Below are 56,510 nucleotides of genomic sequence, written 5' to 3'. Positions count from 1 at the left end.
AGGAACAACGGCGCTTCAGGCACCTGCAGGCTGCCACTGCTGGTCACCACGAAACTGGTGTCGTCAGGCTCTTCGATGGTGACACCCATCTGCCGCAGGGCATTGGACATGTGCCGGGTGTCGTCGCTTTTCAGTGCGCCGCGCAGGTGGCTGGTGCCTTTGGCCAGCGCAGCCAGTAACAAGGCACGGTTAGTGATCGACTTGGAGCCAGGTGGCGCAACATGCCCCGTCAACGGAACACCCGGCGGGATCACAGTGATGGTTTGGTTCATGCCCATGGGTCCAGCTCTCCAAATTCGAAGTCAGCGCGGCGTTAACAAGCCGGCAATGATGTCATTTATCCTCGTGATCTGCAGCATCGCATGATCAACCGCAGACTGTAGGGCCAAATCGCAGGCACAAAAAAAGCGACCTAAGGTCGCTTTCTTTGTCGCTTCAAGGAGTTCAAGGGCCTTGAAGCTATGTATGGCGCAGCGGACGGGACTCGAACCCGCGACCCCCGGCGTGACAGGCCGGTATTCTAACCGACTGAACTACCGCTGCGTGTCGCACAGACTTGCGTCTGTTTAACTCTGTTGAAACCGGCTTCTATCAAGCCTGCTTCGTATAACACTGATTGATTGCCGTGGCGTTCAATCTCAAACCGGATGCTAGATCCGATCTGGAAAATATGGCGCAGCGGACGGGACTCGAACCCGCGACCCCCGGCGTGACAGGCCGGTATTCTAACCGACTGAACTACCGCTGCGCAGTGGTGGACTTGCGTCCTGCTGAATCTCAGTAACCTTCAGCGTGTCTTTCAAACCTCATAGCGTTAGCTACTCAGTGCTCAACGATGGTGGGTGATGACGGGATCGAACCGCCGACATTCTGCTTGTAAGGCAGACGCTCTCCCGGCTGAGCTAATCACCCTTTGCTTCGCTGAGGCCGCGAAATTTACGCAGGTACCGAACCTAAGTCAATAGCCTGCTTGAAGTTTTTTTCAAAGGCGCCGTTTTTAGCTAAAAGCTTCAGGGGTAAGCCGGGAACGAAAAAGCGAGCCCGAGGCTCGCTTTTGATTCCACTTGCAACTTCACGCTTGAAGCGTGCGGGTGCGCTTAATCCACATAAATCATTTTCTTGCTCATGCCGCCGTCGACCACAAACTCTTGCCCGGTGACGAACCCCGAGTTCTTCGACAGCAACCAGGCGACCGTCGCCGCAACGTCCTCGACCGTCCCCACCCTGCCCGCCGGATGTTGAGCGTGATCGGCGTCGGACAACGGTTCGGCACGGCGCTGGGAAGGATCACGGGCATCGATCCAACCCGGGCTGACCGCATTGACCCGCACCTGAGGCCCCAGACTCATGGCCAACGCGTGCGTCAGTGCCAGCAGGCCACCTTTGCTCGCCGCGTAGGCTTCGGTGTCGGGTTCAGACTGCCGAGCGCGCGTCGAACTCAGGTTGACGATGCTGCCACCGTGCGCCCGCAGATACGGCGCACAATGTTTCGCTAATAGCATGGGACCACTGAGATTGACCGCCAGCACGCGATTCCAGTGGGCCAGATCAAGGCTTTCCAGCACCCTGTTGCGGGGATCGGCCACCGCCGCGTTGCACACCAGCGCGTCCAGACGGCCAAACATGCCGAGCACCTCGGCAACACCCTTGGCCACCTGCTCCTCGCTGGAAACGTCCATAGCGACGAACGAGGCATTATCGCCAAGCACACCGGCCACGGTCTCGCCACGCAGACGGTCCACGTCGGCCAGCACGACTTGCCAGCCTTCGGTGATCAGCCAGGCCGCGATGCCCAGTCCGATCCCGCGCGCAGCGCCCGTCACCAACGCGACGCGGCCGTTGTGAACCCCGGCCGCTTCGACCACTAACTCACTCACAGCGCAGCCAGACCACGCGCCAGGTCGGCCTTGAGGTCGGCAACGTCTTCCAGGCCGACGGCAACCCGGATCAGGCTGTCGCGAATGCCGGCAGCTTCACGCTCCTGCGGCGACAAACGGCCGTGGGAGGTGGTGCTTGGGTGCGTGATGGTGGTTTTGGTGTCGCCCAGGTTTGCCGTGATCGAAATCAGACGCGTCGCATCGATGAAGCGCCAGGCCCCGTCCTTGCCACCCTTGACTTCAAAACTGACGACGGCACCGAATGCCTTCTGCTGACGCTTGGCGAGGTCGTGCTGCGGGTGGCTTTCGAGACCGGCGTAATGCACTTTCTCGATGCCGTCCTGCTGCTCCAGCCACTGCGCCAGCTCGAGCGCGCTCTGGCAGTGCGCACGCATACGGATGTTCAGGGTTTCGAGGCCCTTGAGGAACAACCAGGCGTTAAACGGGCTCAGGCTCGGCCCGGCGGTGCGCAGGAAGCCGACGACTTCTTTCATCTGCTCGCGGCGACCCACGACCACGCCACCCATGGCGCGACCCTGACCGTCAATGAACTTGGTCGCGGAGTGCACCACCACATCGGCACCCATGCGCAACGGTTGCTGCAGCGCCGGGGTACAGAAGCAGTTGTCGACGACCAGCATCGCGCCCTTGGCGTGAGCGATCTCGGCCAGCGCTGCGATGTCGACCAATTCGGCCAGCGGGTTGGACGGCGACTCGACGAACAGCAACTTGGTGTTCGGCTTGATTGCCGCGTCCCAACCGGACAATTCGGCCAGCGGCACGTAGTCGACCTGCACGCCGAAGCGCTTGAAGTACTTCTCGAACAGGCTGATAGTCGAACCGAAGACGCTCTTGGACACCAGCACGTGATCGCCGGCACTGCACAGGCTCATCACCGTGGCCAGAATCGCCGACATGCCTGTCGACGTCGCGACCGCTTGCTCACCGCCTTCCAGCGCGGCGATGCGCTCTTCGAAAGAGTGCACCGTCGGGTTGGTGTAGCGCGAATAGACGTTGCCCGGCATGTCACCGGCAAACGTGGCGGCCGCATCGGCTGCCGTGCGGAACACGTAGCTCGAGGTGAAGAACAATGGATCGCTGTGTTCGCTCTCCGGCGTACGGTGCTGACCAGCGCGAACAGCGAGGGTGTCGAACCCTACGCCTTCCAGATCGCTGTCCAGTCGACCGGCATCCCATTGCTGAGTCATGCCGCCTACTCCTTGTCTGAATTAGTTGTTGTACAGATCGATGATCGCGCTGACAGCCTGAGTCTTGACCTTGGAGGCGTCGTTACGCGCCTGCTCGATCTTGTTCAGGTAGTGCTCGTCGATGTCACCGGTCACGTACTTGCCGTCGAAGACCGAGCAATCGAAGTTATCGATCTTGATCTTCTTGCTGCCGCTCACCGCTTCGATCAGGTCACTGAGGTCCTGATAGATCAACCAGTCGGCACCGATGAGGTCGGCCACGTCCTGAGTCGAACGGTTGTGAGCGATCAGCTCGTGAGCACTCGGCATGTCGATGCCGTAGACGTTAGGGAAGCGCACAGCGGGAGCTGCGGAACAGAAGTACACGTTCTTGGCGCCGGCTTCGCGGGCCATCTGAATGATCTGCTTGCACGTGGTGCCGCGCACGATGGAGTCGTCCACCAGCATCACGTTCTTGCCACGGAACTCAAGTTCGATGGCGTTGAGCTTCTGGCGCACGGACTTCTTGCGAGCTGCCTGACCCGGCATGATGAAGGTCCGGCCGATGTAACGGTTCTTGACGAAGCCCTCACGGAACTTGACGCCCAGGTGGTTGGCCAGCTCAAGGGCGGCCGTGCGGCTGGTGTCCGGAATCGGGATGACCACGTCGATGTCGTGATCGGGACGCTCGCGCAGGATCTTGTCAGCCAGCTTTTCGCCCATGCGCAGACGCGCTTTGTAGACCGAAATACCGTCGATGATCGAGTCCGGGCGCGCCAGGTACACGTGTTCGAAGATGCACGGAGCGTATTTCGGGCTCTTTGCGCACTGACGGGTGTGCAGCTTGCCGTCTTCGGTGATGTAAACCGCTTCGCCCGGCGCCAGGTCACGGATCAGCGTGAAGCCCAGCACGTCGAGCGCAACGCTTTCTGAAGCGATCATGTACTCGACGCCTTCGTCGGTATGACGCTGGCCGAACACGATCGGGCGGATGGCGTCCGGGTCACGGAAACCGACGATGCCATAACCGGTGATCATCGCCACAACGGCGTAGCCACCACGGCAACGGTTGTGCACGTCGGTCACGGCCGCGAAGATGTCTTCTTCGGTCGGCTGCAGCTTGCCGCGCACGGCCAGCTCGTGAGCGAAGACGTTGAGCAACACTTCCGAATCGGAGTTGGTGTTTACATGGCGCAGGTCAGATTCAAAGATCTCCTTGGCCAGTTGCTCGACGTTGGTCAGGTTGCCGTTGTGCGCCAGCGTGATGCCGTACGGCGAGTTGACGTAGAACGGCTGGGCTTCGGCCGAAGTCGAGCTGCCCGCGGTTGGATAACGTACGTGACCAATGCCCATGTGGCCGACCAGACGCTGCATATGGCGTTGGTGGAACACATCACGAACCAGACCGTTGTCCTTGCGCAGGAACAACCGGCCGTCATGGCTGGTCACGATACCGGCAGCGTCCTGGCCGCGGTGCTGGAGGACGGTGAGCGCGTCATACAGCGCCTGATTGACGTTCGACTTGCCGACGATACCGACGATGCCACACATGCGACACAACCCCTACTTAGTGGAACTGGATTTACCGAGCACTTCCTGCGGCGTTGTAGGCGGCAGGAGGTGATCCTTGAACGGGATATCAACAGGTACGCTGACTCCGCTGGCTAGCCACTTGCTGGACATCCCGAGAATCAGGTTTTTCGACCAGTCAGCGACCGTGACAAATTGTGGGAGCAGCCTGGACTGCTGCCACCATTGATCCTGTTGTACCGGGCCCAGGCTCAACAGCCCGGCCGCGATGACGACCAGCAGGCCTCCGCGCGCCGCGCCGAAGACCATACCCAGAAAACGATCGGTCCCGGAAAGGCCGGTGACGCGAATCAGTTCCCCGATCAGAAAGTTGACCATGGCGCCGACCAGCAAGGTGGCGACGAAAAGAATAGTGCAGCCGGCAATCACACGGGCTGAAGGTGTTTCGATGTAGTTGACCAGATACTGCGAAAGCGACCCGCCAAACATCCAGGCAACCGCACCGGCAATGATCCAGGTCAGCAAAGACAGCGCTTCCTTGACGAAGCCACGCTTGAGGCTGATCAATGCGGAGATGGCGACAATCGCAAGGATCGCCCAGTCAACCGGAGTAAATGCCACGTTGAAGCCTGCAGACGGATAAGGCGGCGCATTTTAGCAGAGCGCTCGCCCGGCGGTAAGCAGGGATTACGGATGGTCGCCAATTAACGCGAACTATTGGACTTTGGCAGGCGCCACAGCCTCGAATCGCGCCCGCTCGCCGAGCAAGCCCACGATTCCCTATGCAGGAACGCGCTTGCTCGCGAACAGAGACGTGCTGCCGGCTCGGGATTACTTTCGTTCAGGCACGAAGCGAACGACGATACCCTTGAGCTTCTGCTGCTTGTCGAGTTGGTCACGCAAGCGATCCGCCTCGGCGCGCTCGATCAGCGGACCGACAAACACCCGGTTCACGCCGTCAGACGTGCGGATATAGGCGTTGTAGCCCTGAGTGCGCAGGGTTTTCTGCAGATTATCGGCATTGGCCCGGTTGGACAGGCTGGCGACCTGAACCGCCCAGGTGATCGACAGGCCGTTGGCATCGACCCGATTCGGCTCAGCGGCAGGCGCTGCCGGGGCAGGTGCTGGCGCAGCAGGGGCCGGTGCCGTTTTAGCCGGAGCCGGCGCCGGTGTGGCCTTCGCAGCAGGCGCAGACGCAACAGGCTTGGACGGCGCCGGCGCGATCGGCATGGACGGAGGTTGCTGGTTGACCGTCGGCTGGCTGGGATGCGCCAGCTCTTCATCGGTCGGTACGGGCTCTTGTGGCAGCGGTTGCTGCTCGGGAACCGACACCGGCTCGACTTTAAGCTGAGAAACGGCGGGCGCTTGCGGGGCCGCGGGCGCATCCACCTGCACATGGCGCGCTTCATCCTGACGCGAAAACAGCATCGGCAGGAAAATCACCGCGATGGCAATCAGTACCAGCGCACCCACCATGCGTTGTTTGTACGCCTTATCCAGCAAAGCCATGTGTCACTTCCTCCGTGACGCGCCAGCAAGCCATTCCAGGGCCTCGGCTACGCAATAAAAAGACCCGAACAGGACAATTTCGTCGTCCGCTGTCGCGTGTGCACACTGCGCCTCAAGCGCCTGCGCGACACTGGGGTAGGACGTCACGGTCGCGCCAAGGTTCTGTAATGCCTGAGCAATTTCCTGCTCCGAGCGACTGCGCGCAGTCGGCAGCGGCGCCACCGCCCAACGGATGAAGCAATGCGTCAGCGCGCTCAGCACGCCGTCCAGATCCTTGTCGCCGAGCAGGCCGAACACCGCAAGACGCTCGCCCGCGACAGGCCGCTGATCCAGGCGCTGAGCCAGGAAGACCGCCGCATGCGGGTTGTGCCCAACATCCAGTAACAGGTGCAACTGCTTACCCTGCCACTCAAACGTACGCCGATCCAGTCGGCCGGTGACACGCGTATCCAGCAAGGCAGCACGAATGGATGCCTCATTCCACGGCAGCCCCATCAACAGATAGGCCTGCAACGCCAGCGCGGCATTCTGCATCGGCAAGTCGAGCAGCGGCAGGTCGCGCAACTCGACGCGTTGCCCCTTGGCATCGGTGCCAAACCAGTTCCAGGACGCCGACTCGACGGACAGATCGAAATCAGTGCCGCGCAAGGACAGCGGGCAATTCAAGGCCTGCGCGCGATCCAGCAACGGCTGAGGCGGATCAAGATCGCCACACAGCGCGGGACGCCCTTCACGGAAAATACCGGCTTTTTCGAACGCCACCGACTCTCGGGTGTTGCCCAGCCACTCGGCATGATCGACACCGATACTGGTCACCAGCGCCATGTCGGCGTCTATCAGGTTGACCGCATCCAGCCGCCCGCCCAGACCGACTTCCAGCACCACAGCGTCCAGCGCCGCCTGCTCGAACAGCCAGAACGCCGCCAGCGTGCCCATTTCAAAGTAAGTCAGGGAAATGTCGCCACGCGCCTTCTCGATCACCTCGAAGGCCTCGCACAACTGCTCATCGGTGGCTTCAACGCCCTGCACCTGCACCCGCTCGTTGTAACGGACCAGGTGTGGCGAGCTGTAGACGCCGACCTTCAAGCCCTGCGCTTGCAACAACGAGGCGACAAAGGCACAGGTCGAGCCTTTGCCGTTGGTGCCGGTGACCGTAATGACGCGAGGCGCGGGGCGGCTCAGACCGATGTTCAGCGCTACCTGTTGCGAACGGTCCAGCCCCATGTCAATGGCAGACGGATGCAGCTGCTCCAGGTAGCTGAGCCAGTCGCTCAGAGAGCGTGCGGTCATATGTTCGCCGGAGCCGGCGGAACAACGATCGGCTCGAGTTTCGGGGCGACGAATTTAGGGGTCGGAAGGCCCATCATCTGAGCGAGCAGATTGCCCAGGCGCTGACGCAGCTCCTGGCGGTGAACGATCATGTCGATCGCGCCGTGATCCAGCAGGAACTCACTGCGCTGGAAGCCTTCCGGCAGTTTTTCACGCACGGTTTGCTCGATCACGCGAGGACCCGCAAAACCGATCAGGGCCTTAGGCTCGGCGACAATTACGTCACCCAGCATCGCCAGACTTGCCGACACACCACCGTAGACCGGGTCGGTCAGTACGGAAATGAACGGAATGCCTTCTTCACGCAGGCGCGCCAAGACCGCCGAGGTCTTGGCCATCTGCATCAGGGAAATCAGTGCTTCCTGCATGCGCGCGCCACCGGACGCGGCGAAGCAGATCATCGGGCAACGATTTTCCAGCGCGTAGTTGGCGGCCTGAACGAAACGCTCGCCCACGATCGCACCCATCGAACCGCCCATGAACGAGAATTCAAAGGCACTGCACACCACCGGCATGTTCAACAGCGTGCCGCTCATGGAAATCAGTGCGTCTTTTTCGCCGGTCTGCTTCTGGGCGGCGGTCAGACGGTCCTTGTACTTCTTGCTGTCACGGAATTTCAGACGATCGACCGGTTCAAGATCCGCACCGATCTCCTGACGACCTTCGGTGTCGAGGAAAATGTTCAGACGCGCGCGGGCGTCGATACGCATGTGGTGGTTGCACTTCGGGCAAACGTCCAGGGTCTTTTCCAGCTCTGGGCGATACAGCACCGCCTCACAGGACGGGCATTTGTGCCAAAGGCCTTCAGGTACCGAGCTTTTCTTGACCTCGGAACGCATGATCGAAGGGATCAGTTTGTCTACCAACCAGTTGCTCATGCTTTCTTTCTCCAGTACCGGTGGCCGAAACGCGATGGCGATCAATGCCACGCGCATGCCTAATCAAATTTCGTCTGCAGCCTGGCAAACCGTCGCACAACGATCGGCGCCTTGGCCTGACCTGCTGTAACGACACATATGCCGATGACTGCGCTCAACTTCTTACCGCGAAACGCCTGAGCGTCTTCGCCTGTTCAATATTGGTTGCCCACAAACCGTGGTCGCAGGCTAGTGGACGGCGACCGCTGGTCTGTCGTCACATCAACGGGCCACGCCATCGGAAAAAACGTCATGTGCCGTGGACCGCGCTCATGAAGGCGCGGATCTTGTCGTGATCCTTGATGCCTCTGGTCTTTTCCACGCCACCGCTGACGTCCACCGCGTACGGACGGACCTGCGCGATGGCTTGAGAGACATTAGCCGACGTCAGGCCACCGGCCAAAATGATCGGCTTGCTCAGATGTTTTGGAATCAATGCCCAATCGAACGTTTCGCCCGTACCGCCGGGTACGCCTGCGACGTAGGTATCCAGCAGGATACCGCTCGCCTTCTCATACAGGACGCAGCTGGCGGCGATGTCATCACCGGCCTGCACACGCAGCGCCTTGATGTAAGGGCGCTGGTAGCCTTCGCACTGCTCCGGGGTTTCGTCTCCGTGAAACTGGATAAGGTCCAGTGGCACTTCATTGAGCAAGGCGTTCAGGGCTTCCCGCTCAGCATTGACGAACAGCCCGACGGTGCTCACGAACGGCGGTAATTGGGCAATGATCGCGTGCGCCTGCTCAACGGTGACGGCGCGCGGGCTCTTGGGGTAGAACACGAAGCCGATGGCGTCGGCTCCCGCTTCGACAGCGGCCAACGCATCTTCTATGCGGGTAATCCCGCAGATCTTGCTGCGAACGGCAGACATGTAGTGAAGACCTCAAGCCTTGCGAAAGTCCCGGATGGTAGCAAATGCTGTACCGGGCGTCAGCCTTCCAGTTCGGTGAACCCGGTGAGAAAGTGCGGACCGACATAACGCTCGGGCAACGGAAACTCGTCCCGGTATTCGACCTGGACCAGATACAGACCAAATGGATGCGCGGTCACACCGCCGGTACGCCGCACGCGGCTCTCGAGCACTTCACTGGCCCACTCGATCGGCCGCTCCCCTGCCCCGATGGTCATCAGCACACCGGCGATGTTGCGCACCATGTGGTGAAGGAAGGCGTTGGCACGAATATCGATGACAATCATCTTGCCGTGGCGGGTGACGCGCAGGTGATGAATCTGCTTGATCGGTGACTTGGCCTGGCATTGCCCGGCACGAAACGCACTGAAGTCGTGAGTCCCCACCAGATACTCGGCCGCCAGCGCCATACGTTCGACGTCCAGCGGACGGTGATTCCAGGTGATTTCCTGGCCCAGGTGCGCCGGGCGGATCTGGTCGTTGTAAATGACGTATCGATAGCGGCGGGCAATCGCCTTGAAGCGGGCATGAAAATGCGCAGGCATTTCTTTCGCCCAGGTCACGCTGATGTCGTGAGGCAGGTTGATGTTGGCGCCCATGGTCCACGCTTTCATCGTGCGCACGGCCCTGGTATCGAAATGCACGACTTGCCCGCAGGCATGCACACCCGCATCGGTACGACCGGCGCACATCAGCGAAACGGGCGAATCGGCCACTCTGGACAGGGCGTTTTCCAACGTTTCCTGAACCGTCAGCACGCCGGTGGACTGCCGCTGCCAGCCGCTGTAACGCGAACCTTTGTATTCCACGCCCAGTGCGATTCTGGAAAAACCCTCGGCCGCCATTTCGGCTGCCGCTGTTTCTGCCTCTGTGTCTGTAGTTGCCAAGAGCTTGAAGCCTGTCGAGATGCGCAAGGGCGGCCATTATACGGATGCCGGGAAAAGACGCCATTGGCAGTGGTCACCGCCTCTAGCCCCCCTCCCCAACACCGCCCGACACCCCTCCACCTCAGACACAGCACGAAGCCACAGGATTACAGCTGCCTTGCGGGAGTGAGCAGGCTAACTCCCACAGATTTCCGCATTCCAAATAAAAACGACCGCCGAGGCGGTCGTTTTTCACACAAAGCACATCCGGATCAGGCGAGTCGCGACAACATATCCCGGGCTTCGGTTTTCTGCCCGTCATCCCCTTCCGCCACGACCTCATCGAGAATGTCGCGAGCGCCGTCGGCGTCGCCCATTTCGATGTAGGCACGGGCCAGGTCCAGCTTGGTTGCCGCTTCATCGGTGCCCGAAAGGAAATCGAACTCAGGCTCGTCATCGGCCAGCAACGCGTCGTCTTCCGTGAAGGCCGGCGGGCTGTCGAACGGCTTGGCGATGGCAGGCTGCTCCAGACTCTGCGAGAGGCGATCAAGCTCGGCGTTCACGTCATCGATCTCGGAGGCAAAGGCTTGCGAAGCCTGCTCGGTCTCCATCTCGTCGGCCAGCGACAGATCGAAATCGGCCGGCAACTCAAGGTCATCTTCCGAGGCAGGTTTGCTGGCACCCAGGTCCGCCGTCTCGTCGAAGGCTGGCAGATCGCGCAACTCATCGTCCATGCCCAACAGATAATCGTCCTCAGCCTTTAGCCCCGGTTGATCTTCGGCCAGGTTCAGGTCGAAGTCCGCCAGGTCGGTCGGCTCGGTATTCTTGGCTTCGGTCTGTTCGCGCAGGATCGAATCGAAATCCAGGTCGTCGGGGGTCGAACCGCCAAACGGCGCGTCCAGATCAAGATCGTCGAGGCCGTCATCCGCCACGTGCGCGGAGTGGTCCTTAACCTCTGCAGGCGACGTGGCCTCGAGGTCGTCCAGGCTCAAATCGAACGCGGTGTCGAAGTCATCGGGCGCTTGCACGACAGGCTCCGGCGCAGGCTCAGGCTCAGGCTCAGGTTCTACTGCCGGCGCGGGCTCATCTTTATCGCTCAGCAGATCCTCAACGTACTTTGCATCCATTTCCGACGCCAAAGCCGCCGCTGACGCAACACCCGCCGCTGCTGCAGCCGCAGCTGCCATGGCGGGATAACGGGTTTTGAGCTGCTCGACTTCAGCGTGGTTCTTTCCCGTGGCAACCAGCTGCCGCTCCTGAGCGACGAAACCTGCCTGGTTGTCCTGCTGGGCGTAGATTTCCATGAGCTTGAGGCGCAGATCGCTGCGCAGAGGCTCTTCCTTGATGGCTTCTTCCAGCAACGCGGCAGCCTGATTGGTGCGGCCATAAGCGATGTGGATTTCGGCCTGCACGAGGACATCAGCGGGACGTTCGCGGGTCGGCTCGACGATCACGGCCGCCAGCGGTGCCATCTTTACATTGGGCGCAGGCACCTCCAGACCCTCGAAACTGCTTTCAGGCATGTCCATGTCTGACGCAAAGTCAGACTCTTCCGACAGAGCGCGAGCCATTTGTCGATGTTTCTCAGCCTCAATCAACGCGTTGCGACGACGGGCCAACAGCAACAGAAGCAACAGCAGCACCAACAACGCACCACCACCGATCAGCCCCATGAGCATCGGACTGGCCAGAATCTTGTCGAGGGTGCTCTGGTTGTCAGCGTTACTCGACGCGTCAGGCGGCACAACGGCCAGCGGCTGATCCGGCGTCGCACCCGTCACCTTGGCGCCCTCGACCGGCAGCGCGTCCTCCGGCGCGATTTCATTCGGTGGTTTGCCGGCCGCGTCCGGCGCGGCTGACGGCGGAACGATTTCGGCTGGCATCGCCGGGTTGGCGGCGTTGTTCGGATTGGTCACGCTGTTCGGGCTGACGGTGCTGTTCGCGTCGGCAGCAGGCGGTGGAACCGCTGCGCCAGCGGCCTGCATCTTGGCCAACTGATCGTTCTTCAACTGGATCAGGCGATTCAGCTTGTCGACCTGACTTTGCAAATCGCTCATGCGGCTCTTCAGCTCGGCATTGTCGCGACGGGTGCTGTCCAGGCTTTCCTGGGTCACCGCGAGCTTGTTGTTCAGCTCGGCGGCATCACCGGCAGCGCCCTTCGCACCTGGCTTGGTGTTGGCCGCGACCAGACTGAGGTTGTCCTTGGCGTCGATCTGGGCAGGCGTCGCGTCGGTGCGATCACGGCGGGTCGCATCGACCTGACGCGCGCCGGTTGGCATGCGACGGCCCTCACGCCAGGCACGATTCTGCTCGGCGACCTCGGCCACGGCGCGCGGCTGCGGCGTCGCGGTGACTTCCTGCAACGAAGGCAGGCGCAACACCTGGCCTTTCTTCAGCCGGTTGATATTGCCTGCGATAAACGCATCCGGATTGAGCGCCTGAATCGCCAGCATGGTTTGCTGCACGGTACCGCCGTTACGCACACGTTCGGCGATCTCCCACAACGTGTCGTTGTTGGCCGTGGTGTATTCGGTGTATTTCGGCGAGGCCGGTGCAGCCGGTGGCTGGGCAGGCGTAGGCGCAGGGGTTTGTGCGGCCGGAGCCTGCGCGGGCGCGGCGCTCGGTGCAGTGGACGGCAATTGCGCGGCGGCAGCGGCCGCCTGTGGCGAAAACTTCGGCGGATCAAGCAACAGGCTGTATTCGCGCAGCACACGGCCATTGGGCCAGAGCACCTGCACGAGGAATTTCACATAGGGATCGCGGATGGGCTTGGTCGACGTGATCCGCAGCACGCTCTTGCCACCGGGATTGACCACCGGGGTAAACGTCAAGTCATCGAGGATCGCCATCCGGCCGACGCCCGCTTGCGCGAACTCGGCAGAAGTGGCCAGACTCGGCACGACCTGCGCCGCATTGAGGTCCTGAACTTGCGTGAGTTCGATTTCGGCCAGCAGCGGCTGATTCAGGGTCGACTTGACGGTCAAACCGCCGAGCCCGAGCGCCTGGGCCATCCCGGACGTCAGCGCCGAAGCCGCAGCGATTGCTAAAACCAGTTTACGAACCTGAACCATAGCCCATCCCTTGTTTAAAATTTCCCCGGCAACCGAGAAGATAAAGCCTGCTAGGGCGTAGGGCGTTTCGACACGCCGCAGCTAGAATGATTCTTTGAATTGTTGGCAAGTATCTTTTACACAACGTCTTTTATCAACAATTCAGCCACCTGCACAGCGTTCAGCGCCGCACCTTTGCGCACATTGTCCGACGTCACCCAGAAATTGAGCTCACAGGCATCGTCGATCCCGCCACGCAAGCGTCCTACGTAGACAGCATCCTGGCCAACCGCATCGCCGACCGGCGTCGGATAATCCCCTGCGTCGACCAGTTCGATCCCCTGTGCGGCATCGAGCGCCGCAGCGACCGCTGCAACATCCACGGACGCCGACGTCTGCACCGACACGCTCAGGCTATCGCCGAAAAACACAGGTACTTGAATGCAGGTCACACCGACCTTGATTAAAGGCAGCGAGAGCAACTCTCGCAACTCGGCGACCAAACGTTTTTCAAGGGGAACATGACCCTGCGCGTCTGGCGTGCCGACTTGCGCCAACACGTTGAACGCCATCTGCCGGTCAAACACCTTGGGTTCCAGCGGTCGAACATTCAGCAATTCAGCGGTTTGCCGCGCGAGTTCGGTGACGCCTTCGCGGCCCAGGCTCGACACCGCCATGCAGGCGGTCACGCTGATCCGCTGGACATCGATGAGCGCATGCAACGGCGCCAGCACGACGGACAACGCTGCCGCTGCAGGGCTCGGGCAGGCGACCTGATAGGGTTTTGTCAGGCGGGCGAGCAACGGAGCGTTGACCTCGGGGACCACGTTAGGCGCCTGCTCGACCGGCAGACCGCCAGACAGATCGATCACGGCACAACCCGCCGCGGTCGCGCGTGCGGCGTAACTGCGGGTCACGGCCGGGCCTGCGGCAAAAAAGGCGATCTTTACCTTGTTGAAGTCAAACGCGTCGACCTCACGCACGCGGACGTTCTTGCCGCGATACGCGACCGAGCTGCCCGCCGATTCCGCACTGGCCAGCAGGTGCAGATCACCCACCGGGAAATCGCGCTCTTCAAGAATCTGGACGATGGTTTCGCCGACAGTACCGGTGGCGCCGATCACGGCGATATCAATGGACTGGCTCATGCAAAAACCTCAGAAAAATCGGGGGGCGGCACTTTAACCGCGAGAGAGGTGCCAGGCAATTGACCTGGCAAAACACACAGCAACACGCTTCGATCCGTCAGGGTTCCAGACCGATACGGAAGAACTCGCCATGGCTCCAGACGCCCATCCAGCGCTCCCCGTCGATCTCGCGGGTGACCGAGAGATCAACCAGTTGATAGAAGACATTGCGGTGAATCAAGGCCTCCAGGTTGGCGCGCACATGAAGGTAGGGTGCAGGTTCCTGGGTGGCCGGGTCGATCGAGACGCGCAAAGGATGCTCGGCGCCCGCCTCCACCGCGTCTTCGACATTGGTGGTGAAACGCAGCACCTGTGATTCGCCCTCGCCCTGCACCTCCAGCAATACGGCCACGAAAGGCGCGTCATCGACCGTGATGCCGACCTTCTCGACCGGCGTGATCAGGAAATAGTCATCGCCGTCGCGTCGGATGATGGTGGAAAAGAGCCGGACCATGGGTTTGCGCCCGATCGGCGTCCCCAGATAGAACCAGGTGCCGTCACGGGCGATCCGCATGTCGATATCGCCACAGAAATCCGGATTCCACAGGTGCACAGGCGGCAAACCTTTGCCGCTCTTGGGGATCTGCGCCAGCAGGTCGTTGGCTTTGCCCGGATCACTCATTCGCTATTCCTCAGCGGGCTTCGACGCCCAACAAACTGCGAGCGTAATCCTCCATCGGTGGACCTAGCAAATCCTCAGGCTTGGTATCGTGCAGCGTCAACAAGCCACCACGGCTGTGAATGCGCGCCGAATCGATCAGATAGCGGGTGTTGGTTTCAATCAGCATCAGTTGAATCACGCCGCTGTCGATCCCCAGACGATCCACCGCTTCCTGGTCCGACCACTCGTCAAAATTGCCAATGCGGTCGTCCGCCTTGGCGAAGCGGGTATAGAGCAGATAATGCGCGCCGGCCGCACGGGCCTCGTTCATCGCATCATCCAGACCTTCCGGTGCGCGGGCGCGGCGAACCATCGGGAAGTACTCGATGAAACCGTTGAAGGCTTCTTCGGCCACCACGTTAGGACGCGGATACGCGCCACCCGGCGGAGCAAAGGCGCCTTGAGCGATATAAATGAACGAGTCCGGCTGCAGGCGGAAGTTATTGATCCGGCGCGTCGAGCTATGGTCCAGCAGACCCGCATCGCTGAGCTCGTCGTGGGCGCCTTGTGCCAGATCGCTGACGTGCATGCAGCCACTCAATGCCAACAACGTCAGCAGTAAAACCAGGCTACGCATTACTTCCTCCAAAGTCCGGCGACGGAAAACCGGCGAATGGCCGGGTAATGCAGCTTTTGCGCCAGCTCTGGGCAAACCAGAGGCATCAGGCTCTTTGGACGCGAATTCCTTCGCGAAAATGCTTGCAGTCAGAAGAGATGTCTCTCGACCCTGTCGGTCTCTCGCAAACCGTTCGATTCGCGAAGGGCAGGACTCAACCGCCAATGATCTTCATGACGGTCGCGCCACCGGAAAACGCAACCGCCTGCTTGTCGCCCAGTGCCTTGATCAGCAAGCGCTGCAACGCCGGCAACGCCTCGTGCCGTGGCTTATCGAACAGATCGCCGACGTAATGCCGATGGCTGGACGACAGGCACCCGTGCAGCCATCCCGTCGACGAAAGACGCAGACGTGAGCACGTGCGACAGAACGGCACGCTTTCGTTGGCGATGACGCCGAAATGGCCTTGATCAGGAATGCGATAACGTACCGCTGTCGCATCGACCGGCGCATCGGCCTGCGAATACGCGTAGCGCTCGCCGATCAGCGACAGCAGTTGCCCAAGGCTGACGAATTGCTGAAGAAAGGCGTTCTGATCGCCTGCCAGATGCCCCATGCGCATCAGCTCGATGAAGCGCAATTCGTAGCCACGCGCCAGGCAGTACTCGAGCAGCGGCATGACCTGATCCAGGTTCTGACCCCGCAACGGCACCATATTGACCTTGATCCGAATGCCCGCCGCCCTCGCCTGCTCCATGCCGTCCAGCACGGCGTTCAAGTCGCCGCCCCGAGCGATCGCGCGAAATGCGCCCGGATCCAGCGTGTCGAGCGAGACATTGATCCGACGAATGCCGGCGTCCAGCAAAATCGGCAGCTTGCGCGCGAGCAACTGGCCGTTGGTGGTCAGGCTGATGTCGGAGAGACCCATTCGACCTATTCGGCTCATGAAACCCTCAAGACGCGGACTCACCAGCGGCTCGCCGCCCGTGATACGCAAGCGTTCGATGCCGGCCGCTTCAATCAGGTACTCCACGCCGCGCGCCATGGCGTCCGCCGACAGTTCATTCTGCGCAGCAACCAGCCGCTTGCCGTCTGGCACGCAGTAGGTACAGGCGTAATTGCACGCAGACGTCAGACTGATCCGCAGGTTGCGGAAACGTCGGCCTTGGCGATCAACGATCATGAGAAACTCCGGGAATGGCACAGCGCGCAAAAAATTGACTCATAAATCAACTTTTAGCAAGCGGCATTCCGGGCAAACACGAGGCAGCTCCAGAGCAGAGCACACCCGCGTGCCTGCCCAAGAGGTGAACTATCGCGAAACGAAGTTCAAGTACCAGAGACTTCCGGCTTGAGGTCATGACCGGATTCCGGGTCACGCTTGCGCTTGTTGCCCATACGCACACCGATGTCCATCAGGAACTGGAAGAAACCTTCCTGATCTTCCAGCACATTGCTCCAGAACGGCGAGTGGTACAACGCAACCGCGCCATGCACCAACGCCCAGGCGGCGCAATAGTGGAAGTAAGGCGGCACGTCTTCCAGCTTGCCTTCGGAGATCCGGCCTTTGATGAGCAGGGTCAGGTGTTCGAAGTTCGAGGCGCGGATCTTGTGCAACTGCTCCACCATCTCCGGGACCTGATTGCCCTTGACCACCTTCTCTTCCAGACGGTCGAACAGACGATAACGCTGCGGGTCACGCATGCGGAATTCAAAGTAGGCGCGCGAGAGCGCTTCCTTGTCTTTGTCGACGTCGGCAGAGTGAAGCAACTCGTTCAAATCACGCTCGTAGTCGAGCATAAGACGCAGATAGATCTCCGCCTTCGACTTGAAGTGCTTATAAATGGTGCCTTTGCCAATACCCACGGCATCAGCAATCATCTCGACGGTGACACTGTCTTCACCCTGTTCGAGAAACAGCTTGAGCGCGGTATCGAGAATTTCTTGCTCACGGCGCCGAAACTCACGGACCTTACGAGGTTCTTTCTGCATAGGAAGAGGCTGTGGGTTCAAAATCGAAGCCGCACATTATGCCTAACTTGCAGCAAATTGCACGGATCATCCGACCATGTCTACGTTTCATGACGAATTCGCCCAAGCCCCCGACTTGCGATATTTAAACCACGCAGCCGTCGGTCCATGGCCGAAACGCACTGCTGCCGCCGTCGGCAAATTCGCTGAAGAGAACGTTTTGCTGGGCGCGCGCGACTATCCGGACTGGATGAAGATCGAGCAACGCCTTCGCGAACGACTGGCGCGACTGCTGAACGCACCGTCGACCGATGACATTGCGCTGGTCAAAAATACCTCGGAAGCCCTGTCTTTTGTCGCTTTTGGCCTCGACTGGAAAGCGGGCGACAACGTGGTGATCAGCGATGAGGAATTCCCGTCCAACCGTGTCGTCTGGGAGGCCCTCAAACCGCAGGGTGTCGACGTGGTTCAAGTCAGCTTGAAAGGCGACGACCCGGAAGGGGCATTGCTGGCGGCGTGCGGACCGCGCACACGCCTGCTGTCCATAAGCTCGGTTCAGTTCGCAACGGGCACGCGCCTCAATGTCGAACGCCTGGGCCACGGTTTGAAGCAGCTCGGCGTGCTGTTCTGCATCGACGCCATTCAACACATTGGCGCCCTGCCGTTCGATGTTCAGGCCAGCCAGTGCGATTTCGCGATGGCGGACGGGCACAAATGGATGTGCAGCCCGGAAGGACTGGGCGTTTTCTATTGTCGCGCCGCGTTAAGGCCCCACTTAAAGCTGCACGCGTTTGGCTGGCACATGCTCGAACACTCCGGTGACTATGGACGTCACGATTGGCAGCCCGCCGCCAGTGCTCAGCGGTTCGAATGCGGCAGCCCGAACACACTCGGCGCGATGGCGCTGGACGCGAGCCTTTCACTGCTCGAAGAAGTCGGGATGGAACGGGTGGGAAACGCCGTCCTTGAACGGGTGAAATGGCTCGAAGAAGGCCTGAGCGCGATCAGCGGTGTGCAACTGCATTCATCCCGCGAAGCCAAGCGCCGTTCCGGCATCCTCACTTTCAGCATCGATGGCTTACAGGCAAACACCGTGTGGCAGCAGCTCATGCAAAATCAGGTGGTGTGCCTGCCCAGAGGACCAGGGATACGCTTTTCACCGCATTTCTATACACAATCACGGGTGATCGAAGAGACATTGGCGATAGTGCGTCGCATCGCCATGCATTGAGGTATCAGCAGCGGTCTGATATTCCAAAACTGTTTAAAAAACGTACAGCGCGGCGCTGGACGCCTGTGGAATATGACCAATACTTAAATTCGCTGATGCGGCATCTCCCCCAAGTGCCGGCATCGGTAAAGGCACCAATGGATAGCGTGTCTTTGTTTTACTCCTAATGGTCTTAACCCGGATTCACCCCCCAGAACCCGGGTTTTTTTTGCCTGCGATTTAACGCTTCAACGCTTGGTCTCAGGGCGTGGTCTCTCAGAGCACTGCCTCAAGCGGCGCGTTTGACCCGAGCCATCGGGAACAGGCGCTTGAAATTATCGCTGGTCTGCTCGGCAAATCGCTCGTAGCTCTCGCCTCGCAGCATCGCCAGAAACTCCGCCACTTCGCGAACGTACTGCGGCAGATTGGGCTTGCCACGGTAGGGAATCGGCGCGAGATAAGGCGAGTCAGTCTCGACCAGCAAGCGGTCGGCAGGCACTTTGCTCGCCACATCGCGCAGGGCGTCGGCATTGCGGAACGTGACGATGCCGGAGAGCGAGATGTAAAACCCAAGGTCCAGCGCGGCCTTGGCCATGTCCCAGTCCTCCGTGAAGCAGTGCAGCACGCCTGCCTGGGGCAAGGCGGCTTCACGCAGCAGGGTCAGCGTGTCCTCGCGCGCGCCGCGGGTATGTACGATCACCGGTTTGCCCGTCACGTTGGCCGCCTGTAAATGCAACCGGAACGACGCCTGCTGCAACTCCGCCGCTTCCGGCTCGTAGTGATAATCCAGACCGGTCTCGCCGATGGCGACCACGCGAGGATGATTCAACTCGTTGAGCAGCCACTCCATCGCGGGCGCCTCGCCCGGCTTGAGGTCCAGCGGGTGAATACCGACCGAGCAATCGACGTCCTCGTAACGCTCCGCCAGCGCCTTGACCGCCCCGGCATTGTCGGCGCTGACGCCGATGCACAGGAAATGACCGACACCACGGCCGCGCGCTGCCTCCAGGGCGTTATCGAGTGAGCCGGCGTGTTCGGTGAGATCGAGACGATCCAGGTGGCAATGGGAATCTACAAGCATGGGAAATCGCAGCCACTTACATCGTGTGGGTAGGACGGTCGGACTTGAGTGCCCCGGCCAGATAATTTTCGATCATGTTGCGCGCGGTATTGTCGCCGTCGTTGAACTGCACGCCGACGCCAGCCGCGCGATTGCCCTGAGCGCCTTTGGGCGTGATCCAGGTCACTTTGCCCGCAACCGGGATTTTTTCCGGCTCGTCCATCAGGTTGAGCAGCATGAACACTTCATCGCCCAGCTTGTAGCTCTTGCTGGTCGGGATGAACAGTCCGCCGTTCTTGATAAAGGGCATATAAGCTGCGTACAGGACAGACTTGTCCTTGATGGTCAGGGACAGGATGCCGTTACGGGGACCTGGGCTCAGTGGCACGCTCATCTCAACTTCCTCGGGCAATACTGATGTCATGCAGATGGCCAGTCTAACCCTGTCCGGTCAAGGATGCCCACTGCACCAACAAGGCTTCAAGCAACAAAACACGATTCAGGTTCGCTTTCGACAGCACCTTCTGACGCTGCAACAGCACCCAGTCCTGCATGGCCAATACACTGGACTGACGCGATTTTTGAGCAAGGTATTGCAGCACCTTGCGCATATCCGCCAGCCCGAGGCCGCTTTCGTCCTCGGTAAGCTGGTAACGCAGCACCAGATTCGACCAGTCGCAGAACCAGTCAAACAGCAGCAACAGCGGGATGTCCTTCCAGCCTTCGGCGAGCTGAGTGGGTGATTGCTGGCCTTTCAGCAGCTTCTTCACCCCGTCCACCACCTGGGCGCGTTGCTCCCGCACACCTTGAGCCTGAAGACTGACGGCAGCCAGCGGAGAACCGACGGCCAGGGTCAGCAGTTCGACACGCTCCTCTTCAGTGCATTCGGGCAAGGCCTGCGCCAGCCACGCCACACTCATCGCCTCGCTCGGCAGCGGACAGGCCTGCTGCACGCAACGGCTCTTGATGGTTGGCAACAGACGACTGGGCTGATGACTGACCAACAGCAACACGGTGTCCCCGGACGGCTCTTCCAGACTTTTCAGCAAGGCGTTGGCGGCGTTGATGTTCATCGACTCCACCGGCTCGATGAGCACCACCTTGCGCCCGCCCATCTGCGCGGTCTGAACCACGAAACTGACAAGGTCACGCACCTGATCGACCTTGATCGCCTTGTCCGCCTCTTCCGGTTCCAGCACGTAATTGTCGGGGTGACTGCCCGCCGCCAGCAACGAACAGGACTTGCAGTGACCACAGGCTTCCAGCCCCTGAGGTTGCTGGCACAGCAACAGGTACATCAAACGCTCGGCGAGCGCCCGCTTGCCGATGCCCGCCGGACCGTGCAGCAAGTAGGCATGGGCATGCTGGCTACGGCCTGCCAGTTGCTGCCAGAGCGCGTGCTGCCACGGGTAGGCCTCAGCCATTTCGGCGTGCCGCCAACAGGTTCAGCAGATCAGGCATCAGCGTATCGAGCGACGCCTGAACCTGATCCAGCGGCAGCGCGGCATCCACTCGACGATAGCGTTCAGGCGCGGCGGCGGCACGATTCAGGTAGGTCGTGCGCACGGCCTCGAAGAAAGCGCGGCCTTCCTGCTCAAAGCGATCCAGACGCCCCCGCGCCGCCGCGCGCGACAAGCCGATTTCCACCGGCAGATCAAACACCAGCGTCAGGTCGGGGCGCAGATCGCCCTGAACGAAGTTCTCCAGCGCAGCGATGCGCTCGACCGACAGGCCACGGCCGCCGCCTTGATAGGCATACGTCGCGTCCGTAAAACGATCGCAAAGTACCACCGCACCCCGGGCCAGCGCCGGGCGAATCACGCCCGCCAGATGCTGCGCACGGGCCGCGAACACCAGCAGCAGCTCGGTGTCGGCATCCATCGCTTCGTCACTGGGCGCCAGCAGCAATTCACGAATGCGCTCAGCCAACGGCGTGCCGCCCGGCTCGCGAGTCAGCACCACATCGACACCCTGGCTGCGCAGGCGCTCGGCCAGGTACTCGCGGTTAGTGCTCTTGCCACCGCCTAATATCTCTCTATTATAAAATGTAAACCCAAGAGATACCCGAGCCTGAATCAGTAAAAACCTAAACAAACCTATCAAATTCAATGGTTTATCTCGAAAAAATGAAAAATAAAAAAGGTAAAGATTGAAAAAACGTCAACCAGCCTGGAATCCCGAGGATTTGGAACCCAAAATGTAAACCTATGCAGCGATGATTCTCCAAAATCGCGACCTTCTGGCCATGTTCACAGGCCGAAAATGTAAACCTACCTGCTGCTGGGCATCGAATTGTATAGGTTTGAGCCAACGCTGTCTGGGTGAGAAAAACGCAGGCGCACAACCCCTCGTACTCGTCGGCGACACTGACGCCCCACGCGGCGGGGTAGTACCATCCCGCTCTACCTCCCGCGAGATCGGATAGACCAATCGCTCCCACAAGCCCTCCTCCTCCATTACCCCTCAACCGAACCGCGAAATCATCAAGGAAGGCTCCCGACCTCTCGGGCTCATTGGCAGCCAGCCACCGCAAGCGTGTACCGCAGTGAAAGTCTTGAGCGGCCTGCTGTGGAACATCTCGGTAGTCAACGCATTACTCCTCCTCATATAGGCGAACCGCCCGAAGAGGCCATTGCTGCTTATAAAAGCCATTCGGCTATCAATCGAGCCCCCCTCTATAGCATCCTCATCACGCATCAAGATCATCATTTCCTGGCGCGAATCCAAGGTTATTCATTGCCTATATATTCCCCGCAGAGATGCTGATATTGACGAGCAGGCAAACCGCCCCCCCCAATGGCTTGAGAGCATCTGGCTGCCAACGAAAAAGCGCTCGGATCACAGGTTTTGATGTCGCCGAGAAATGTGAAAATTCAATACAAATCTATCGCTATATTGACATATAACCATCAAATCAAAGCATCTTATATATTTTTATATTTCACCATCCACAAACCAATAATTGAATTTGACGCCTAATTGACATATTGAGAAAAAGCCGAGGAAATATTAAAACTTTACATACAACTAAATTGCCGCTCATAAAAACCAAAAAAACATTCAAACCCTCAAAAAAATTTTCTTGACTGCTTCCAGCTTTTGGACTTCATTAGAGGCAGAGAGGAGAACACTCACAGACCCGCCACCCAATATCTGGCTGCTTGGCGGAGCGCTTCTACTCTACCTTGCCGCACGCTTTGAACTTGGAGTTCCCATGACCTACTCCCGTTTTTTCTACACCGAGTACGAGTCCCCCTTCAAACATGAAAATGATGAGGGTCGATTCGCGATTTTTTCTACACCGCAATTTCTTACCCCGTCTTTGGGCTTTCGAAAGGAAGTGGGACTGCAACGCTTTGCGGTTCTTTGGGATGGGGCTCCGGATAACCAAATGATCCAAATCATCGAAGAAGCTATCGCTGCGCGCGTGATGTCTCCAGTAAGGCTTTTACATGTTTCAGAGAGCCATCTTGAGATCATTGCTGACAACAACCTGAGCGGTGACAAAAAGAAAGCTTTCGAATATGCCTGGGGAGCTCTCGCGGGTAAGGCAATGATGGGAGCCTGGACAGCAGCGGTCTTCACTGAGGGCAAGATGCATCCTGCCGTCGACGGGGGGCGTCTGCTGAGGTCATATGCACCCGAGATTCTCAAATATGGTGCGTTGGGGATCCAAAACTACTCGTTAGCCCTGTGCTTGGTAAGTGGCGAATGGGTCGCAGCCAAAGTGACGTAAGGCTCGAGCATAGCGACGTCTGCTACTAACGCTAGTGGGCCTAAAAAGCAGCAGTTAAATATCACACCGAATCCATTCTAAGAGGATGAGAAAATGGGCGATAAACCTGAATCCACTGGCCGTAGCAAACGCCAAAAGTTGAAGCCTAAGAGTACGTTTGACCAGATCCGGGAACAGCTCGGGCACTTCGACAGCCAGACAACTTTCCACTTCTACATGCCCGATTCTCGGGACAAGTCTGTAGAAGACGAACCAGCCACACCGACACTTCATTAGAAGCGGCGACACGGGGTTTTCGAAGTTCACGTAGCAGCCACAATGGCCCTAATCAGGAACATTAATTAAGTTTCAGGGGGTTAATGTTCCAGTTTAGGGTCATTAAGCGAGGGAAATCTTAGTTGGCCTGCCCGCTGGGCCGGCTGTCGTAAACCAAGCTCGGCTTCGCCGATCTTGCCCCTGCGGGCTTCCATCCTCAGGCCCTTCGGCCATCCCGGCCTGCGCGCTCCGCTTGCGCATAAGGACGATGTTCATCACGAGGGAGAAGTCATCAGCTACGCACGGCGTTAAGGGCATAGGTAATGCGCCGTATCAATCCGATACGGAGAACCCCTGCGCCGATGCTCAAGCCCCAAGCAGGTCAGCCGGGGGCCAGCGTTAATACTTGTCTGCATCAATCTCACCGTCGCCCTGGAACATTCTCCAGAGGGTCACGAGAACGTCCAGCTGAATAGAATGGAAGGATCCCGTATGCCTCACTCACACCTGTTACGCCAAGAATGTTCCCCCGTAGAGACCAGCGGCGCGATCAAGCATGTAGTTTTCAGCTGCCTGCAATGGAGCGGCCCCAATCTGGAAACGAGGACGTATGCTGGCCACCAGCGTTTCGCCCTGGTGTATGACGGGGCGCTAGATGATCGCCGAATCAGGATGCTGGAACGGGCACTCATTCTGGGAGCGCTCCCGCCAGTCACGCTGATCGTAGACCTTGAATCTGGCTTTTATGTTTTTGTGGACTCAGCTGTGACCAATGGCACTATCCGCCCCACGATCAACCTGTGGGCCAAGGTCATGGGGATTGACCAAGGCCAGCCTTGGGCAGCAAATATCTTCAGTGAGTCCGATCTCTACTCCGGCAAGGCGATCATTCCACTCCCAGAACAGGCGAAGCAGGTTCACGAGATGTATTCCTTGGGGATCAACAACTACAAACTCCCGTCGCTCGATCCGGATCCGGACGAAGAGAATGTCGAAGAGGTTTCCGATCCGAGCCAACAACTCCCTGCGCATCCACAGCGCCCGCAGTCCAACGTTTCGCCGCTGATTACTAAACAGCTCAGCAATGCTGCTCAGGGATTTCAAGACGGTACCCACCCACCCGAAAAATTTCGAAACTCCAATCTGCATGCACTGATGAGTAAGACGAAGATTCATGAAATCACGGAGCTCACAGTCCGTGACGTCATCTACATGCACTCGGCTGTGGGAGCAAATTTGGAACCTGGCTTGTTCAGAGGCCAAGATGATGAGATTGACCTGCCACCGATGGCTGGTCGCGTAATCGCCATGTACATCAGGGCCAAAAAACTGTCTGAGACCGACCCTCTGTTCCCATCGGCGGATGGTTCGAGGGCAGCAATGAGCGTTTCCGAGTTGGAGAAGATCTATTACGACTGGCTTACTTCAGATCAGATCAACCCCTTGAAAACGTCCGTGGGGGTTATCCGGCGGTGTATGACTGACCTTATGCGCAAGGCGGAGCTTCAGTACTTGGCGGAGGAATGTGAGAGTCTGTCCTTTCACACCTTGACCGTGACGACGCTGTGTTTGATGACGTTGATGCAACACAGCGTTGACGCAACAGCAGTTGTTTAGATCGAATCCAGAAGGCCACGCTGACATCTCGGGAAAGCAGCCTGGCTTTGATCAATGCTTGGTCGCGCCCCAATTTAGCCAATCGGGTGGATTCACGACCAAATCGATCGATAGCTCCAGCTCGTACTGCATGCGCTGCAGAACCGTATCCAACCCTGGATGAGCTTTACTTTCGCGCAAGGCAGCCACGAGCCTCAGCAGTTGCTCACCTTCCGCTAGAGGCATCTGGATGTCGCAGTAAACGGTGTCGTCTGGATCAGTAGCCATGTCGTAGGGCCTCTTTCAGCTGCGGCTAAGTCTAGACCGCCGGTTCTTGATGCATTCTAGCCCTTCAACGACGCGCCGGAGCGACTTGAACTGGGCGTGCCCTACCCGGGTCGGCTGTCGTGAACCTGGCCGCCTAGACGGCGTCCTGGCCCTAGCGGGCTGACATCCTCACGCCTTCGGCCATCATGGCCTGCGCGCTCCGCTTACGAAGAACCGTACCTACCACAGTCATGACTTAATCGATCGCGGCTCGCAAGGCTAGGTCGTCCAGACGTCCTTTGGATTGGACTCAGCGAACAGGTCGCTCATACTATCGCTTGACATCGAATCCGCATTGAGGTGGTAAATGGCCTGGCTATTTTGGAGAAACAGACCGTCAAGGCCCGAGTCATGGCACGACAAGCAAGAACGCTCGTTCATCGAAGCCATCAAAAAACTCAAAAATTTCGAGGTTACGGAAGGTGGCGGCGTCTCGATTGCTCCCGAAGAACTGCAGCAAAAAGTCCTCGAGAGTCGCACGCAAAATAGGCAATTCGTAGATTCCGCACACAGAAGATCGGCGGAGTGATAGGCGACACGTCAGATCCTAGACCTAGACACCCTCTGGTTGGGTGCGTCCTCCAAAGGACGGCTGTCATGACCCGAGCCTCGTGGCTTAACGCCGAATCTCGACACTTCCGGCTACCATCCTCGCCTCTCTCCCTTCGGCGTGCGCGCTGCGCTTCCCTTAGCCGCTGACTCCTACCGGGGCTGCTCTGCCCAGCATCTTCCAAAAAACATCACTCGTTCAGATCGTTCAGTGCGATATTTCAGCGATATCAGAGGTACTCAATGATTGCTTAACCGATAGATTTGCAGCAGAGCAAAGCTGTTCAAGAAACCAAACCACCTCTTCATATTGAAAAATCACGAATAGGTATCCAAATACGAAAGCAGGTAGATCGTTAAAATCGTCTATGAAAAGATCTACAACATGGCCGCGCGCACGACCGAAGCCTAGCTCAATGCACTGAAGCCCACCCACGCAATGATGTTCTGTTTCCGACCAATCATACGCATAGAGTTCGATCTCATTTCCGGATTCTACCGGGGCATGCTCGAACACATACCGTGATTGTTCGAGAAAACGTTCGAAGATTTCATGTGCAAGTGGTATTTCATCCAAGCCGTCTTTCAATCGATGAGGATGACTTGCGAGCAGAAGAAAGAAACCTTTGGCTAGAGCACATGACTGAGCCGCTGTCAGACTGTACACTGAGCCACCGATAGCCATGAGAATCTCAGTGTAATCAATGAGTGTGACTGACACTAAATATTTGGAAACACGCTGATTTTTCTGTTCGTACTCTTCCTCGTACAGCGACATAAAACGCGCTGCTCGAAAGGTAGACGTCGAAATATTGCTGGCACAACCGTTCATAATCATCACCAAATACTATCTTGATATTGATGTAAACGGATCACACCCATCCAAACTTTAATCTTTCAACGCATTTATTTCAAAAAAATCCAAGACCCAAAATCTAGAGATAGACAATCTCGCTGTTCAATCACTCTGAAGATCGAGCACCCTTCTCGCAATACCGCTGTGAGGCGTACGTTAAGGGCGCTCTGAACACCAAAAGTTATATCTTTGTAGCCACCAGCACCTCACCAGTTTTGCCGTCCACGATCTGAATCTTTTGAACGTGCATCATCACGAAACGTTCTTTTTGATCATTACCATTCAGTCGGCGGCGTTGAATGCTCTCAACGTACCCATAGATCTCAACGTTCGCGGTGGGCCGGGCGGCTTCGATCTTACGCGCGAGCTGTTCATCTTCAACGCTAATCAGCGTCTTATCAGCCGCCCCCGCGAACCCGATTTTATAGTCGGACGGAATGTTAGACAGATAGGCTTTGACCGGCTTTACGGATTTGAAATTTCCGTACTGCTGATTTTTGCTGTCTGTTTCAGTCAATGACAGCTTATCCGTTAACAGCGCCGCAGCGACGGGAAACCCTTTCTGGTTGAAGTCATATGACTCAAGGCTTGCGACGTTAGCCGGCAGCGATGCCTTCACCCACTGGGTATCGTGGTATGGCTGAGAAATCTCTGTGACAATCGCGGCCTGCTCTTTCTGCAAGTCTGATTTCTCAAACGCGTCGCGTGCGTGCCAAAGTTTACCGCCGATGGCGGAGATCCTCGGATCGACGCCATTCGTGTCTTGCAAAATCATAGTACTTTTTGCGATGTCTTCGGGCGTTTCATCCCACGCCTTTTTCGCGTTGTACAGTTTGTACGCAACAAACGTCTCACTGATGTCTACGTACTTCGAATCATCAGCAGTACCGGGATCAGAAAAATCAATTCGACGTGGTAGATCAGCGTCAATACGCGCCTGGCGCTCTGCGGCTTGCTGTGCTTTTTGCTCAGGTGTTGGATTGTAAATCGCGTCTGCTTTCTTTTGCTTCTCGGTTCTCGTATCGACTTTCGGCGCGGGCGCAGACTCCTGTCCACATCCCGTTAGCACCGTGATACTCAAGGCTGTCAGGGTGGCGAACAAGATACCCTTGGTCGCTGGTTTGCTCATATTCATGTTCATGCCATTACTTGTGAAATTTAGAGAAGCGGCTCGAAAGTGTTGCCGAGGACATCACATCCCAACTATCTGGGTCATCTGTGATTTTTATAAGCGTCCAAGCGCGCCACAAATAGAATCCGGCGGCCAGGCATGCTTCTACGATTGCAAAGGCAGTCGCGTGATATACAAGCCCGTCGACGTCATCTTTGCCCCAAATCCAGATCACAGGCACACAGGACGCAACCCACCCGACAACAAAGACAAGACAGAAAGCTAGAAAGGCGTAAAGCAACAGCATCATAGGCCCCAGCAGCCGAAAATGAGTGGCGAACATCTTCTCGCCATTTTCTTTCTGAAGGCCATACAAGACACCGCTGTTTTTATCTTTCTGCTTCAGATTTTTAAAAACACCGTAGAGAGTAAAGTTTTCGCCAGCATTTAGCTCTTCGTAGAACTTGTTCGTTAACTGGACATTGGGAATAGCTTCACCATCTACGACAATTGTCCCTTTGTTGGAAGGTGTGGCCAAAGTGTTGGGTGTTAACCCCATTTCTTTGTTGGTGCTCTCTTCAGGCTTTGGGGCTGATGGGTCGCCGGCAGATGTCCTCAAAGAGATCCAGCATGACATCAAGGCTTTGGATGCTCTGAAGGTCGACGCTGAGTCTTTTAAACGTCAGTTTCAAGAGGGTCAGCTTGTGTCTCGGCCCGCAGGTGTTCAAGTCAATCAGGAAAAATTGGCTGCGGTGCTGGTGTGTAAAGATCAAGGAATGTCGATCAGTGAGACCGCGAAAAAGCTGGGCATGCCGGCGACCACTGTGAGGCGATATTGGCTGAAAAACGGGAGCTGATTCACCCGACTATCATTGCCCTCCTACATCTTCCGCTCTGACACCTCGGCGATTCGATGGGCCTGCAGGTGCTCCATTTCTTGTTTTCACATCACGATAAACTTTTGAAAGTCGTGCAGGTACGGGCCGTCCGCGTGCCTAGTAGATCCCATACTTGCTTGTAGGAATCGTTCACGCCATGGCTGAGGGATGCTGGCTTCACGGACGATCTGCAAACCGTGTGCTTTAAGCTCAGTCACCACGACGATGTTCAACTCATCCACACCTCCCGCTTTATCGCTCGCGGCCCGGCGATCAATGCCATCGAGGACATCAACCACCGGCTTCGCTTTAGGATCGCCAGGCTGAAGCATTGATAGCGGCCACAGCGCTTTCCTTCGGAGCTTCTCTTGTTCTCTGAGATCTGTATCAGCGTGGTCGTCGGTCATGGTGCATTCCTCCTAATCTGGATGGCCTTCCTCTGAGCGTCGAGGTCGTGCACATTCTCTGCCAATAGAGATAGCTGAAAAGCTGGATGGTTTACATGACTGGCGATGAGGTGAGCGCGCCCTTGCGGGCCGGCTGTCGTGTACCGAGCTCGCGATTCTCGCGATCTCGGCCCTGACGGGCTTCCATCCTCGCGCCTGCGCGCTCCGCTTGCGTCAGCCTGTCGTTGCTTTCACGAACTGCCAGGCTTGTCGCTCAACCCTATTGCACAACCGCATTTCGAGGTCGACTAATCCAACCATGCATGTCAGGCAGAGCAGTTCACGACTGCAATGGCGTTTAACATGATCGCCAGTTAGTATTTTCTCTTTTCTATTCTCAAGGACGAAGATGATCAAGCTCATCGCAGCTGTATGTTTGTCGGTCGCGCTGTCAGGTTGCGCCACATCAAACTTCACCGCTGGCCGGGATTTCCCTTCGGCCAATGTCTCCAGTATCACCAAAGGAAAAACGACAGTAACCGAGCTCAAGTCGCTCTTTGGCGAGCCGTACGCTAAAAGCCCGGTAAGCGAGACTGACGAAAAGTGGGTCTACACCTACACCAACGGTTCTGCTCATGCCCAGAGCTATGTGGTGACCATGAAGGTGACCACGACGGGCACCCAGAAGACCCTAGACGTGTTGATCCGCAACGATGTCGTGATCAACTACACGTACAGCGAAGGCCCTGCGCCAGGCACGACCACTAGAACCAATTGAGTGTCGAACGCTGTGCTGTCGGGGGAGTCCAGTATCGTGATCAAAGACGAAGTCTTAGAGGTTCTCCGCGAAGCGAAGGTGCTTGCACGAAGGTTTTACCTCCTGACCGGAAAGCCACTTGGAATCACCGGTGAGGTCGCCGAATACGAAGCAGCCACCAAACTCGGCCTTCTTCTCCATCCCGCAAGGCAGGCTGGGTATGACGCAACCGAAACCCGAGAGCATGGGTCTGTAAGCATCCAGATCAAAGGTCGGTGTGTGCTAAATCCTGCGAGAATCACCGGTCGCATGGGAGCTATCAATCTACAACAGCAGTTCGACTTTGTGCTGTTGGTGCTGCTCGATACTGAGTTCAACGCATTCGCAATGTACGAGGCCAGCCGTGAGAAAGTGGAAACGGCGCTCTCGCATCCTGGCTCGAAGGCCAGGAACGAGAGAGGCTCGTTAGCCATAAGTCAGTTCATATCTATAGCGGCGCTACGCTGGAAGCGCGACTTAGCCGCCTCAGGGGCGACTGACTCGAGATTCAGATGAATGAACCCGCTCCACAGATAGCCGACGCTCAGATCCTGGTGCAACAAGCACTGGGCCGCTGCCTGCTGCGTATTCAACAGTACGAGATGCTGCTGAAAAGGTTAGCGGCCCACATTGATCTTCAAGGCCCAGTCGACGAGATCCTGGGCCTGCAGCAGAAGAAGGCCGAAGGTCTGCAGAACAAAACCCTTGGCCAGCTCGTACGAATTCTCACCGACGACTACATGGTCGCGTCTGATGGCGAGGGATCTGATGCTCCATCTTCAGGCCAAGCGGGATGGTTTCGGTTCAGATCGAAAATGCTCGTATCTGAGGAAAGTTTTCTGGAAACCAAATCCGCACTGACGGAATTGGTGAGTCTTCGTAATCTGCTCGCGCACCATTTCATTGAGCGTTTTGATATTCGAAGTCTGCATGGATGTAATCAAGCGCAAGCGTTCTTGGAAGAGAGCCTCGAATCGATCGCAAACCATTACTTCAGCCTATTGGACTGGGCAAAATCGTTTGACAATATCCGAGAATTGCTCAATTCAGCACTGCAGGATTTCCTTGATGGCATTGATCAGGATGGTTCAGTTTCCTGGCCGGTGAACGGTCTGACCGACAGCTTGATCTACGCCGAGGAAGCCCTATCACAAGGTGGTTGGACGCCTCTGTCAGAGGCCATCCGCTGGTGCTCGATGACGTATCCCGCTCAGACACTACGTCGGTATGGATGTGCCAGCTGGCGTGAGGTGATCCATAAATCAGGGCTGTTTGAAACTCGAAAAAGTATCGACCCCAAGTCTGGCAATTCACGGATTCATTACCGCAGCAAACCCGAACAAACAGGCGCCTGAAAAATGGGTCTGGAGATATTTTTTGCTCGTCCGTTTCTTCCGTCAATTCATCCAAAAATCGGCTGATTTTTGGACGTTCAAAGAGACTGAACAATCCTGATGGATGGCATCTGTCAATTTACGTAATATCATGATTAATAAGATTTTTTTCTAAAAAAAACCTTGACCGAGTGCGCTCCATGAGCTTGGCTTCCCTCACCACAGAGGAGAAATTGCCATGCCGCTTTCAGCCCTGCTACACCTCGAATACGACCCTGTCGAACCTACCGATGCCATGAAGCACATGGTCTTCTGTTGCCAACAAACCAAAGGCCCAAACCTCGAAGTTTTGCCGGCGACTGGCACCCAACGGTTTGCCGTGTTGTACGGCGAAGAGTTGGATGACGACCTAATTGGAGTCCTGGAGCGGGCTTATGCCTCAGGTACGTTGTCACCGGTGAAACTCATCGCCGCTGAAGAGAACAAGCTCTACATCTTTTTGGACTCAGCCGTGGCCAGTGCCACCGTTCCTATAATTGAGAGCTTGTGGGCAAACGTCGTTGCAACTGGCGACGGGTCTTGGGTGGTAAGTTTCGCAACCGAAACCGAGGCGCTTTCGGGCGGCTCTGATTTCAAGTGCTGGGATGATGCAAAGGAAGTCTTGGAATCTTATTCGCTAGGTATCGAGTCATTCGACTCCTCGGCTCGCGACGGAGCAGAGCTCTCGATCCATACTTACAAAAAAGAGACTCATCTCGACACCGCCTCGGAGCACCAAGATACGTTAGCAGCGGGCAACATACGCCCTCAGGCTAGCCCACATGAACTCCCAGATCAGAGTCCATGCGTGCCTTGTGAGCCCTGGATGGACAGATCGCTGTGTGCCGACCCAAGATTGCTGAGCAACACCGCGCTGATGGCTTTGGGAAATACGGTGCACAGCTGCAAAAGCCTTCGCGAGGCTTGCTTGCGAGCCATGCTTATGTCGACGAGTATCCGCATGGTTGAATTGACGTCAATCAAGGTCGAAGACGTCAGCATCTCACAGGCGGTAGTGAAGTTGCGGATCAACGCCTTCAAATCCCACAGATCAATGCACCGTTTTTTGGCTCCAGCCATTACTCCCAAACTGCTCCGCACGTACGTTCAGGAGTACCACTTGTCTCCAACGGACTACCTCTTCCCCTCTGCCAGAGATGCCTCAAAGCCTTTGAGTATTCGGGAGGTCAGCGTGGTGTTTAACCGCTGGCTTCGCGACGCTCAAATCGAGCGACAACAGCTCACGCCGAGCAGCATTCGCTCATCTTTCGCTCATCCTAGCCACTCGTTAACGCTGCAACGTGCTGCGGAGATGATGGGCCATGGCTCGCCAACAAGGACGCTGGACTAACTCTCTCAGTACCACCCGCTCCAAAACCAGTGAGCTTGCCACCAGCCAAATCCATTCCGACGTTTGGCTGGCCGCTCCCTCCCCCACTTCGTGAACGGAACTCATATGGCCACTCTGGAATTTCAACAGACCCTGCCGGCAGTGATCGAGGTTGTACAGCGCACAGGGGTTTTGATCTCGTCTGAGTCAGCTCGACCTGGCGGCCCGAGGGGGTCGGGGGACAAGGCCGACGTTGACATTGTGATTGAGGTCTTGCTCAGGAAGGAGCTGCTGGAGATTGTCAGCGCCGATTGGTGGGGCGAAGAAACGCCTCACTCGCTGACAGGCAAGGCCCTGTGCTGGGTTGTTGATCCTAACGACGGTACGAGTGATTTCCTGAGTGGACTGAAGGGTTCCGCGATTTCTGTTGGCTTGCTGCAAAACGGGCAACCGGTCTTGGGTGTGGTGTATGCACCAGTGACGCCTCATGGAATTCCGGATTGCATAGCTTGGGCTGTGGGCATGGATCATCTGGTGAGGAATGGTCAGCCGGTGGTCGTGGATCTGTCGAACCAGGAGCTTTCTGGAGAGAGCAAGGTGATGGTCAGCGCAGCGGCTGATCGCAAGCCGGAAATCAACAGGGAGCTTTGTGCGCCTGGCCATTTTGATGCAATGCCTTCGATCGCTTATCGCCTTGCGCGGGTCGCTGCCGGGGATGGTGTTTGTGGGGTCTCGCTGTACTCCGTGAGCGCACATGACGTTGTCGCCGGCCATGCCTTGCTCGTTGGCTCGAAGGGCGTCCTGATCGACGAGAACGGCCTTCCCATTCGGTACGAGACGGATACGCAAATGGCTCGAGTCTCGAACCGCTGTTTCGGCGGCGCAGCCAGTGCGTGCTTGCAGTTGTACAAGCGCGACTGGAACAAGGTCTTTGCTTAGATGGGGGCCTTTTCGAGCACCGCTGTCAGCGACAACTTAGGAGAAGTCGGCGCACTAGCTATAAGAGCCATACTTTCACGCAAGCGTGCTCCGCTGAGCTTGCTACAGAGCTGTTCTGCCGCTCATGGATTACCGGAGAACAGCGAACACTTCGCTGTTCAGACCATATGCGCCCCATGGGTCGCAATTCAAAAGAATGGAGGCAGCCATGCTGAAACCAAGCCAGATACTCGCATCTGAATGGGCAGTCCTGAGTTTGGATAAGGTCATGGCAGTGCTGCCGGGGATCTATGCGCAGCAGCCGGAAAGGCTACAGAAAGCAATTGAGGGATTGCATTTCTTCGACGCTTTTCTTGGCGTCACCGATGCCCCAGATGATCACCTCTTTACCTCAAGAGCGCTCCTGGAATTCAGAGGGTTTCTCGCTGCTGAAGTCGACTTGCCAGCGGCAGATGCTCTGAAAATCGTCTGGGCTGTCGGTGACTGGCTACTGACGGGTGGGCTGATCAGTGAGCAGGACGTTCAATTTGCGCTGAGCCAGGATGAGACTTGTGCCATGCGCTTGTACCAAGAAGCCTCGCCATTGCCAGAACGTATCAACTACTACAGCGAGCGGTTCGAGATTCGTGGCGGCTCATTCGTCATTGATCTCTCCTACCTCGACTCAACCCTAAGCGAGTCGTCTCAACAATTTCTTCGTGATCGGTTTGTTGACTACCTCAAGGACAAAGACGCGTACCAGGCGCGGACAGACGTTGAGCTTATCTACAGCTTGCTTATGGGCTATGTCGCGAAGTGGCCGGCCCGTGAGCTCAGTGCAACGCTCTCAAAAAAGGAAACGGTCATTTTCCTTGAAGAGATCAAAGCTGAGACGGACAGGCAAATGTTCTTTGCTGGCTTAACCCATGCCGAGGCGAAAGAAAACCGGAAATTCGTTATGAACGTGGTTCGTCATTTCTTCATGCGTAGCGGTATCTTTGCCACTGTCAGCAAGGTGTGACAGACCTTGACGAGGGCTCTGGCTAACCTAGGCCTTGTGGATGCTAGGATCTGGTCTGCCGCCCTGCACTGGATTCGACTTTTCGCGTAGGTCGGCCCTCCCCCAGCCTCTCTGAGAATAAGGCGAATGATGAAGTTGGTCAGGCTAATACGACACGGTGAAAGTGCAGCAAACGCCGGTGCGGCTACTCAGGATCACCAAAGCATACCCCTCACTGAGCACGGCGTTGATCAGGCTCGCCGAGTCGCCCATTCATTCGCCACAGCTCCAGACTTGATCGTCACTTCGCCCTTTTCTCGCGCTTTGGCCACCGCTCAGTTCACAGCGAGCGCATTCCCGTCTGTCCCCATGGAGACGTGGCCAATTCAGGAGTTCACATACCTGGAGCCGGCAAGGTGCGTAAACACTTCAGTGGCTCAGCGGCGGGACTGGGTGCGGGAGTATTGGAACCAGGCCAATCCCACGTTCGTAGACGGTGATGGTGCAGAGTCATTCCTTGAGTTTGTATCGCGGGCAGAAGCGTTTTTGAGGCGGCTTGCGGCTCATCCGGCGGAAGACATTGTGGTTTTCTCGCATGGGCAGTTCATCAACGCCGTCGCGTGGTTGATCGAGCGACAGCCTACAGAGATCGATAGTCGCGCGATGGTGGATTGGCGAGAGTATGAGATCGTTAATCACGTGGAGAATTGTGGCGGGTACCAACTCATGTACGGACAAAGTGATAGTGGTTGGAGGCTTACATCGAGGGATGCTGAGGGCGCGGCTCTGCGAGCACGGCTGTCGTAAACCAAGCCGCCTGACGGCGTCTTGGCCCTGCGGGCAGACATCCTCGCGTCTGCGCGCTCCGCTTGCCGGCCTTAAGCTCTAATCGTTCGAGGACTACCTGTTGGCGAACTTCGATCTCGACCTTACTCGGGTCACTAAAACTCACTACATCACCGGGAAAGCAGCGATAAATTTTCCTTGGCCGGGTTCGACTACCGGAGGATGGCATTTCCTTGGGTAGTGGAACAGAGACACTGGGCAGGTGAAAGCCTCGTTAGCGGGCATCCACTGCCCCGACACTTCGTTTCTTTTCGGTGCCACTGGTGTGCTTGATGCCCGCGAAGAACTCGCAAAACGTGGTTAGCATATCGATTCAGCGATCTACATGGCAGACCATTTCCGTGCCGCTGCTGACATGGTTACGGCCTGGGCAATTGGTCAAAATGAGCATTGCAATGTCGAGCTCGCAGACTGGTTTCCAGCGCATGAGGATCACACCACTGTCGTACGAATGCTCGAGTCGTCGCTAAGCAAGCTTGAGTACACCGAACAGCAGCGGCTTAGTCACTGGCTCAAGCGTCAAAGCGTGTACCAATAAGGTCGCAGCGATTCAGACTCTAAGCTGCTGGGCGTGGCCTCCGGCACGTCGTGAACCAAGCTGCCAGAGGGCGTCTTGGCCCTTCGGGCTTTCATCTTTTGACGACCGCCCTCCTTCGCAAAATTATCGCTCAGCAATAATTATGGCTGAGCCATAATTTCAAATAATTCGATCCGAGGAGCCAGACACTACTCTCATCTGCAACGAGAGCCTGGGATTGGCTGGACTTTCTCGAATCTGGCTTAGCGGACGACCGCCTTGGCATACGACTCTGACGTCTCCTCCCGCTCGCCATTGCGCCAGCAAGCTCTCCGAACTTTCCTACACGGAATCCCGAGTAAACCAGCTGTAAAACCACCTGTGCATTTCGCCTAGGCCGAGCAGATACCAGAATTCCAGGAAGTACATCAGATAGCTCATCCAGACTCCCCAACCGCGACCTGGAAGGCTCATGTGGACATAGCCAATCAGCACTGCGCCTACCACCCACAGACACAATGCGAATGCCCATGCTCTCCGTCTGTAAACCCAACATTCGTTCCTAGTCATCGATGCTCGATTTTAGGGGGTTACTGATTTGGCCATTTCCGGCGCGAATCGTTTCCCGCGACTGTGCATCACCTACTGGGAAGTCTGAACGAAACGGTGCTCGTCAGGCGCATCCCCCCATCCATCACGTCACGCCTGGTCATGGACAGCCACTCGAGACGCCGGCGAATTAGCAGTTTGTCCTGTTTCTGCTGCGACCTAGGCCTCCATGCAATATCCTTGCGCCACGCAATCAACCTAGAAGTAGTGAATAGAACGATGGGTTTTGAACAACTAGCTGAGCTACGTGACCGCTTGCGGGCTGAAAAGGAGCCCCAAAAGGCCGAACGCGCGAAACACCCCAAGCGTAAATCTCCTCCACAGGTGAAGCCTCGCAATCAAGATCCAGCCGTAGAAGCAATCTGGCCATTGCAGAAGCATTTTCCACTGGCGTTCCCCGTCAATCCGGCTCCGAAGGTTCCGCTCAAAGAAGGCATTCTCAAGGATGCCGAGCAACACTTGGAGCTGCTAGGGTTGACCAGCGAACAGCTCAAGCTAGGCATCTCCACTTGGTGCCAAGGATCCCGGTACTGGAAATGCATGATGGAAAATGCACCGCGCGTGGACTTGAACGGGCAGCCAGTTGGGATCGTGACGGCGTCACAAGCGCTTCATGCGAAGCGGCAAGCCTCTCGGCAACGTGGCCAAGACAGGCGAAATCGCGTTCAGCCAAAAGCCGTGGCGCCAGCGCCCGCCGCCGATGCGACCGTGTTGCAAGCAACGGACTGAGAAAAGTTAGCTAACTCAAAGGCCTTTCAGCCAGGAGCGCGCGGCTGCATTCCCCTTCGGCCTTTCAGGCCTACTCGCTCCGCACAAGTTTGAGTGGGGGAAAACGCGCGCATCACCTTAATGCTCACGTGCCTGATGGGAAGCTTGTCCTATCAGTCTTTTACCTGCGGGCAGGGATTAACCACTTCCCACACGTCCAGCGTTGCATGCCAAGGAACAGTCGTGCCTGATACGACGCCACCGACAGTCTGCTGTCGATCGGTTTTACGCACAAACGACCCCTCCGATCCTGTGAATACGTGCTGCCCACGACTCGCAAGATAATCAAAGAATTTGAGTTTCACGGGCACATTCAGTTGGCCACCGGGCGTGATGGCTGCGAGCATGATTGCTTTGTCCTCGGTGAAGACCATGAATGGTTCGACACCCGTGCGACCAGCAGCGGTCTTCACGCACTGCACCTGCTCGGGGAGGATGCGAGTGACCTCGGTATACGTGTGGTCGCTATACAGGCTGAGGATCAAGCCCTTGCTGGTCAGCACTCCCAAGCCTTGCGTGGCTTTGCAACTTGCTTCGCTACCGTATGGATGAAAACACCAGTTGGTCTCTGATACGGCCTGGATATCCGAGGGCTCAAGCTTCAGATCGTGTTGGATTTGGGTCTTAGCCTCAGGCGTCTCGTAGGGGATCATCACGCATCCACCGAAGGTCGCCGCTACGGTGAAGCCTACCGCCGCAGCCAGGTAACGAAGAGGTGATTTGAACGTCTGCATTAAGCGCACTCCATGCTGTATTGCCACTGCAAGAACGCGGTGGCGTTTTTTGCGGGAGGAACTTAAAGCATTGCCGACGGGCAGTCACTCGCCTTTACGCTGATGAACATGACTGCACCCTCATAGGTAGATAAGCCATTGATGATACTCCCCCGACAACACAGCGAAGAGCCGTTAATCTACAACCCATTTTGAGGCGGTTATCCAATCGACAGGGTCGGTCAGATCCCTGCGCCAGTAGCATCGGTTGGAACTGGAAAGTGCAATCGGGATAGAGGCGATTCGCCTTGCGTTAGAAGGCCTCAAGCCTCGCCTGAATGCCGGCGTCTTTGGCCATAGCGATCATGGTTTCGACGCGGTCGAGATCCACGATGAAGCCTGCGTACTCGTCACCACCGGTATTCAGGTGCAGATAGCGTTTGCCGAACTTGGTTAGCCACTCATCAAACTCAACCAGCACCTGCACAACGGTCATCCCTTCGCATTGCTCGTAGGGATACAGCTCTTGGATGCCGCAGACTTTGGTCAGATATGGGGCCAGATATTCGAAACCATCGAATCCTTTCCAATCTATGGCGAGCAGGATGAGGTGCTCGAGTGATTGCCCTTTATCCGTATCCAGCAAGCCTTCTGTCAGCGCGCTGGATGGCTCCTCTCCTTGCCCATAGCGACGCATAACTCGTCGGACGAGACGCGCCTGCTCCTTCTCAGGGAGACGTGCCAGTAGACTTTGGGTGAAAGCCTTGAGCTCAGCGCGGAAAGGATGAAGCTCTCGCATGATTGCGGCGTCACTCAACGGTGGCTCGTCAGGAGGAGGTTGAGTGAAGCGGCCACCGAATAATCTATCCAGAAATCCCATACATCTCCCTTCCTTGGACAGAAGGCTTGCGCCCTGCCCCATCGATAATCAGTTCTTACCCAGGTTAGAGCATTGAGTGCCACATCAGTTGGGCGTGGCCTGCGGCACGGCTATCGTGAACCAAGCCGCCAAACGGCGTCTTGGCCCTGCGGGCTTCTATCCTCACGCGCTTTTGCTCACAAACCCTACGGCACTACCCAGCGATACCCATCTGATGAACGCTGAACGACTTAGAGCAAGCGATGACCTCCGACCCGTTGACGGCCCATAGGTGGTTTGACTCTTGTTTTCGAACACCGACGCGACGTTGTGTCGAGCACCGCCTCTGTCAAGACAGTGTAAGAAACATGTAAATTGTTGTTTTATATGGCTATTCAACCGAACCACCTTCCGAACTTTTTCTTTACCTCAGGTCTATTTGATCAAGCTAGGCCGATATTCATGCCTTCCATTGTTCAGCTGAGGTGCATTCCTGAATGAAATCCTACATTCCCAAAGTGCTGCTGGCAGGTCTCTTCTCGCTCACGGTGGTGAGCAACGTATCAGCCATGCAGATGCGGCACGGTGCAGCTACGCCGGCGGATCCGACAGTTGCCCAGTCCACATCCCATCCCGTGGAAAACCCCTGGCCTAACTTGGCGAGCTTGGACACTTCAACATCCGGGTCAATGCTAGCCCAGGGCGACCGTTACTGGCACGACGGTCGATGGCACTCCCGCAGAGAAGAAATGCGTCGAGCCCATTGGCGCAGAGAGCAAGCCCGTAGAGAAGCTGAACGCCGTAGAGATTGGGAGCGTCATCATCCACAGGCAAGCCACCATTACCGTCGCTAGAGCCACGGCGTTTTGGCAGCCGGTTGGGTGGAGTCCATTAATTCACCGGGTCGGTAGATTGAGGAGAGTTTATGGCTGAGTTGCCGCGCCTATCGGCCAGGTTGTCGTGAACCGGGCCGCCCTCGGCCGGGCGTCTCGGCCCTCCGGGCTTCCACCCTTCGCGCCTGCGCGCTCCGCTTGCACTGGCGCCATCGTGATCTCACGCTAGTCTCGCTCTTTTGGATTTGAGCCTGACGATTGGATCGTATGGCACACGGAGTCCGGGATAAAGGGGTGACCTCAGCTTCACGTCCGTGCTCCGGCTCGAGACATGGAGGTGATGTCGAGTCGTCGAATCCGTTATCTGTGGAGTAAGACCAGATGCTACTACCAGACTTCGAGAGACTGTTCCTGATGGCAATCAAGGCCACTAGCCTGATCTATGTAATGACAGCGCTGGCACCGATCACACAAAGCACCTCTGATGAATATGTGGGTGAGCCACGCATCATGGTCAAGAAAGACAGTGTGATGATCAATATCGGCGATGGTCTTCATGTCATCTTTGGGGAACAGCGCGCGACCGAACTGCTGATTCAAGCGATGCTTGAAATGGACGATCTCCATGCCATTGATCTGCAACCCTTCCGCGAGGCAGCGGCCAAGGTGGGGCAGGCCAAAAACTACATCCTTACGTATGAGCTTCAAAAGGCAAATCTCGCGAAACTCGTTGCTGACGAAGGGTTGTGGGAACAGGTAGAGGCAAAATTCGAGACCAGTATTTCACTGGTAGGCAATTCGGCAGAAGTCGAAGAGTGGCGAGTGCTGCTTACTAATTACACAGTTCAAGAGATCTCAGAAACTGTGTTGAAGCATGATGATCATGCACATCAACTTCGACTTTTCTCGCCTGCCTCAGGCTTCCTCTCAGAAACCGAACAAAGTGAAATTTACGCTACGGTGATGGGCGAGCCGCTCCCTACGCCAACAAATTCAGGTTAGCTTCACCTGAGGTGGCATGGCTTTCGAGTTCAGCTCCTTGACCTTGCCGATCTCGGTCATCGGCGGGACTTACATCATCGTGCTGCTGGGAAAGAAATTTGCGGATTAGTTCGGCGGTTCGCTTCGCGCTCGTGACAACGAAAAAATGCCCCTCGCCCGCCAGAACGTGCACTTCGGCACGGCGAATGGTGCGGCGCAATATTTGAGCGTTGTAGATTCGTACTAAGGGGTCGCGGTCTCCGGTGAGGATCAGAGTGCGATGGCGCAGACGGAACAGCCGCAGCAAGCTCGTCCAGCCGACCAGTGCTGCGAGCTGGTAGTAATAAGTCCGAGGGTTAGTGGTGAGCATGCCTTTCACCACACCGAAGCGTAGCAGCGTCTGTATCGAATTACGCGAGCCCTCTTTCCTGCGCGATGTGTGGCCTTTCCCACTACCAAAAAAATCGAGAATATCTGCAGACTTCACCAGCACTATCGGGCCGGCTGACGTCGCCGCGAGGATCAAGCGGCGCACCATCGTCGGGTGACGGAGGGCGAATTCTTGGGCAAGTGCACCGCCCCAACTTACGCCGAACACGTCGACCTGGTCGAATCCCAGTTGCTTGAGCATCTCGGCGATGAAATCGGCATGGCGCGGTAAACGCATCGGCCACCGAGGCATTTGCGAGTCGCCAACCCCGGGTACGTCCAACGTAATCGTTGTGTAGTCCGCCAGTCCATCGCGCAGGGGATCGAAGGTACGGATCAAACCACCTAGGCCGTTGAGTAAGAGCAGCGGCGAGCCTTGACCGCAGATTGAAACGTTCACCTGAATATCTTTGATGGTAAGTCTGTGCGTCGTCATGATTCCTCCCTTTGCCTCGTAATGCCCGTTCAGCACCCGGTCAACCCACCTTTACTTGTCATGTACGCAAGGGCAGCCGACATGAGCTCTCTGGCGTCTGGCAAAGCCCTATGCTGGCGCCTCGGCGGGAGCGCTCGATAGATCTGATCGGCGATGACACGTCCGACAAAGCTCTCCAACGGCAGTAGCTCAAACGTGGGCTCCAGACCTGCAGCTTCATAAAGAGTATTGAGCCAAAAGACATCTTGAGGTGAGTCCGAGCAGAGCCTGGCACCCTTAAAAAGCTTGTTCAGTTCCGCTGCGACCCTGCCTGGATCGAGGCCATCCGCTAGCAGGTGATCCCTAGAAATTTGATGCATGTCCTGAGCGTCGAAAGACCAGTGCGTCCAGTATCGAACCGGGCGGATTAGCGACTGATACTCCGCGTTGGCTGAAACCACCGCAATCTCGATGGGATAGCTATCCGGTGCGATACCGGAAGCTTCGAAGTCAACAAACCATTGAAGCATTTCCACGCTTACCACCTCGCTTTTGATTGGAACTGGTCGCCGGAAGTCAGACAATACAGGTTCCGTTACCTGCTGGGTGACGCACTGCTTGAGGGTACTGCCGGCATGAATCAGAGAGTACTGAGACTTCCAAAGAATGATGCTGGACGTGACTTCATTGTTGGCGACATTCACTTCAAAACTATCGATCTCCACCGCGCTTTGCACAAGCTTGGCTTCGACAGATCCAAAGACCGGCTCATTGGCGTGGGCGACCTCATTGACCGTGGGTCGGGCGTCCTGGATGGTCTCAAGCTCTTGGGAGAACCCTGGTTTTTCACGGTGAAGGGTAATCATGAGCTGATGCTCATCGATGCCTACCGGACGAATCCCGATCTCCCCTACTCCTCCCATGGCGCCCGTTGGTGGCAGACGATTCAAGATGAATCCAAGGCAATGATCATTGCGAAGCTTGAGAGCCTCCCAACCATTATCGAGATCGAAACTTCCTGTGGGTTGGTTGGGGTCGTTCACGCCGATGTCCCCAGCGGAATGGCATGGCCTGAATTCGTGCGGGATATCGACAATCCGCAGATTGAAGAGATTGCCCTCTGGGGACGCGAGCGCATCAAAAGACATCACCGCCAAGGTATTTCAGGGGTCTGGAGAGTGTGCACGGGACATACTTGGGTACCAAACCCTATACGCTTGGGGAATGTGCTTGCGCTTGACTGCACGGGCGGGGGAGACGGGCCTCTGGCGATCTATTGCCCTCAGGACGACACGATTTACGTAGATGGGCGATCAGTATCTCTTGATCAGACAGCGATGCTTACAGAGCGCCTGGCCGAGCTTGAGCAAAAGGTAAGTGAGCTTAGGGTAACGGTTCACGCGAATAAGCTGATTGAATCGCAAAGCCTCAGTAAGGAGTGCAACGACATAGCTCGTCGCGCACATACGGCTTGGCTGGCGGTGGAGCGGGAAGTGGGCGAGCACCAGGAACTCGTTAATGCCCTTCACGGACTTAGCCTCGTCACTGGCGACCGACGAGCAGCAAAGCTGGAAGATTTAAAAGCCAGGTACAAAGGCACTCAGATTGAGTTGCTGCTAGTGAGGCTGTTTGACTGAGGTTACTGCCGCCCCCGGCGCCACCTCTCCAGCGATTCCGATACGCTGGATTACTGCAAATCAGCTACAAGCCCCGATGGTTTGCGATGGGTATTTGATCCTGGTGATCGTTTCGGGACTGATCCCGTGGCCCTGCTCAGCACGTGGGAGCACCAAACATTGGAGAGGATGCTGAAAGCGCTCTTATGGAAAAAGTTGGTCTTGGTGTTCCCCGCCGGGGCCGGCTGTCGTGAATCAAGCTGCGACGCGTTTTGGCCCTCCGAGCTTCCATCCGTTACACCTGCGGCCTTCAGCCTGCGCGCTCAGCTTGCCTCACGTTGCGGCCCGAATATTCGGTGCCTGTGACGTCAGATTTGCACAGTAGCATTCGCAATGTGACAAAAAAATAGCGTTAACTATTTGATTTTAATAACAAAAATAGATAGAAACCCCTCTCCACCACATCAATCGGCACGTCCCGTCGATCAAGGCCATTGATCAATTACTGCCCCGCTTTAGGCCCTAGATCAGCGGTTACCCTGAGAGCGTAATTGCTGTACGCAACAGCAGCCTGAGCAAAAAGCTCTTTCAACTCCCCTTGCCCGAAGCGCTCGTAAATTAACTCAAGCCTACCCAGAGCCTGATGCGGCTCGCCAAAATCAACGTTCCCGTGGACGAACCCTTGGAGATACGCTCTGGCCACAGCGATGTCTGAGTAATCCTTCAGGGGCAATAGCGGGCTATCCGTTGATCCGCAAATATGGATGTTGAGCTCTGACACTTCCGTCTCATCAAACTCTCCAGACTCCACGCGAGCTATGGCGATATCAACTGACTCGCCATCCTCAGGGTACATCCAATAGCGATTCTCACCAGGAACAGAATCCGGTGATAAAACCGCGATTCGATCGGGCAGATCACCATGCCAGGCAAGCCAATGTCCGGTGGACGCCTCCGCGAAGGTGGCTCCCTGTAGCCAGTCGGCGATTTCCTGGTCATTCCCCGCAATCTGATTCGCTACTGCGAGGTTGTATTTATGAGTGATCGTGGCCACGGATGCTGCATCCTTGATCAGTTAGTAGCTCAGTTGTTAATCTGGATTTTCTCATGAAGCCATGTCAGATGTTTGATGTGCTACCTTTTTCAGCAAGATCCTCGGCGTGCCCCCTTTCCGCCAAATCGTACTCTCAAAAAAGCCGCCACTAAGGCGGCTCTCAACGTTAGGTCAACAGATCACTTGACCAGCCAAGACTCAACCTCTGCGCTACCAAACTGATTTTTCCACGCTTTGAGCAGTTTGTGGTTGCCGCCCTTGGTCTCTACAACCTCGCCTGTAAGCGGGCTCTTGTAGACTTTTACAGAGCGGGCCTTGCGAGTCGTTTTCTCCGCCACGACCGGTGCCGCTTTACGGCCTTTGCCTGCCTGTGGGTCTAGGATGTTGACTATGTCACGGAGACTGAAGCTGTACTCACCCAGGAGGTCGCGCAGTTTGGTTTCAAACTCGATTTCCTTTTTCAGGCCGTCGTCGTTTTTCAGTGTTTCCAGCTCAGCCAATTGGGCGGCAAGCTGTTGTTCAAGTTTGCGGAATTCGGCGAGACGGGACATGTGATGCTCCTATTATCCTAATGACGTCAGTCGTTTTAGTAGGTCTTGGACATGTAACAGTTGCGAAAAGTGCAGCCCGAGACACCACTCGACAGCGACACAAAGCATTCGACTATGTGTTACGAAGCAGTCCATTCACATGTAAGGTGAGTGCCTCCAACGCAAAGGGCTTGATCAACACTGCCGTGGCAGCTTCTAGGGGTTGGTTTCCTGCGACGGAAGGTTCGGCGTACCCTGTCATGAACAACACTGGCAGGCGTGGCCTACATTTACGTGCCGATTCTGCCATACGACGCCCATCTATTCCGCCCGGAAGACCTATGTCGGTGATCAGCAAGTCAATGGGAGTGTCCGATTGGAGAAGCTGAAGTCCCGCGAGCCCATCAGCGGCTTCAATGACTCTATAGCCGAGGCTCCCGAGAGCCTCACTTACGAACATCCGAACGGACGGTTCATCATCAACTACAAGCACTGTTTCTCCTGACAAGTTCAAATCGACGTCCGTCTTCGGCGCGGTCTGCTTAAGGGCCTCAGCCTGGGCGGCCTCAACTGGCAATTGCAAATAGACACGCGTTCCTACGCCTTCCTCGGAGTCAATCTTCATCTGTCCGCCCGATTGCTTCACAAAACCGTAGACCATGGACAACCCTAGTCCCGTTCCTGCGCCCACCGGCTTGGTTGTGAAAAAAGGCTCGAAGGCTTTGGAAAGAGTTTCTGGACTCATCCCTGCACCGTCGTCAGCAACACAGATAGTCAGATACGCTCCTGGAAGCAGCTCAGCATCAAGCTCGGGCCCTTGTTCGAGTACTTGATTGAAAGTGCTGATCGAAATCCTTCCACCCTCCCCTAACGCATCCCGCGCGTTTATGCACAAGTTGAGCAAAGAATTTTCCACTTGAGCTGGATCGACAAGGCAAGTGCTCGACATAGCCGTCAGGTCAACTTGCAAATCAATGGTCGGCCCGACAGTTCGGCGAATGAGCTCCTCCATCTCGGCGATCAAGGTATGAACATCGGTATGTTCAGGGAGCAAGGTTTGACGACGGGAAAAGGCCAACAGCCGGTGAGTCAACGCTGCTGCCCTTTGCGCCGCCCCGTACGCAACTGAGACATAGCGCTCAACATCGGCAGTACGGCCTTGATTCAGGCGCATTTTGATCAGATCCAGACTGCCTGTAATACCAGCAAGGAGGTTATTGAAGTCATGGGCGATACCACCGGTGAGTTGCCCAATCGCTTCCATTTTCTGTGATTGACGCAGCGCGGCGTGAGCGGCTTCACGTTCAGCCACGACTTCAGTCACACGAGCTTCCAAATCGCGATTGAGCTCCAGAAGTGCAGTCTCTGCCTTTTTTCGCGCAGTCACATCAATTGACGAACCGATCAGCCCGATGATTTCGCCAGAGTCATCCAACAGCGGGGCTTTTGCCGAGAGCCATATCGTTGCCGATCCATCAGGCATATCGACAGACTCTTCAATCTGCACTGGCTTACCACTTCGCATGATGCGCTGATCCGTTTCCATTATCTGGCGCGCTTGGGTCTTGTCTGGCAAGAACTCCAGATCCGTCTTACCCAGGTAAAACTCCGGTGGTTTCCCAATTAGCGCAGTCGTGCCATGGTTGGCCACCAGCATCCTGCCCTCCAAATCCTTCGCATAAACAACACCTGGGACAGCAGCTGCAAATGTTCGCAGCAACGCGGACATTCTATCCCGATCCGCTTCTGCCGCTCGGCGCGGTTCGATGTCAACCAGCACCCCAGGAAAACGAACGGCCTCTCCGTCTGCATTAAGCTCGGCGCGTCCACTAGCCTCAACCCACCGGTAATTCCCGTCGTCTTGGCGAACGCGGTATTCGCATCGATATGCACCCCCGCGCTCCATCGTTTCCTGTATTTCTCTAGCAACGCGATCAACGTCGTCGGGATGAATAGACGAGAATGCCTCTGCGATAGGAATTCCAATTTTGCACCGTTCAGCCGACAGGCCAAATGAGCGGGAAAACCGCTCATCAGCAGTCACGGAATCAGTTGGAATGTCCCACACCCAAGTGCCGATTATCGCGCCGGCCTCCAATGCGAGTTGCAGACGTTCAGAAGCGTCTGCTGAAAACTCGTGTGACTGAAGCTGTGCTGGAGATGGTGGTGCAGTGTTTTCTTGATCCATTCACAACCTCGTTAATATCTTGGCAGCCGGACAGAGCCCGCACTTTAGGGAATAGCGGTTACGTCCGGTGATCCTAGCCCTAGATGGTGCCAGCTATGAATCGCAAAGTGGTGAGGGCAACAGAGCTAGGCCCGCCAACTCTGAGATTGTCGCGCAGATCGCTAAGACCTTAGAAAACTGCTGACCATGACATACCTGCCAAGGGTCATCAGAAAATAATCGACTTGCTCAAGAAAGCGTGATTCGAGCCATCCTAGGCGCTTGTGAGCTGAGCGAGTTATCTATAACCAAATCGCCTTTAGCACCAACACCCAGCAGCGTCTGCGTTGGCAAGTCGGCGTCCAAAGGAAAACGTCTGCTCCTTTTCTGAACATCTTGCAGACTGTGCCTGATCAAGCAACCGGGTAGCGGAGTCGCCGGGCATACAGCCAACGCCGGACGCTCAGAGTTGTAGACATGCTGCCAAACATGCTGAGCCAGACATCACTCGTCATCTCAAACGATCAAATTGGAGGCAAAGAAAAACCCGCGATCGGGGAGCGGGCTTAAGTTTTCTTGCAGGAGCATCATCAAAAAGCTAGCTCACCCATTGTGAAAAGGGTGTGAAGAAAAACTACCGCCCCCCTTCTGAAACACCATTGATCGCCATAATAGAACTCGTCCCGAGGACTTCTCGGATCGCATCCTGGGAGACCAGGGAGGGCGTATCTTGCGTTGAGGCGGGGAGCAGCCAAGATGTTGAAACGACATCAGAGTGGGCTTCAACCGGCAATTTCAAGATGATGTAGAGATAGCTGACCTCATCCGCAACAACTCGGAAAGTGTAAATAGCACCGATGCAGGAAATCAGAGCCCCCAATGTGAGCACCACTTTGACTGATCCTGACTGCATCGCCTTCCCTCCCATGCCGATGCCTGATCCTACTCTCAGCGTACCCAAACCAAAAGTTCTCTCAGCTATCCACAGCACCTGGGTACACCGCGCGGTTACGCAGTATTTCTGATATTCGCATCGGAGCTGGAGGCGACCTTAGTCTTCAATTCGGCAATGAAATTCGCAATGGCGCGACTCGTGCTGAGTTCAGCAACCGATATGCCGCCTGCTACGAGATTCCTGCCAGAGGCTGGGTCGACCAGATCAATCGATAAAAATCCTCTCTCGTCAATCGAGCATCGGCATTGCATGGGCAGAAATCCACACTCAACGATGTGGCGCAGCTCTAGGGGTGATATTGCCATGACGAAAACTCCTTGTTGTTGTTCATGGTGGACTCTCGTGTTACCGGAAGATTCGAGATATTTAAGTGGGCAAATGCCTGGCGACCATACGCTGTCTGTTTAGCCAATTTGCTACGCACTCGAAAGAACTCATGGTGTCCAAATGTTTCCGGTCTTCGCATCTCCAGGAGCGCGCATGACTTCAGCCAACGCAGTACACATTACCCAGATCGCGTCCTTGCTACGATCACTGCGCGATGCGGTCAATGAGCTTGAGCAATTCGAGTTGGCCCATGTAAAGCACCTGACGGGCGACCAAACTGTCGACTCACGGCAATCGCTTTCCCAGTGTTTCGCCAATTTTCAAAACTCGATCACTGATATGGGAAACGGGCTCGCCTCTGTGGCCGTAGCCACTGGAGAAGTCAGCGAACTCTGATCAACGTACGTAAGCCTGCAGCAATGATTTGCGAGTCACATCTTTTGTACAGATGGACGCAAAAAATTCCATTCAGTGAACCCCTTGGGATCCACGAGTGGACATTCGGGGCACAGCACCCTTGACGGTCGTCCAGCATCGAAACACACGCTGCCCATGTTGCTGAGGCCCAATTCCCCAGAGTCGCCTCTTACCACCGGCGGGGACTTAAGACAGAACTGCCCAAATATGCAGAGGGTCGACCGTCAGGGATACTCAAGCCGAGCGCCATTCCACATCAGTGATGCCATGCTTCTCAGCCTGCGGCTTGCTGAGCTTCGTAACCGGGTCAGTTCTGTACTTTGGCAACTGCCCCACACCAGCGTCGACGGTCGCCCAATGCCAGGCTTCGGCGTTGTCCATTTTGGAGGCGCGGATGTAAAAGGTCTTGTAGTTCCCATTCAGCAGGTAGTCGACGCGGTAATGTTTTTCCTGAGCCATTTTTACTCCTTGGCATGCTCCTTCTGATAAGCCAAAGATTGTCCGCCACAGAAAAAATTCCCTTTTTGAACAGCAGAATGGCGACAATCCGCTGCTGACTGGCGTGTGGCTTTACCGCGATGCCGGAGGCGCGACACAGAGACGACCCCGGCACAACGTCGGGGTCGTTAGCTTCTACGTAAAGTTGCGTTGGATGAGCTGCGGCGACCAAATTATTCCCCTCTGCGTCGCTCATGTCCTCATCGGTGCAACTTCCTAGGACTTCTCACGTGGCTGTTCGCGCGTGCGTGCAGGCTTGCCGAAGACACATACCTTGCGAAGAGCAAAAAAAGCCCGCATCAAATGCGGGCAAGTGAAGGAGTTACAAATGGAGACTCAAAAGATCTGAGTCATAAACCAGTGATCTCGTTTTCGAATTTTTACCAAAATGAGATGAACGGCTACTGCAGGCGTTGGCTTTTGCGATCAGCGTTTGGCAGCAAACCCGCTTTGAACTGCTCGATGAACAACGCCGTTTTGAACCCCCTTTCGAAGGCCGCCGCTTCAACCTCGAAGCGTCGCAAATACGCCTCATAGCTTATCTGGCGTTCTGCTCCATCGGCGTCGCCGCTCGTAATGGTGGTCTTTGTCGATGCACTCATGGCTGTCACCCTCACAGTGTTTATTCATGCCGGCTTGCGCGGATCAGTCGCGGACGTTCACACCGCCGCTCACTCCTTGACTCCCTGGGCCAATCCAGAACCCAGGTCTGCGCCGGTCACCGGATCATTCTCTGTGTCGGATTTGGTTCGCTCTTTCATCATGGTGAGCGTTACGGAGTCGTCTTCGCTCAGGGTCACCGACGCCGTTCCGTCACCTCCGTCTACAGCTGGATGCGGATTCTCGACGTACTCAAACTCGGCATCGCTGTTCCAAGGCCCCCGGACGTTCGGCTCGCCATTGGACATGCTGAAATAGGTGCGAGAGAACTCAGGCATGCCCGGAAGCTTTCCTTGAGGAAAGTTCGGCTGGATAGAATGAAGTGCTTTTTCGAATGACAACTGATGAGCGATCTCGCGGGTCATCAGAAAGCCGAGAGCGTCTTTGATGCCGGGATCGGTAGTGACGTTCATGAGTCGTTCGTAGACGATCTTTGCGCGGGCTTCAGCGGCGATGTTCGAGCGGAAATCAGCCGTAGGCTCACCGATGGTATCGATGTAGGCCGCCGTCCAGGGAACACCCGCAGAATTGACCAATGGCGCACCCCCACCGTAGAGCAGGCTGGTGATGTGTGAGTCATTGCCCGCACCATTGATATCTCTGTACAGCTCGCCCTCCTCTTGGACGCCCTCTGCCATCTTGCCTTTAGCGCCTTTGTTCAGCATCACGATGATCGAGCCAATAATTTCAAGGTGGCTCAATTCTTCCGTCGCGATGTCGAGCAGCAGATCTTTGCGGCCTGGATCTTCCTCAGCCAGCGCTTGGGTGAAGTAGCGGGTAGCGGCTGCAAGTTCACCTTGGGCCCCGCCGAATTGCTCAAGAAGCAGATTCGCCAAACCGGGGTTCGGCTCGGCTACTCGCACGGTGTATTGAAGTCGTTTGTTGTGAAGAAACATGGTGATTCTCCCATCAGAACTTTTCATGAGACGAGCAGATCCTCGCTGCATAAATACACGCAACTGGCTGCACGCGAACTTCTCTTTAGATGCCTATGGCACGGTCATGACTTAGTGCAAAAAACGGGGTATTGCCAAGCTAATGCGCCCCATTGCAAATTCATAAAAATACTTAAACCCACGAGACCCTACTCACTTCTTGGTCATCGTCGCCGCTTGGTTCCCGCCCTGCTCAGCAATAGCCGACAGTTTCTCATCAGCCGACTTCTCCTCTGCCAGCGTCTCAGCCAGAAGGTTAGCCGCGTCGGTCATCCCGAGATGTTTGGCCATCGCGATCAGCGTGCCGTAGCTGGCAATTTCATAGTGCTCAACTTTCTGGCAGGCACCAATCAGCGCTGCGTCCAGCACCTCGCCTTTCTCGATTTCATCGAGTAACTCTTTGCTCTCTTCGACCAGCCCCTCCATGGCCACGCACTTCATGCGTTTGAGCTTCAGTCCGGCCTGTTCAACGAGTTGATCAATGCGTTCGATCTGACCTTGGGTCTCCTCCAGGTGGGATGTAAACGCCTCTGAAAGTTTAGGGTTAGTCGCCGCACGGGCCAGTCGCGGAAGCGCCTTGGTGATTTGCTTCTCCGCGCTGTAAACGTCGGACAGTTCGTGGATAAACAGATCGTCAACGGTGGTTCTTGCCATGATTACATCCTCATCCAATGAAGGGGTTAGTCAATGGTGTACTGGGCGACTGCGCGCCAGTAAACACTCGACCCTGCAAAAACGAGGGACGTTCGAGCGCGCACGAAGCACGCCGACGAAATGCACTTCTTGACGGTTACCGACACGCTTGCTGACCGTTGATGAAGATTCTCGGAACCGTGAAAAAATTAGCCAGTCGAGATTCAGGTGCCTGGGGCACCCATCTTTTATCAGCAAAGGAATGATCAAATGACCAACTTAGTACGTACCTCTGTGCTGGCGATTCTTATCGGGATCGCAAGCCAAGGAGCCTATGCGGCTCAAGACAACGATGACTTCGTGGAAGACGCGTCTGCGAAGGGTGTAGCCGAAGTCGAAGCTGGCAAGCTTGCTCAAGAGAAAGGTACAGCTGCCGACGTGAAGAGCTTCGCTGAAATGATGATCAAGGATCACTCCGCCGCCAACGACAAACTCAAAACGCTGGCGACCTCCAAGAACCTGAAAGTGTCCGATGACGCCCAGCTGATGGATAAGGCCAAGGCCATGATTCTGGAACTGCGAAGCGCAAAATCTTTTGACCAGGCCTACGCGAACAATCAGGTCAAGGCTCATGAAGCCACGATCAAATTGTTCGAAGAAGAAGCTGCAAACGGTAAGGATGCGGATCTGAAAGCCTTTGCAACTGAGACGCTGCCAAAGCTGAAAGCGCATCTGTCCGAAGCTCAGGCACTGTCGAAAGCTCATGGCGGCGATGCCGCAAAATGATGTCGAAAAGCTGATATGACAATTCGCAAAACCACAAAGGGTCGGCCTTTTTGAGGTCGGCCTGTAGTGGCTGCCTAAAATATGGGTAGCCCTAACTAGGTGGCAATCAACGCGGGAGAAACATGGTGGACAATTATCACATCACCAAATCTGAGAGCGGATGGGCGCTGACAAAGCAGGGTGCCCAGCGAGCGTCAAAAACAGCTACTACAAAGGCAGAGATCATGATGCTCGCAGGCGAATTTCTCTCGGACAAAACGGCATCGCTCAAAGTCCACAAGGAAGACGGGACAATCCAGGAAGAGCGTACCTATCCGCGCAGTGCAGACCCAGCGAAGACCAAGGGTTGATTGCATGAAGCCTGCCCCGTGCGGATGAGTTTTCCGCAGTCACGGGAGAGCTTTTTTAATGTTCTGAAGCATCCGACGTGATTGACGCCTTATCCGCGAACGATGCAAATGTGACGCTTCAGGACGGCGGGAAGCTCCTCAGCGTCGTAGTGAAGACTCATTCGAACGGGCAGCTTCACCCGTGCTACGTATTAGGCAAATCTGAGGAGCAACCCCACGCAAATGAGAGCGAGACGACAGCAAAATGAGTGTGTGAAGATGCACTGAGACTATGCTCAGCTGGTTTCGCCTGCGAGCATCCTTTGGTGAAAATGAGGCAAAAGCTTGAGTGCATGGAGCGCCGCCATTTGTTGCATCTCTTTCCTGTCCCCAAAGAAACGCTCTCTACGCGCGAACACATTTGTGCGACCGTCGCTCTGAAACCCCCAAGCAAAGCAAACAGTTTCCGCAGGGATACCATCGACATCCTCATTCCCACACAGTCCAGTGGTCGCTATGGCGACCGTTGCAGGACTATCCTGAAGGACGCCCAGCGCCATCTCCCTGGCCACCTCAAGACTGGTGAGGTTGAAATGCTCAATAGTCTTTGCACGAACCCCTAGCAGCCGTTGTTTGGCCTCGGGCGAATAAACCACGTATCCGCACTCGACCAGTGAGCCGCTACCAGGAACCTCGGCAAGCAAAGCGATTACCCGGCCCGCCGTACAAGATTCAGCCGTTGCCAGCAGGAGTGAGTGCTGCCTCAGGTAGTAAACAATGTCCTCGACCATCACGCGCACCTCTTTTAGGCTTGGCTTGATTTTGGACACGTGAGCAATACCTTCGTCTCAGATACTTACAAGCGAGCTGAAGGCTTCGTGAAATCAGTTCGCGAGCCCTACCGCTGATCCCCGCTGCCTATCAACTTCATGAACTAATAGCGCTCATACCCGCTCCGCTAATTACAGGCCCTTCAAACTGCGGAGATCGATATGAGAGCACTGACTTACCATGGCGCGCATGACGTGAAAGTGGACACCGTTCCAGACCCCACGATTCAAGACGCCGACGACATCATCCTGCGCGTTACTGCTACCGCTATTTGCGGCTCGGATCTGCATCTGTACAGAGGCAAGATACCGACCGTTGAACACGGTGACATTTTCGGCCATGAGTTCATGGGCATCGTCGAGGAGACGGGATCTGCGGTGACGGCTGTCCAACCGGGTGATCGGGTTGTCATTCCCTTCGTGATCGCGTGCGGTGACTGTTTCTTCTGCCAGCAAGACCTTTATGCTGCCTGTGAGACCACCAATACCGGACGCGGTGCGATCATCAATAAAAAGGCAATTCCCCCAGGCGCGGCGTTGTTCGGGTTCAGCCACATGTACGGAGGCATTCCCGGCGGTCAGGCCGAGTATGTACGGGTGCCAAAAGCCAATACCGGGCCATTCAAAGTGCCGGGGACGCTGGCCGATGAGAAGGTGTTGTTCCTTTCCGACATCCTCCCCACTGCGTTCCAGGCCGTGACAAATACCGGTATTGGTCAAGGCTCAAGCATCGCCATTTACGGCGCCGGCCCGGTCGGGCTTCTCAGCGCTGCGGTCGCTCGTATGCTAGGCGCCGACCGGATCTTCATGGTTGACCATCACCCCTACCGCCTCGCCTATGCCCAGCGAACGTACGGTGTGATCCCGATCAATTTCGATGAAGACGACGACCCGGCGGATACCATCATCCGCCAGACGCCTGGCATGCGCGGTGTCGATGGCGTCGTCGACGCTGTCGGTTTTGAAGCCAAAGGCAGCACCACAGAAGCTGTCTTGGCGACGCTCAAGCTCGAAGGCAGCAGCGGTAAAGCGCTGCGCCAATGCATTGCAGCAGTGCGACGTGGTGGCGTGGTCAGCGTTCCCGGTGTGTATTCGGGTTTCATCCACGGTTTCCTCTTCGGCGATGCGTTCGATAAAGGGCTTACGTTCAAGATGGGCCAGACGCACGTTCAGCGCTTCCTCCCGGAACTGCTTGAGCATATCGAGATGGGCCGTCTGGAACCTGAAGCGATCATTACCCACCGCATGTCGCTGGAGCAGGCGGCTGAGGGCTACAAGATTTTCGACAAGAAAAAGGAAGACTGCCGTAAGGTCATTCTGACGCCGGGCGGCAGCGATATCGCGCTGCCGGAAATCGACTCATTTGCGACTGTGCCTGCTGTGTAATTGGCAAAGGAGGTGTGAGATGGAGGTGACATTTTTCTGGGCCGCGCTGGCCGTGATCGTACTGTTGGTCGACCTATGGGCCATCGCGAGTGTCTGGCACACGACAAAATCTTCAGGAACAAAAGTCGGATGGGCGATTCTGCTATTGGTGCTTCCAGTCGTTGGCCTGGTCATCTGGGGCATCGCGGGGCCACGGGGTGTTGCAGAACCTCCGACCTCTGAAGAGCATAGCAAGGGTTAGCAAATAGGGGCTTGCGCTGGCGATCACAGATCGGCGGCCGGCCTCATGCCCATAGACGCCCGCCTAAAGCACTCAGGAGAGACACCGCAGCCTGTTACTGGAATGCCCTATCGCTGCTGTGGAAAACGGCCTGCTCACCGAGTGATAATCGAAATCTTGCCATTGCGCTCGATGATGGCGAATTTGATTTGGTCAACGTTCTCAACTCCCTGCCCTAGCCGCGCCGCTTGCATGATGTCGTCTTCTTGAACCCTGGACTCATGCATGCGATGGCGCAAGAAAATGCCGTTCTCCACCACAATGGTGGGCCCTCCATCGATCAACTTCCCTATGCGCTTCGAGCGTCTTTTCAAGAGGGAAAAACCGATGTCTATGGACAGAAGCGTAACGATGACCAGGATGGCATTGGTGATCGAGAAATCGTCGCCCAACAGTGCTTGTTGGGTTGCCTCACCGATGATCAATAGCAGCACAAAATCGAATGAAGTCATCTCGCCTAACGAGCGACGACCCGAAATTCGAAACAGCACCATTAGAGCTATATAGATGGCACCTGCCCGCAAGACCGCGTCCATGTTTTTCTACCTACGGGTAAATGAATTGGTTGAAGGAAACGTGGCCACCGCCTTCGACTGAGATGTCGCTTTCGTAAAGGCCCAAGCCGTCACTTCGCCATGCCAGATAGAGCACACTCTCACCGTTCCCATCGCCAATCAGGGTCAATCTCAGCCCCTGTCGAGTACCCGCTGAGCTGACGGGCTGAGGCTGAATGGAGTCGATGCTGAATCCCTGCATCATGGCGTTACCGAGGACAACAGTGTGAGGCTTACCGGGTTCTCCGCGACTATGGATAACCATCGCATTAACGCCCCCGCTGCGGTGGAACCGTTCGTAGTCCACCGTTAGATCCTTTTGCGCAGACGTTGCTGTCGTCGAGCTAAGCAACCCATGTGAGAAAAGGCCAAACAGCGTCAGCAGAACAACCGCGACCAGCGCGTACCAACCCACCCGCTGGAAGCGCCAGATTTGGCGCTGGAGTGCAATATCCTCATCGACTGGATGACGCCTGTTCTGCATTTCCTGGTCATGAGCATTCATGAAGGGGGGATATCCGCTCAGAGGATTGGCTTGCCGCCAGTTACAGCGTAGCGCTGTTGGCGCTGATTTAAAACTGACCCACCCTGCCGATTGAAAATTGACCCAGGACGGATTGCTGATTTTTGCCCCAGCAATTGTGGATAAGCT

The 56,510-nt window shown here is 56.3% G+C and carries 59 protein-coding genes, 3 tRNA genes and 2 pseudogenes (1 of these 64 running past the window's edge); 20 read left to right on the top strand and 44 right to left on the bottom strand.

Translation table 11 applies throughout. The features are described from left to right. The 19 genes and pseudogenes from BLS87_RS31065 to BLS87_RS30975 all read right to left on the bottom strand — a co-directional run. Positions 1–278 carry the 5' portion of a 3-phosphoshikimate 1-carboxyvinyltransferase gene (locus BLS87_RS31065; protein WP_074758929.1) on the bottom strand. The gene continues 988 nt to the left of window position 1, outside the view, so the window shows 278 of its 1,266 coding nt (coding positions 1–278); it begins with the start codon at positions 276–278; its stop codon lies off the left edge, out of view. A gap of 188 nt (positions 279–466) precedes the next feature. Further along, positions 467–543 (bottom strand) — tRNA-Asp (locus BLS87_RS31060). Between the two features lie 128 nt (positions 544–671). After that, positions 672–748 (bottom strand) — tRNA-Asp (locus tag BLS87_RS31055). An 88-nt stretch (positions 749–836) separates the two neighbouring features. Then, positions 837–912, bottom strand: a tRNA-Val gene (locus BLS87_RS31050). Between the two features lie 185 nt (positions 913–1,097). Continuing rightward, positions 1,098–1,877 (bottom strand): SDR family oxidoreductase, encoded by a 780-nt coding sequence (locus BLS87_RS31045; RefSeq protein WP_074758927.1) that lies wholly within the window; start codon positions 1,875–1,877, stop codon positions 1,098–1,100. Continuing rightward, positions 1,874–3,085, bottom strand: coding sequence for an O-succinylhomoserine sulfhydrylase (locus BLS87_RS31040; protein ID WP_074758924.1), 1,212 nt, complete (start codon positions 3,083–3,085; stop codon positions 1,874–1,876). Before BLS87_RS31040 ends, BLS87_RS31045 begins: the two co-directional genes overlap by 4 nt. A gap of 21 nt (positions 3,086–3,106) precedes the next feature. Then, positions 3,107–4,615 (bottom strand): amidophosphoribosyltransferase, encoded by a 1,509-nt coding sequence (purF, locus tag BLS87_RS31035; protein ID WP_074758922.1) that lies wholly within the window; start codon positions 4,613–4,615, stop codon positions 3,107–3,109. A 12-nt stretch (positions 4,616–4,627) separates the two neighbouring features. Next, positions 4,628–5,215 (bottom strand): CvpA family protein, encoded by a 588-nt coding sequence (locus BLS87_RS31030; RefSeq protein WP_074758920.1) that lies wholly within the window; start codon positions 5,213–5,215, stop codon positions 4,628–4,630. A gap of 210 nt (positions 5,216–5,425) precedes the next feature. Further along, entirely contained in the window at positions 5,426–6,103 is a 678-nt protein-coding gene (locus BLS87_RS31025) for an SPOR domain-containing protein (protein ID WP_074758918.1), read from the bottom strand. Further along, positions 6,087–7,393: pseudogene (folC, locus tag BLS87_RS31020) on the bottom strand (bifunctional tetrahydrofolate synthase/dihydrofolate synthase). Before folC ends, BLS87_RS31025 begins: the two are co-directional and overlap by 17 nt. Then, complete coding sequence (gene accD / locus BLS87_RS31015; RefSeq protein WP_074758943.1) at positions 7,390–8,310, bottom strand: acetyl-CoA carboxylase, carboxyltransferase subunit beta; 921 nt, start codon at positions 8,308–8,310, stop codon at positions 7,390–7,392. The pseudogene folC and the gene accD overlap by 4 nt, the downstream one beginning before the upstream one ends. Before the next feature lie 289 nt (positions 8,311–8,599). Further along, entirely contained in the window at positions 8,600–9,220 is a 621-nt protein-coding gene (locus tag BLS87_RS31010) for a phosphoribosylanthranilate isomerase (protein ID WP_074758916.1), read from the bottom strand. A gap of 59 nt (positions 9,221–9,279) precedes the next feature. Further along, positions 9,280–10,104, bottom strand: coding sequence for a tRNA pseudouridine(38-40) synthase TruA (truA, locus tag BLS87_RS31005; RefSeq protein WP_074758914.1), 825 nt, complete (start codon positions 10,102–10,104; stop codon positions 9,280–9,282). 293 nt (positions 10,105–10,397) lie between these two features. Beyond that, positions 10,398–13,196, bottom strand: a complete 2,799-nt coding sequence (locus BLS87_RS31000; RefSeq protein ID WP_074758912.1) for a motility hub landmark protein FimV — start codon at positions 13,194–13,196, stop codon at positions 10,398–10,400. A 116-nt stretch (positions 13,197–13,312) separates the two neighbouring features. Further along, entirely contained in the window at positions 13,313–14,323 is a 1,011-nt protein-coding gene (locus tag BLS87_RS30995; RefSeq protein ID WP_074758910.1) for an aspartate-semialdehyde dehydrogenase, read from the bottom strand. A gap of 97 nt (positions 14,324–14,420) precedes the next feature. Further along, positions 14,421–14,984, bottom strand: a complete 564-nt coding sequence (locus tag BLS87_RS30990) for a DUF1285 domain-containing protein (RefSeq protein WP_074758908.1) — start codon at positions 14,982–14,984, stop codon at positions 14,421–14,423. A 10-nt stretch (positions 14,985–14,994) separates the two neighbouring features. Further along, the gene (locus tag BLS87_RS30985) at positions 14,995–15,600 is read right to left on the bottom strand and encodes a DUF4823 domain-containing protein (RefSeq protein WP_074758906.1); all 606 of its coding nucleotides are present in this window, start codon (positions 15,598–15,600) and stop codon (positions 14,995–14,997) included. A 193-nt stretch (positions 15,601–15,793) separates the two neighbouring features. Beyond that, entirely contained in the window at positions 15,794–16,762 is a 969-nt protein-coding gene (locus BLS87_RS30980; RefSeq protein ID WP_074758903.1) for a GTP 3',8-cyclase MoaA, read from the bottom strand. A gap of 146 nt (positions 16,763–16,908) precedes the next feature. Beyond that, positions 16,909–17,571, bottom strand: a complete 663-nt coding sequence (locus BLS87_RS30975; protein WP_074758901.1) for a TetR/AcrR family transcriptional regulator — start codon at positions 17,569–17,571, stop codon at positions 16,909–16,911. Positions 17,572–17,647: 76 nt separating this feature from the next. Here BLS87_RS30975 and BLS87_RS30970 point away from each other — a divergent pair, with 76 nt between their 5' ends. Further along, positions 17,648–18,781, top strand: coding sequence for an aminotransferase class V-fold PLP-dependent enzyme (locus BLS87_RS30970; protein ID WP_074758899.1), 1,134 nt, complete (start codon positions 17,648–17,650; stop codon positions 18,779–18,781). Between the two features lie 268 nt (positions 18,782–19,049). Here BLS87_RS30970 and BLS87_RS30965 read toward each other — a convergent pair whose 3' ends face one another. The 4 genes from BLS87_RS30965 to tmk are packed head-to-tail and all read right to left on the bottom strand — an operon-like array spanning position 19,050 to position 21,851. Then, positions 19,050–19,841, bottom strand: coding sequence for a TatD family hydrolase (locus BLS87_RS30965; RefSeq protein ID WP_074758897.1), 792 nt, complete (start codon positions 19,839–19,841; stop codon positions 19,050–19,052). 16 nt (positions 19,842–19,857) lie between these two features. Further along, complete coding sequence (locus BLS87_RS30960; protein WP_037011754.1) at positions 19,858–20,214, bottom strand: PilZ domain-containing protein; 357 nt, start codon at positions 20,212–20,214, stop codon at positions 19,858–19,860. A 43-nt stretch (positions 20,215–20,257) separates the two neighbouring features. Continuing rightward, entirely contained in the window at positions 20,258–21,244 is a 987-nt protein-coding gene (locus tag BLS87_RS30955) for a DNA polymerase III subunit delta' (RefSeq protein WP_074758895.1), read from the bottom strand. Further along, entirely contained in the window at positions 21,237–21,851 is a 615-nt protein-coding gene (gene tmk, locus BLS87_RS30950; RefSeq protein WP_074758941.1) for a dTMP kinase, read from the bottom strand. The genes BLS87_RS30955 and tmk overlap by 8 nt, the downstream gene beginning before the upstream one ends. A gap of 1,183 nt (positions 21,852–23,034) precedes the next feature. On the opposite strand from tmk, the gene BLS87_RS30940 reads away from it, so the two are divergent. Then, on the top strand, positions 23,035–23,556 hold the full coding sequence (locus tag BLS87_RS30940; protein WP_074758891.1) for a hypothetical protein: 522 nt from the start codon (positions 23,035–23,037) through the stop codon (positions 23,554–23,556). A gap of 747 nt (positions 23,557–24,303) precedes the next feature. Next, positions 24,304–25,428, top strand: coding sequence for a hypothetical protein (locus tag BLS87_RS30930; protein WP_074758887.1), 1,125 nt, complete (start codon positions 24,304–24,306; stop codon positions 25,426–25,428). Positions 25,429–25,479: 51 nt separating this feature from the next. Here BLS87_RS30930 and BLS87_RS30925 read toward each other — a convergent pair whose 3' ends face one another. The 4 genes from BLS87_RS30925 to BLS87_RS30905 form a co-directional block, all read right to left on the bottom strand. After that, the gene (locus BLS87_RS30925) at positions 25,480–25,695 is read right to left on the bottom strand and encodes a hypothetical protein (RefSeq protein ID WP_074758885.1); all 216 of its coding nucleotides are present in this window, start codon (positions 25,693–25,695) and stop codon (positions 25,480–25,482) included. A gap of 796 nt (positions 25,696–26,491) precedes the next feature. Beyond that, on the bottom strand, positions 26,492–27,124 hold the full coding sequence (locus tag BLS87_RS30915; protein WP_143024529.1) for a hypothetical protein: 633 nt from the start codon (positions 27,122–27,124) through the stop codon (positions 26,492–26,494). Positions 27,125–27,320: 196 nt separating this feature from the next. Next, the gene (locus BLS87_RS30910) at positions 27,321–28,274 is read right to left on the bottom strand and encodes a hypothetical protein (protein WP_143024528.1); all 954 of its coding nucleotides are present in this window, start codon (positions 28,272–28,274) and stop codon (positions 27,321–27,323) included. Between the two features lie 10 nt (positions 28,275–28,284). Beyond that, entirely contained in the window at positions 28,285–28,788 is a 504-nt protein-coding gene (locus BLS87_RS30905; protein ID WP_244165929.1) for a hypothetical protein, read from the bottom strand. A 1-nt stretch (position 28,789) separates the two neighbouring features. Here BLS87_RS30905 and BLS87_RS30900 point away from each other — a divergent pair, with 1 nt between their 5' ends. After that, positions 28,790–29,107, top strand: a complete 318-nt coding sequence (locus BLS87_RS30900; RefSeq protein ID WP_074758877.1) for a helix-turn-helix domain-containing protein — start codon at positions 28,790–28,792, stop codon at positions 29,105–29,107. A gap of 86 nt (positions 29,108–29,193) precedes the next feature. Here the strand turns inward: BLS87_RS30900 and BLS87_RS30895 are convergent, their stop codons facing one another. Then, a complete protein-coding gene (locus BLS87_RS30895; protein ID WP_074758875.1) occupies positions 29,194–29,535 on the bottom strand; it encodes a hypothetical protein in 342 nt (113 codons plus the stop codon). 388 nt (positions 29,536–29,923) lie between these two features. Between BLS87_RS30895 and BLS87_RS30890 the strand changes: the two genes are divergently transcribed. The 8 genes from BLS87_RS30890 to BLS87_RS30845 all read left to right on the top strand — a co-directional run bounded on the left by BLS87_RS30890 (position 29,924) and on the right by BLS87_RS30845 (position 37,632). Further along, a complete protein-coding gene (locus BLS87_RS30890) occupies positions 29,924–30,292 on the top strand; it encodes a hypothetical protein (protein ID WP_074758873.1) in 369 nt (122 codons plus the stop codon). Between the two features lie 36 nt (positions 30,293–30,328). Further along, the gene (locus BLS87_RS30885) at positions 30,329–30,826 is read left to right on the top strand and encodes a hypothetical protein (protein ID WP_244165928.1); all 498 of its coding nucleotides are present in this window, start codon (positions 30,329–30,331) and stop codon (positions 30,824–30,826) included. After that, on the top strand, positions 30,823–31,665 hold the full coding sequence (locus BLS87_RS30880; protein ID WP_074758871.1) for an OST-HTH/LOTUS domain-containing protein: 843 nt from the start codon (positions 30,823–30,825) through the stop codon (positions 31,663–31,665). The genes BLS87_RS30885 and BLS87_RS30880 overlap by 4 nt, the downstream gene beginning before the upstream one ends. Positions 31,666–31,882: 217 nt before the next feature. Further along, positions 31,883–33,034 carry a tyrosine-type recombinase/integrase gene (locus BLS87_RS30875; RefSeq protein ID WP_074758869.1) on the top strand — a complete coding sequence of 384 codons (1,152 nt, stop codon included), beginning with the start codon at positions 31,883–31,885 and terminating at the stop codon, positions 33,032–33,034. Positions 33,035–33,139: 105 nt separating this feature from the next. Further along, positions 33,140–33,952 carry an inositol monophosphatase family protein gene (locus BLS87_RS30870; RefSeq protein WP_074758867.1) on the top strand — a complete coding sequence of 271 codons (813 nt, stop codon included), beginning with the start codon at positions 33,140–33,142 and terminating at the stop codon, positions 33,950–33,952. A gap of 208 nt (positions 33,953–34,160) precedes the next feature. After that, positions 34,161–34,952 carry a hypothetical protein gene (locus BLS87_RS30865; protein WP_074758865.1) on the top strand — a complete coding sequence of 264 codons (792 nt, stop codon included), beginning with the start codon at positions 34,161–34,163 and terminating at the stop codon, positions 34,950–34,952. A gap of 129 nt (positions 34,953–35,081) precedes the next feature. After that, entirely contained in the window at positions 35,082–35,738 is a 657-nt protein-coding gene (locus BLS87_RS30860; protein ID WP_074758863.1) for a histidine phosphatase family protein, read from the top strand. A 1,384-nt stretch (positions 35,739–37,122) separates the two neighbouring features. Then, positions 37,123–37,632: a ProQ/FinO family protein gene (locus BLS87_RS30845; RefSeq protein WP_074758859.1), complete on the top strand. Its 510-nt coding sequence runs from the start codon at positions 37,123–37,125 to the stop codon at positions 37,630–37,632. A gap of 152 nt (positions 37,633–37,784) precedes the next feature. Here BLS87_RS30845 and BLS87_RS30840 read toward each other — a convergent pair whose 3' ends face one another. Further along, complete coding sequence (locus BLS87_RS30840) at positions 37,785–38,405, bottom strand: hypothetical protein (protein ID WP_074758857.1); 621 nt, start codon at positions 38,403–38,405, stop codon at positions 37,785–37,787. A 292-nt stretch (positions 38,406–38,697) separates the two neighbouring features. Continuing rightward, on the bottom strand, positions 38,698–39,264 hold the full coding sequence (locus BLS87_RS30835) for a DUF6630 family protein (protein WP_074758855.1): 567 nt from the start codon (positions 39,262–39,264) through the stop codon (positions 38,698–38,700). Between the two features lie 1,193 nt (positions 39,265–40,457). Here BLS87_RS30835 and BLS87_RS30825 point away from each other — a divergent pair. After that, entirely contained in the window at positions 40,458–41,078 is a 621-nt protein-coding gene (locus BLS87_RS30825; protein ID WP_074758851.1) for a hypothetical protein, read from the top strand. Here the strand turns inward: BLS87_RS30825 and BLS87_RS30820 are convergent. Next, positions 41,056–41,922 carry an alpha/beta fold hydrolase gene (locus tag BLS87_RS30820; RefSeq protein ID WP_083370814.1) on the bottom strand — a complete coding sequence of 289 codons (867 nt, stop codon included), beginning with the start codon at positions 41,920–41,922 and terminating at the stop codon, positions 41,056–41,058. The genes BLS87_RS30825 and BLS87_RS30820 overlap by 23 nt on opposite strands. 29 nt (positions 41,923–41,951) lie before the next feature. Next, entirely contained in the window at positions 41,952–42,437 is a 486-nt protein-coding gene (locus BLS87_RS30815) for a 3'-5' exonuclease family protein (RefSeq protein ID WP_143024527.1), read from the bottom strand. Between the two features lie 99 nt (positions 42,438–42,536). On the opposite strand from BLS87_RS30815, the gene BLS87_RS30810 reads away from it, so the two are divergent. Then, entirely contained in the window at positions 42,537–43,538 is a 1,002-nt protein-coding gene (locus BLS87_RS30810) for a metallophosphoesterase (RefSeq protein WP_074758935.1), read from the top strand. A gap of 30 nt (positions 43,539–43,568) precedes the next feature. Then, positions 43,569–43,721, top strand: a pseudogene (locus BLS87_RS35420) (DUF7693 family protein); the annotation flags it as partial. Between the two features lie 298 nt (positions 43,722–44,019). Here the strand turns inward: BLS87_RS35420 and BLS87_RS30800 are convergent. From BLS87_RS30800 to BLS87_RS30780, 5 genes are all read right to left on the bottom strand, one after another. After that, positions 44,020–44,571 carry a hypothetical protein gene (locus BLS87_RS30800; protein ID WP_074758845.1) on the bottom strand — a complete coding sequence of 184 codons (552 nt, stop codon included), beginning with the start codon at positions 44,569–44,571 and terminating at the stop codon, positions 44,020–44,022. Positions 44,572–44,750: 179 nt separating this feature from the next. Beyond that, a complete protein-coding gene (locus BLS87_RS30795; RefSeq protein WP_074758843.1) occupies positions 44,751–45,122 on the bottom strand; it encodes a histone-like nucleoid-structuring protein, MvaT/MvaU family in 372 nt (123 codons plus the stop codon). Between the two features lie 112 nt (positions 45,123–45,234). Beyond that, positions 45,235–47,289, bottom strand: coding sequence for a hybrid sensor histidine kinase/response regulator (locus BLS87_RS30790; RefSeq protein WP_074758841.1), 2,055 nt, complete (start codon positions 47,287–47,289; stop codon positions 45,235–45,237). A gap of 613 nt (positions 47,290–47,902) precedes the next feature. Next, entirely contained in the window at positions 47,903–48,259 is a 357-nt protein-coding gene (locus BLS87_RS30785; RefSeq protein ID WP_143024526.1) for a hypothetical protein, read from the bottom strand. Between the two features lie 17 nt (positions 48,260–48,276). Beyond that, positions 48,277–48,528 carry a DUF1652 domain-containing protein gene (locus tag BLS87_RS30780; protein ID WP_074758837.1) on the bottom strand — a complete coding sequence of 84 codons (252 nt, stop codon included), beginning with the start codon at positions 48,526–48,528 and terminating at the stop codon, positions 48,277–48,279. 175 nt (positions 48,529–48,703) lie between these two features. Between BLS87_RS30780 and BLS87_RS30775 the strand changes: the two genes are divergently transcribed. Then, complete coding sequence (locus tag BLS87_RS30775) at positions 48,704–48,946, top strand: hypothetical protein (RefSeq protein ID WP_074758835.1); 243 nt, start codon at positions 48,704–48,706, stop codon at positions 48,944–48,946. 255 nt (positions 48,947–49,201) lie between these two features. Here BLS87_RS30775 and BLS87_RS30770 read toward each other — a convergent pair whose 3' ends face one another. The 4 genes from BLS87_RS30770 to BLS87_RS30755 all read right to left on the bottom strand — a co-directional run bounded on the left by BLS87_RS30770 (position 49,202) and on the right by BLS87_RS30755 (position 51,714). Beyond that, positions 49,202–49,426: a DUF6555 family protein gene (locus BLS87_RS30770; RefSeq protein ID WP_074758833.1), complete on the bottom strand. Its 225-nt coding sequence runs from the start codon at positions 49,424–49,426 to the stop codon at positions 49,202–49,204. A 440-nt stretch (positions 49,427–49,866) separates the two neighbouring features. Further along, on the bottom strand, positions 49,867–50,067 hold the full coding sequence (locus BLS87_RS30765) for a hypothetical protein (RefSeq protein ID WP_074758831.1): 201 nt from the start codon (positions 50,065–50,067) through the stop codon (positions 49,867–49,869). A 69-nt stretch (positions 50,068–50,136) separates the two neighbouring features. Next, a complete protein-coding gene (locus BLS87_RS30760) occupies positions 50,137–51,021 on the bottom strand; it encodes a manganese catalase family protein (RefSeq protein ID WP_074758829.1) in 885 nt (294 codons plus the stop codon). A gap of 192 nt (positions 51,022–51,213) precedes the next feature. Further along, positions 51,214–51,714: a YciE/YciF ferroxidase family protein gene (locus tag BLS87_RS30755; protein ID WP_074758827.1), complete on the bottom strand. Its 501-nt coding sequence runs from the start codon at positions 51,712–51,714 to the stop codon at positions 51,214–51,216. A gap of 249 nt (positions 51,715–51,963) precedes the next feature. Between BLS87_RS30755 and BLS87_RS30750 the strand changes: the two genes are divergently transcribed. Next, on the top strand, positions 51,964–52,479 hold the full coding sequence (locus BLS87_RS30750) for a DUF4142 domain-containing protein (RefSeq protein ID WP_074758825.1): 516 nt from the start codon (positions 51,964–51,966) through the stop codon (positions 52,477–52,479). 125 nt (positions 52,480–52,604) lie between these two features. Then, positions 52,605–52,829, top strand: coding sequence for a DUF2188 domain-containing protein (locus BLS87_RS30745; protein ID WP_074758933.1), 225 nt, complete (start codon positions 52,605–52,607; stop codon positions 52,827–52,829). 275 nt (positions 52,830–53,104) lie between these two features. On the opposite strand, the gene BLS87_RS30740 is transcribed toward BLS87_RS30745, so the two are convergent. After that, a complete protein-coding gene (locus BLS87_RS30740; RefSeq protein ID WP_074758823.1) occupies positions 53,105–53,599 on the bottom strand; it encodes a CinA family protein in 495 nt (164 codons plus the stop codon). A gap of 201 nt (positions 53,600–53,800) precedes the next feature. Between BLS87_RS30740 and BLS87_RS30735 the strand changes: the two genes are divergently transcribed. Beyond that, the gene (locus BLS87_RS30735) at positions 53,801–55,024 is read left to right on the top strand and encodes a zinc-dependent alcohol dehydrogenase (RefSeq protein WP_074758821.1); all 1,224 of its coding nucleotides are present in this window, start codon (positions 53,801–53,803) and stop codon (positions 55,022–55,024) included. Between the two features lie 19 nt (positions 55,025–55,043). Beyond that, positions 55,044–55,265 (top strand): PLDc N-terminal domain-containing protein, encoded by a 222-nt coding sequence (locus BLS87_RS30730; protein ID WP_074758819.1) that lies wholly within the window; start codon positions 55,044–55,046, stop codon positions 55,263–55,265. A gap of 134 nt (positions 55,266–55,399) precedes the next feature. Here the strand turns inward: BLS87_RS30730 and BLS87_RS30725 are convergent, their stop codons facing one another. Next, a complete protein-coding gene (locus tag BLS87_RS30725; protein WP_074758817.1) occupies positions 55,400–55,840 on the bottom strand; it encodes a DUF421 domain-containing protein in 441 nt (146 codons plus the stop codon). 10 nt (positions 55,841–55,850) lie between these two features. Beyond that, a partial coding sequence (locus BLS87_RS34340; RefSeq protein ID WP_167362130.1) for a hypothetical protein occupies positions 55,851–56,510 on the bottom strand: 660 nt, incomplete at its 5' end.

It is taken from the genome of Pseudomonas abietaniphila, assembly GCF_900100795.1.
GTDB classification, from domain to species: Bacteria; Pseudomonadota; Gammaproteobacteria; order Pseudomonadales; family Pseudomonadaceae; genus Aquipseudomonas; species Aquipseudomonas abietaniphila.
The sequence above is the reverse complement of the archived record's forward strand: the minus strand, read 5'-3'. Positions and strand labels throughout refer to the sequence as shown.

What these genes read in the sequence shown, in the direction of transcription:
- truA (WP_074758914.1), bottom strand. Translation starts at nt 10,104, where the DNA reads ATGGCGGCCGAGGGTTTTTCCAGAATCGCACTGGGCGTGGAATACAAA.
- BLS87_RS30895 (WP_074758875.1), bottom strand. Translation starts at nt 29,535, where the DNA reads ATGACCGACGACCACGCTGATACAGATCTCAGAGAACAAGAGAAGCTC.
- BLS87_RS30965 (WP_074758897.1), bottom strand. Translation starts at nt 19,841, where the DNA reads ATGCTTGTAGATTCCCATTGCCACCTGGATCGTCTCGATCTCACCGAA.
- BLS87_RS30775 (WP_074758835.1), top strand. Translation starts at nt 48,704, where the DNA reads ATGACTTCAGCCAACGCAGTACACATTACCCAGATCGCGTCCTTGCTA.
- BLS87_RS30975 (WP_074758901.1), bottom strand. Translation starts at nt 17,571, where the DNA reads ATGCAGAAAGAACCTCGTAAGGTCCGTGAGTTTCGGCGCCGTGAGCAA.
- BLS87_RS30730 (WP_074758819.1), top strand. Translation starts at nt 55,044, where the DNA reads ATGGAGGTGACATTTTTCTGGGCCGCGCTGGCCGTGATCGTACTGTTG.
- BLS87_RS31040 (WP_074758924.1), bottom strand. Translation starts at nt 3,085, where the DNA reads ATGACTCAGCAATGGGATGCCGGTCGACTGGACAGCGATCTGGAAGGC.
- BLS87_RS31000 (WP_074758912.1), bottom strand. Translation starts at nt 13,196, where the DNA reads ATGGTTCAGGTTCGTAAACTGGTTTTAGCAATCGCTGCGGCTTCGGCG.
- BLS87_RS30875 (WP_074758869.1), top strand. Translation starts at nt 31,883, where the DNA reads ATGCCGCTTTCAGCCCTGCTACACCTCGAATACGACCCTGTCGAACCT.
- BLS87_RS30845 (WP_074758859.1), top strand. Translation starts at nt 37,123, where the DNA reads ATGGGTTTTGAACAACTAGCTGAGCTACGTGACCGCTTGCGGGCTGAA.
- BLS87_RS30835 (WP_074758855.1), bottom strand. Translation starts at nt 39,264, where the DNA reads ATGGGATTTCTGGATAGATTATTCGGTGGCCGCTTCACTCAACCTCCT.
- BLS87_RS30930 (WP_074758887.1), top strand. Translation starts at nt 24,304, where the DNA reads ATGCCTCACTCACACCTGTTACGCCAAGAATGTTCCCCCGTAGAGACC.
- BLS87_RS30750 (WP_074758825.1), top strand. Translation starts at nt 51,964, where the DNA reads ATGACCAACTTAGTACGTACCTCTGTGCTGGCGATTCTTATCGGGATC.
- BLS87_RS30770 (WP_074758833.1), bottom strand. Translation starts at nt 49,426, where the DNA reads ATGGCTCAGGAAAAACATTACCGCGTCGACTACCTGCTGAATGGGAAC.
- BLS87_RS30740 (WP_074758823.1), bottom strand. Translation starts at nt 53,599, where the DNA reads ATGGTCGAGGACATTGTTTACTACCTGAGGCAGCACTCACTCCTGCTG.
- BLS87_RS30925 (WP_074758885.1), bottom strand. Translation starts at nt 25,695, where the DNA reads ATGGCTACTGATCCAGACGACACCGTTTACTGCGACATCCAGATGCCT.
- BLS87_RS30995 (WP_074758910.1), bottom strand. Translation starts at nt 14,323, where the DNA reads ATGAGCCAGTCCATTGATATCGCCGTGATCGGCGCCACCGGTACTGTC.
- BLS87_RS31025 (WP_074758918.1), bottom strand. Translation starts at nt 6,103, where the DNA reads ATGGCTTTGCTGGATAAGGCGTACAAACAACGCATGGTGGGTGCGCTG.
- BLS87_RS30940 (WP_074758891.1), top strand. Translation starts at nt 23,035, where the DNA reads ATGACCTACTCCCGTTTTTTCTACACCGAGTACGAGTCCCCCTTCAAA.
- BLS87_RS30910 (WP_143024528.1), bottom strand. Translation starts at nt 28,274, where the DNA reads ATGAATATGAGCAAACCAGCGACCAAGGGTATCTTGTTCGCCACCCTG.
- BLS87_RS30725 (WP_074758817.1), bottom strand. Translation starts at nt 55,840, where the DNA reads ATGGACGCGGTCTTGCGGGCAGGTGCCATCTATATAGCTCTAATGGTG.
- BLS87_RS30865 (WP_074758865.1), top strand. Translation starts at nt 34,161, where the DNA reads ATGCTGAAACCAAGCCAGATACTCGCATCTGAATGGGCAGTCCTGAGT.
- BLS87_RS30990 (WP_074758908.1), bottom strand. Translation starts at nt 14,984, where the DNA reads ATGAGTGATCCGGGCAAAGCCAACGACCTGCTGGCGCAGATCCCCAAG.
- BLS87_RS30795 (WP_074758843.1), bottom strand. Translation starts at nt 45,122, where the DNA reads ATGTCCCGTCTCGCCGAATTCCGCAAACTTGAACAACAGCTTGCCGCC.
- BLS87_RS30955 (WP_074758895.1), bottom strand. Translation starts at nt 21,244, where the DNA reads ATGGCTGAGGCCTACCCGTGGCAGCACGCGCTCTGGCAGCAACTGGCA.
- BLS87_RS30870 (WP_074758867.1), top strand. Translation starts at nt 33,140, where the DNA reads ATGGCCACTCTGGAATTTCAACAGACCCTGCCGGCAGTGATCGAGGTT.
- BLS87_RS30810 (WP_074758935.1), top strand. Translation starts at nt 42,537, where the DNA reads ATGAATCAGAGAGTACTGAGACTTCCAAAGAATGATGCTGGACGTGAC.
- BLS87_RS30755 (WP_074758827.1), bottom strand. Translation starts at nt 51,714, where the DNA reads ATGGCAAGAACCACCGTTGACGATCTGTTTATCCACGAACTGTCCGAC.
- BLS87_RS30860 (WP_074758863.1), top strand. Translation starts at nt 35,082, where the DNA reads ATGAAGTTGGTCAGGCTAATACGACACGGTGAAAGTGCAGCAAACGCC.
- purF (WP_074758922.1), bottom strand. Translation starts at nt 4,615, where the DNA reads ATGTGTGGCATCGTCGGTATCGTCGGCAAGTCGAACGTCAATCAGGCG.
- BLS87_RS30970 (WP_074758899.1), top strand. Translation starts at nt 17,648, where the DNA reads ATGTCTACGTTTCATGACGAATTCGCCCAAGCCCCCGACTTGCGATAT.
- BLS87_RS30960 (WP_037011754.1), bottom strand. Translation starts at nt 20,214, where the DNA reads ATGAGCGTGCCACTGAGCCCAGGTCCCCGTAACGGCATCCTGTCCCTG.
- BLS87_RS31010 (WP_074758916.1), bottom strand. Translation starts at nt 9,220, where the DNA reads ATGTCTGCCGTTCGCAGCAAGATCTGCGGGATTACCCGCATAGAAGAT.
- BLS87_RS30825 (WP_074758851.1), top strand. Translation starts at nt 40,458, where the DNA reads ATGCTACTACCAGACTTCGAGAGACTGTTCCTGATGGCAATCAAGGCC.
- BLS87_RS30890 (WP_074758873.1), top strand. Translation starts at nt 29,924, where the DNA reads ATGATCAAGCTCATCGCAGCTGTATGTTTGTCGGTCGCGCTGTCAGGT.
- BLS87_RS30780 (WP_074758837.1), bottom strand. Translation starts at nt 48,528, where the DNA reads ATGGCAATATCACCCCTAGAGCTGCGCCACATCGTTGAGTGTGGATTT.
- accD (WP_074758943.1), bottom strand. Translation starts at nt 8,310, where the DNA reads ATGAGCAACTGGTTGGTAGACAAACTGATCCCTTCGATCATGCGTTCC.
- BLS87_RS30980 (WP_074758903.1), bottom strand. Translation starts at nt 16,762, where the DNA reads ATGATCGTTGATCGCCAAGGCCGACGTTTCCGCAACCTGCGGATCAGT.
- BLS87_RS30820 (WP_083370814.1), bottom strand. Translation starts at nt 41,922, where the DNA reads ATGACGACGCACAGACTTACCATCAAAGATATTCAGGTGAACGTTTCA.
- BLS87_RS30840 (WP_074758857.1), bottom strand. Translation starts at nt 38,405, where the DNA reads ATGCAGACGTTCAAATCACCTCTTCGTTACCTGGCTGCGGCGGTAGGC.
- BLS87_RS30765 (WP_074758831.1), bottom strand. Translation starts at nt 50,067, where the DNA reads ATGAGTGCATCGACAAAGACCACCATTACGAGCGGCGACGCCGATGGA.
- BLS87_RS30880 (WP_074758871.1), top strand. Translation starts at nt 30,823, where the DNA reads ATGAATGAACCCGCTCCACAGATAGCCGACGCTCAGATCCTGGTGCAA.
- BLS87_RS30985 (WP_074758906.1), bottom strand. Translation starts at nt 15,600, where the DNA reads ATGCGTAGCCTGGTTTTACTGCTGACGTTGTTGGCATTGAGTGGCTGC.
- BLS87_RS30735 (WP_074758821.1), top strand. Translation starts at nt 53,801, where the DNA reads ATGAGAGCACTGACTTACCATGGCGCGCATGACGTGAAAGTGGACACC.
- BLS87_RS30790 (WP_074758841.1), bottom strand. Translation starts at nt 47,289, where the DNA reads ATGGATCAAGAAAACACTGCACCACCATCTCCAGCACAGCTTCAGTCA.
- BLS87_RS30760 (WP_074758829.1), bottom strand. Translation starts at nt 51,021, where the DNA reads ATGTTTCTTCACAACAAACGACTTCAATACACCGTGCGAGTAGCCGAG.